Source organism: Pseudomonas parasichuanensis (genome assembly GCF_021601385.1).
Classification (GTDB): Bacteria; Pseudomonadota; Gammaproteobacteria; order Pseudomonadales; family Pseudomonadaceae; genus Aquipseudomonas; species Aquipseudomonas parasichuanensis.
Genome location: NZ_BQHO01000015.1, coordinates 1 through 56010 on the forward strand (window position 1 = coordinate 1; position 56010 = coordinate 56010).

Consider the following 56010-nt stretch of genomic DNA (forward strand, 5'->3'; position numbering starts at 1 on the left):
CCCTGGCTGCGGAACTGGGTGACGGCAAGCAGTTCCGTTGTGGACGAGATTACTCAGCCTCCATAGGCCTGGTTCCCAGGCAACATACAACGGGCGGCAAACCTTGCTTGGGGCGAATCAGCAAGCGTGGGGATGGCAATCAGCGACGACTGCTGATCCAGTGCGCTCGGGTCTATCTGATGGGGCTGGAGCGAAAAACCGGTAAGTTGGCGAACTGGGTGCGTGGCTTGCTGTGCGCTCACCACCCCAACCTGGTAATATGCGCTATCGCCAACAAACTGGCCCGCATTGCCTGGGCCATCACCGCACATCACTGCGAATTTGATGCAGGGGCAAGCGCGATGAACGCTTGACCCTGCGGACACACGAGTTGTAACCACCTGGTTTTACGATGCTGCACACAGATGACGTGAACGGTATACCGGCCTGGCGATCAACCTGAGCTCCCACTCGGCTTCAGAAGCCGAACAAATATCAAGGCTCGTCGGGCGCGACTTTCATCGAGGCGCGGGACTGACCTCCCACACGACGCCGTATAGATTGACGCAAACCAAACTCACGCACATCTCGGTACAGTATTGCAGAAAAGGGGGTAACCATAGATGTGGGAGCTGGCTTGCCAGCGATGCGCCGCGCGGGCGGCGCTCGATCTGATAGGCGCTGCAAAAACATCGGCAGGCACCTGTCAGCCCTCACTCAATCTCTCCCGCCCCCTAGAACGCCGCCTTGAAGATCGCCTCGATCTCCGCCTGGCTGGCCACCCGCGGGTTGGTCAACCCACAGGCATCCTTCAGCGCATTGGCCGCCAGCACCGGCACATCCTCGACCTTCGCCCCCAGCTCGGCGAGCCCGGCTGGAATACCGATCGCCGCCGCCAGGTGCTCGATGGCGGAAATCGCCGCTGCGGCGCCCTGCTCCGCCTCCAGCCCGCACACCTTCACGCCCATGGCCTTGGCCACGTCACGCAGGCGCGCGGCGCTGGTCTTGGCATTGAAGCGCTGCACATGGGGCAGCAGCACGGCGTTGCACACCCCGTGGGGCAAGTCGTAGTAACCGCCCAGCTGGTGCGCCATGGCATGCACGTAACCCAGGGACGCATTGTTGAAGGCCATGCCGGCAAGGAACTGGGCATAGGCCATGTTCTCCCGGGCCTGCAGGTCGCTGCCGTCGGCCACCGCCTGGCGCAGGTTGTCGCTGATCAGGCTGATGGCCTTGAGCGCGCAGGCGTCGGTGATCGGCGTGGCGGCGGTCGACACATAGGCTTCGATGGCGTGGGTCAGCGCGTCCATGCCGGTGGCGGCGGTCAGCGACTTGGGCATGCCGACCATCAGCGCCGGGTCGTTGACCGACAGGATGGGCGTGACGTTGCGGTCGACGATGGCCATTTTCACGTGGCGCGCCTCGTCGGTGATGATGCAGAAACGGGTCATTTCGCTGGCGGTGCCGGCGGTGGTGTTGATGGCGATCAGTGGCAGTTGCGGCTTGCTCGAGCGGTCCACCCCTTCGTAGTCGCTGATATGCCCGCCATTGGTGGCGCACAGCGCAATGCCCTTGGCGCAGTCATGGGGCGAACCACCGCCAAGCGAGACCACGCAGTCGCAACGCTCGCGCACAAGCATCGCCAGGCCGGCCTCGACGTTGGCGATGCTCGGGTTGGGCTTGGCCCCGTCGAACACCACCGCGTCGATATCGCGCATGGCCAGCATGCCGGCGATGCGTTCGGCCACGCCCGCGCGGGCCAGGCCCTGGTCGGTGACGATCAGCGCCTTGCGCAGGCCGTAGCCGGCGATGGCGGCCATGGCTTCGTCCAGGCAGTCGATACCCATGATGTTCACGGCGGGGATGAAGAAGGTGCTGCTCATGGCCGGATCCTCTCAAGCTGTCGGTAGCGCTTGAGCATCCGCCTGAAGCGGTGGCCGGGTGTTGATCCAGGGCAACGGGGGCGCGGTAATCGGCCTCAGCGGATCTGGTGCTTGTGCAGCAGGCGATAGAAGGTCGGTCGGGAGATCCCCAGCGCCTTGGCCGCGATGCTGAGGTTGTCACTGTGCCGGTTGAGTACATCGCACAGGGCCTGGCGCTCGGCGCGGTGCTTGTAGTCCTCCAGCGTGCCCAGCAGCGCTTCCTGCGCCACCTGGTCGTGCAGGCCCAGGTCCGGGGCTTCGATCTGCCGTCCTTCGGCCAGCACCAGGCCACGGCGCACGCGGTTGGCCAATTCGCGCACATTGCCCGGCCAATCGTGGCGGCCCATGGCCGCCAGCGCGCTGTCGCTGAAGGAGCGTGGCCGGCGACCGGTCTCCAGGCTGTAGAAACGGGCGAAATGGCTGGCCAGCATCGACAGGTCGCCGTGCCGGTCGCGCAACGGCGCGGTCACCACTTGCAGCACGTTGAGCCGGTAGTACAGGTCTTCACGGAAACGGCCCAGGGCGATGGCCTTTTCCAGGTCGACGTGGGTCGCGGCCAACACCCGCACATCCACGGCGATCGGCTGCGTGCTACCCACCCGTTCGATGTGCCGCTCCTGCAGAAAGCGCAGCAGGTTGGCCTGCAGCTCCAGCGGCAGGTCGCCGATCTCGTCGAGGAACAGGGTGCCGCCATTGGCCGCCTCGATGCGCCCCACCTTGCGCTGGTGGGCGCCGGTGAATGCGCCCTTCTCGTGGCCGAACAGCTCGGACTGGATCAGGTGCTCGGGGATGGCGCCGCAGTTGATGGCGACGAACGGCTGGTCATGGCGCTGCGACAAACGGTGCAGGGTGCGCGCCACCAGTTCCTTGCCGGTGCCGCTCTCGCCGCGGATCAGCACCGGCGATTCGGTGGGGGCGAGTTTGCCGAGCAGCTTGCGCAGTTCGCGGATCGGCCGGCTCTCGCCCAGCAGTTCGTGCTCGGGTTCGGCCTCACCGTCGCGCACCGCGCCGCGGCCCCGCAGGCGCGCCATGCCGAAGGCCCGGCCGAGGGTGACCTGCACCCGCGACACGTCGAACGGCAAGGTGTGGAAGTCGAAGAACCATTCGCAGACGAAATCGCCGACATTCTGCATGCGCAACTCTTCGGCACTGAGCACGGCGATCCATTCGGTGTTGCTGCGCTTGATCATGTCCTTGACGGCGTCGGGGTGACGCAGGTGCGAGGCCTGCAGGCGCAGCAGGCCGACATCGCAAGGGTGCTCCAGGGCAACGTCCAGGCTGCAGCTGCGCACATCCCAGCCGACGCCACGCAGGCCCGGTAACAATCGATGACAATCGTCACAGGGGTCGACGATCAGCAAGCGGCGTTGGGCGGCAGGCTCGAGCATGACCATTCCTTGGCGCCGGAATAGGGTTTTTTATCTATAAACAGTAAGTTGCGACGCCAAAAGTAACAGTAGCAATGAACTTGACAGCCCCCACTACCGTTGGTCAGCCCGATTCGGCCGTGTTTGAGCCGCCCGGGAATTTTCGTATTTTATTGACGTCACAGACGGCACGCAGAAATACCTTGCAATGCGTCCACGGTAAAAAATTTTATCGATTGTGTGACTCATGCCCTGACCTGGAGCATCAGTACGATTAACACCGCGCTGTAACCTGTACCGGAATAACACCGCGGAAACACTTTTCGCTGTTTGGGACCATAGAGAGACCGAACCCATGAACGCCCCGCTCCGTGTCAACGAAGCACTGCTGATTGCCGACCACGCCTTCGAACCCTTCCAGTGCGTCGCCTGGGATGCACCCAACGGTACCGGCGAACTAAGCCTGGCAGTGATCGACCGGACCAGCACCCGCATTGGCGCCAAGCAAGTCTCTTCGCGGGTCTATTCGGACCCTGCGCAGTGGGCCAGCCTGATCGAGGAAGTGCGCGCCGAACTGTGCCAGAAAGGCTATGACCTGCAACCCTGGTCGATGCCCAAGTAAGCAAACTTCGGCAACTCCCGTGCGTGCCCTGCACGCACGGGAGTAACTTCAAAGTTACCCGCGCTACAACTTTCGTTCATGCGACATCCCGTCGCAGTTATTCCACTCAATTGACGGTATCGAACTGCTCGATATGCCGATATTCGGCATGAAGTTGTTCGGCAAGTTGCCGTGCGCGGCCCACACGGACCGCCGCCAATTCCATATCCACCAGCAATGTGTTGCACGGCAGCGGTTGCGCTGCTTGCCAACCCTGCAGCCGACCATCGGTCAGCAACAGGCAGCGCTGCACCTCGTGGGGCAGCCGTTTGCCCCGCGCCAGCAACCAGTGCCGTGCCTCTTCCAATGCCGCGAACAGCGGTGTGCCACCGCCAGCGCCCAGCTGCTGCAGCCAGGGCTGGAGCGCCGCCGAAGCCTTGAGCCCGTGGCGTTGCCATTGCGGTTTGCTGCCACTGGCGGTCAACAGCGCCAACCGCGCCCGCTGCCGGTAGGCCTGGTCGAACACCCCGGCCAGCAGGCCCTTGGCCTGGGCCAGCGCCTGGTGGCGACGGGTGGAGGCCGAGGCGTCGACGATCACCAGCCACAGCTCTGGCGCCTGGGCCTGGCGCTGCTGCCAGCACAGGTCGCGTCGCTGGCGAGGGCGGCCTTTGAGCAGGGTTGGCAGCCAGGCGATGCGGCCCTCTTCGGCTGCGCGGGGGCGGCCACGGGAAGCACCGTTCAACGGGCCGACGCGGGGTCTGGCATCGGCCGCCTGGGCGTCGCGGCGGCGGATGCTCAGGGCTTTTTTGCCCAGTTCGGCACCTCGCGCCGAGCGCCGCTGGCCACCGGCTGCGGCGGCAAGGCGCCCCAATCGCCCTGCCCCTGGGCCTGACTCGGTGCCTGTGACTGCTCACCGCCACCGGGTGGATTGGCCTGTGGTTGCGCAGTAGCCTCCCGGCGACGATGACGCAGGGCAAATTCGGCGACGGCATCCACATCCTGCTCCTCGATGGCCGTGTGGCCACGCCAGGCCGCGTGGGCGCGGGCAGCGCGCAGCCACACCAGGTCAGCGCGCAGGCCATCGACCCCGGCGGCGAAACAACGCTCGGTAATCCAGGCCAGCGCCTGGTCGTCCAGGGCGATTGCGGCCAGGCGCTCGCGCGCGGCCCGGCAGCGCTCGCGCAATTGCGTCTGGGCAGTGGCCCACTGGGCGCAGAACGCTTCGGGGTCGCTGTCGAACGCCAGGCGCCGGCGAATGATCTGCTGGCGCGCCTCGGGTGCCGGCAAGCCGTCGAGGGCGACGTTAAGGCCAAAGCGGTCTAGCAGTTGCGGGCGCAGCTCGCCCTCCTCCGGGTTCATGGTGCCGATCAGCACGAAGCGCGCGGCGTGGCGATGGGAAATACCATCGCGTTCGATGCGGTTGGTACCGCTGGCGGCCACATCCAGCAGCAAGTCCACCAGCGGGTCGGGCAGCAGGTTGACCTCGTCCACATACAGCACGCCGCCATCGGCGTTGGCCAGCACGCCCGGCGCAAAGCGCGCCTGGCCCTGGCCCAGCGCCGCGTCCAGGTCGAGGGTACCGACCAGTCGCTCCTCGGTGGCGCCGAGTGGCAAGGTGACGAACGGCCCATCGCCCAGCAGGTCGGCCAGGCCCCGGGCCAGGGTGCTCTTGGCCATGCCGCGCGGGCCTTCGATCAGCACGCCGCCGATCTTCGGGTCGATGGCGGTCAGGCACAGGGCCAGCTTCAGTTCGTCGGCACCAACAACGGCGGCCAGGGGGAATTGCACAGGTTCGTTCATGTTCAGCAGTCTTCCTCGCCGTCGAGCAACTGTTGCTCGAGGCTGTCGCGATAGTCGCCCGGATCCTGCCACAGGCCGCGCTGCTGGGCTTCCAGCAGGCACTCGGTAAGGTCGCGCAGGGCTTCGGGGTTGTGCTCGCGCATGAAATCACGGGTAGCCGGGTCGAGCACGTAGGCGTCGGCCAAGCCTTGGTAATGATGGTCGTCGATCAGCCCGGTGGTGGCGTCAAAGGCAAACAGGTTGTCGACCGTTGCCGCCAGCTCGAAGGCACCTTTATAACCATGGCGTTTGGCGCCGTCGATCCACTTGGGGTTAAGGGCGCGGGCGCGGATCACCCGGTTGAGCTCTTCCTTCAAGGTACGGATACGCGGCCGGTCGGCCTGGCTGTGGTCGCCGTGGTAGCTGGCCCGGGTGGTGCCAGCCAGGGTTTCGGCGGCGGCCAGCATGCCGCCCTGGAACTGGTAGTAGTCGTTGGAGTCGAGCAGGTCGTGCTCGTGGTTGTCCTGGTTCTGCAGCACCGCCTGCACCTGGCTCAGGCGCTGGGCAAAACGTGCACGGGCCGGGGTGCCTTCGTCACTGGCACCGTAGGCGTAGCCGCCGTGGTTGAGGTAGACCTCGGCCAGGTCGTCGCGGCTGTGCCACAGGCGCCCGTCGATGGCGTTCTGCACCCCCGCGCCATAGGCGCCGGGCTTGGCACCGAACACGCGCCAACCGGCCTGGCGCGCCGCGAGGTCTTCATCCATGCCGTCGTCGAGCAGCGCCTGGCGCTCGGCACGCACGCGGGCGGCCAGCGGGTTGAGGTCGTCCGGCTCGTCCAGCGCGGCCACTGCCTGCACCGCCGCGTCGAACAGGCGGATCAGGTTGCCGAAGGCGTCACGGAAGAAGCCCGAGACCCGCAGCGTGACATCGACGCGTGGGCGGTCGAGCAGGCTCAGCGGCAGGATCTCGAAGTCGTCGACGCGCTGGCTGCCGGTCGCCCACACCGGGCGCACGCCCATCAGCGCCATGGCCTGGGCGATATCGTCGCCGCCGGTGCGCATGGTCGCCGTGCCCCACACCGACAGGCCCAGCTGGCGCAGGTGGTCGCCGTGGTCCTGCAGGTGGCGCTCGAGAATCAGGTTGGCCGAGGCGAAGCCCAGGCGCCAGGCGGTGGTGGTGGGCAGGTTGCGCACATCGACGGTATAGAAGTTGCGCCCGGTGGGCAGCACGTCCAGGCGGCCACGGCTCGGCGCACCGCTGGGCCCGGCGGGGACGAAACGCCCTGCCAAAGCCGCCAGCAGGCCGTCGATTTCGGCGGCGCCGCAGGCGTCCAGGTTGGGGGCGACCTGTTCGACCAGCGCTTGCAGCACCTCGCGTACCGGTTGCCAGTCGGCCTGCGCTTCAAGTGGGCAGTCGCCCTCCAGTGCCTGCTCGATCAATGTCAGTGCCAGCAGTTCGAGCCGTTCACGGGTATCCCCGGCCGTGCGCCACAGCGCCGCGTCGAGCTGCTGCAGCAGCGCCGGGCGCGGGCCTTCCCAGGCTTGGCCAAGGTCACAATCAAGCGGGTCGAAGCCCAGCCCCAGCGCCCGGGCCAGGGCGCGAATCAAACTGGCATTGCCGCCCTTGCCGTCGCCGCGCTCCACCCGCAGCAGCGCCAGCAGCGTGTCGCTGCGCAGCCGCCCCTGGGGCGACTGGCCGAACACATGCAGGCCATCGCGGATCTGCGATTCCTTGAGGTCGCACAGGTAGGTGTCCAGGCGCGGCAGCCATACCGCCGCATCGTCCAGCTGGCCTTCGAGCTGCAGGTCACGGTCGATGTGGTTGGCCTTGAGCAGCGCGAGGATATCGCGCTGCAGCTCTTGGGCACGGCGCGGGTCGAGCAGCTGCGCTTCGTAGTATTCGTCGGCCAGCTGTTCCAGTTGGCGCAGTGGGCCGTAGGTCTCGGCACGGGTCAGCGGCGGCATCAGGTGGTCGATGATCACCGCCTGGGTGCGCCGTTTGGCCTGGGCGCCCTCGCCCGGGTCGTTGACGATGAACGGGTAGATGTTCGGCAGCGGGCCGAGCAAGGCATCTGGCCAGCACTCATTGGACAGCCCGACGCCCTTGCCCGGCAGCCACTCCAGGTTGCCGTGCTTGCCAACGTGGATTACCGCATCGGCGGCGTAGCCATTACGCAGCCAGAAATGGAACGCCAGGTAGCCGTGGGGCGGCACCAGGTCGGGGTCGTGGTACACCGCGCTGTGGTCGACCTGGTAGCCGCGCGCCGGCTGGATGCCGACGAAGGTCAGGCCATAGCGCAGGCCGGCCACCATCAGCCGGCCGCTGCGGTACATCGGGTCCTGCTCGGGCGGGCCCCAGCGTTCCAGCACGGCGCGCTGGTTGGCCTCGGGCAAGGCAGCGAAGGCACTGTGGTAATCGGCCAGGCTCAGGCTCTGGGCGCAGGGGCGCTGGTCGAGGTGGTCGAGGTCGTTGGTCACCCCGCCGAGCAACTGGTGGATCAGCTCGGTGCCGCTGTCGGGCAGGCCGGCCACCGGGTAGCCCTGCGTCTGCAAGGCCTTGAGGATATTGAGGGCGGCGCCGGGCGTGTCCAGGCCGACCCCATTGCCGATGCGTCCGTCGCGGGTCGGGTAGTTGGCCAGCACCAGTGCCACGCGCTTTTGCGGGTTGTCCAGGCGCGCCAGCTCGACCCAGCGCCGTGCCAGTTCGGCAACGAAGTCCATACGCTCCGGGTGGGCCCGGTAGCAGACCACGTCGGACTGGCTGCGCTCGCTGCGCCAGGCCAGGTCCTTGAAGCTGACGGGCCGGGTGATGATGCGCCCGTCCAGTTCCGGCAAGGCGATGTGCATGGCCAGGTCGCGGGCGCCCAGGCCCTGCTCGCTCTGCTCCCAGGCCGGCTGGTTGTCCTGGGCGCAGATCGCCTGCAGCACCGGTACATCACGGCGCAGCGGGCGCAGGTTGGGCTGTTCCGGGCTGGACAAGGCAAAGCCGGTGGTGTTGATCACCATTTCAGCCTGTACCTCATCGAGCCAGGCCTCGACCTGGTCGAGGCAGGCTCGCTCCTTGAGGCTGGCCACGGCAATGGGCAGTGGGTTCAGGCCACAGGCCTGCAGGCGTTGGCAAAACACGTCGATAAAAGCCGTGTTGGCCGCCTGCAGGTGCGAGCGATAAAACAACAGTGGCGCCACCGGTTGCTCGGGGTGCCAGTCGGCGTACCAATCCTCAAGCTCGGCGCTGGCCTTGGCCGGGTGGTAAACCGCCGTACGCGGTAGCGGCTGCGGCTCCTCCCAGGCGTAGTCACGCCCCAGCCACTGGCTGGCCAGGCAGTTGAACAGGTTCACCGCGTTGGCCTTGCCGCCCTGGCGCAGGTAGTGCCAGAGACGCTCGGCCTGCTCGCCACGCACCGTGCCCAGGTCGGTCAGCTCCGGGTCGGGGCGGTCATCACCGGGCACCAGGATCAGTTGCACACCGCGCTGGCTGAGCTCCACCAACTGCTCAACGCCGTAGCGCCAGTAACCGACGCCACCGTGCAACGACACCAGGATGACCTTGGCGTGGCGCAGCACCTCGTCCACATAGAGGTCGACCGAGGCGTGGTTCTGCACCTGCATGGGGTTGGCCAGGCGCACGCTGGGGAAATCGTCCGGCAACTGCTCGGCGGTTTCGGCGAGCAGCGCCAGGTGCGAATCGCCGCTGCAGAGGATCACCAGCTCGGCGGGGGTCTGGCCGAGGTCGGCAATGCTGTCGTCCGGCACGAAGCCGCCGGGCTGGGTCCGCAGCAGGTGCATGGGTCAGGCGCCCAGGGCTTGGCGCAGGCGCGCTTCCAGGTGCACGGCATCAAGGTCCTGGCCGATCAGCACCAGGCGGGTGATGCGTGGCTCGTCACTGCGCCAGGCGCGGTCGAAGTGCTTGTCGAAGCGCGTGCCCACGCCCTGGATCAGCAGGCGCATCGGTTTGCCGGGGATGGCGGCGAAGCCTTTGGCGCGCAGGATGCCGAACTCGGTGACCAGTTGCGTCAGGGCATCGAGCAACAGGCTTTCGTCGGCCTCGGGCAGGTCGATGGAGATCGAGTCGAAGGCGTCATGGTCGTGATCGTCGTGGTCATCGCCGTCGTGGTGCGAATCGTGGTGGGTGCGACGGCCATCGATGTGCACCTCGGATTCGGCACCCACGCCCAGCAGCACGTCCAGCGGCAGGCGGCCACTGCTGGCTTCGATCACTTTCACCGCTGGCGGCAGTTCTTCGGCGACTTCGGCACGCACCTTGGCCAGGCCTTCGGCGTCGATCAGGTCGGCCTTGTTCAGCACCACCAGGTCGGCGCTGGCCAGTTGGTCGGCGAACAGTTCATGCAGCGGCGACTCGTGGTCCAGGTTGGGGTCGAGCTTGCGCTGGGCGTCGACCTGGTCCGGGTAGGCAGCAAAGGTGCCGGCGGCCACGGCCGGGCTGTCGACCACGGTGATGACCGCATCGACGGTGCAGGCGTTGCGGATTTCCGGCCACTGGAAGGCTTGCACCAGGGGCTTGGGCAGGGCCAGGCCGCTGGTTTCGATGAGGATATGGTCGAGGTCGCCGCGGCGCGCCACCAGCTCGCGCATCACCGGGAAGAACTCTTCCTGCACGGTGCAGCACAGGCAGCCGTTGGCCAGCTCGTAGACGCGGCCGTTGGCTTCTTCTTCGGTGCAACCGATGCTGCACTGCTTGAGGATTTCGCCATCGATGCCCAGCTCGCCGAACTCGTTGACGATCACCGCGATGCGGCGGCCCTGGGCGTTGTCGAGCATGTGGCGCAGCAAGGTGGTCTTGCCCGAGCCGAGGAAGCCGGTGACGATGGTGACGGGGAGCTTGGCCAGTGTTTTCATGTCGCGATGCCCTTGGCTGCAATGGCGCGGGCATGCGGGACGACAGCCTCGGGCGTTGCCGGCCGGGCGCGTTCGCCACCGGATCACCCCGCCCGGTTGATAGTCGAAAACGTTGCGAGGCAGGTCTCCTGGCTTGCACTGTTCCGGCAGCGGGGCCGGTGGAATGGCGCCTTCCCGCGCGTGCGCAGTGGCTGTGCCGATCCTTTTGAGTGCTTACAGTTGCGGGGGCAGCCGCGGCTTGGACCGCGTTCCCGTCTTAGCTCCGGCCTGGGCCGGAGAACCTCGAAGCGACCAAGGCTACGCATCCACCCGACAGTGGTCAACCGCCGCCGCGATTGACGCAAGCCACGCCCCATGATTTGCTAGCGCACTGCGTTCAGGTGCCCCTTTGGGGGTGAAACGGGAAACCGGTGCGTCCAGGGTCTTTAATTGACAACGGACAAAGCCGGTGCTGCCCCCGCAACGGTAAGCGAGTGAAGCGTCTTGACCACTGTGCCGGCTCAACAGGCATGGGAAGGTGACGCCAATAGAGGGAGCCCAGCTCCCCCTCGCCAGCCCGGAGACCGGCCTGACACCACATCAACACCCCGCGGTGGGCGGGCGCTGTCGTATTCCCTGGGCTGCCCTGCCCGGGAGCGTCGCGCTTGCCCGTTGCCCCAATAAAAGCAGCAGAGGAACGCGTCATGCCGATTACCAGCACAAAACACAGCATCGCCACTCCCGCCACACTCAGCCAGCGCATGGTCATCGCCATCGGCGCCAGCCTGCTGGGCCTGTGCCTGGTGTATTTCGCCGGTTTCTCGCACATCGAGGCGGTGCACAACGCAGCCCACGACACCCGCCACAGCGCCGCCTTCCCCTGCCACTGAGTAGCCCCGCATGATTACCCGTATTGCCCGCACCGCGGGCTTCAGTGGGCTGCTGGCCGCCCTGCTGCTGACACTGCTGCAAAGCTTCTGGGTGGCGCCGCTGATTCTGCAGGCGGAAACCTATGAAAGCGCTGCCCCGGCAGCCGAGCACCATGAACATGGCGAAGCCGCCGCGCCCCACGAGCACGAACACAGCGCCGAAGCCTGGGCGCCGGAAGACGGCTGGCAGCGCGTGCTGTCCACCACCGGTGGCAACCTGGTGGTCGCCGTTGGCTTCGCACTGATCCTCGTCGCACTGTACAGCCTGCGTGAGCCGGGCCGGGTCAGCACCGGCGCACTCTGGGGCCTGGCCGGCTTTGCGGTGTTCTGCCTGGCGCCGACCCTGGGCCTGCCGCCGGAGCTGCCGGGCACCGCCGCGGCCGACCTGGGCCAACGCCAGACCTGGTGGATCGGCACTGCCGCCGCCACCGCCGCTGGCCTGGCTTTACTGGTGTTCAGCCGGCACTGGCTGTTGAAGGTGCTTGGCGCAGCGCTGCTGGTCATCCCTCACGTGATCGGCGCACCGCAGCCTGAAGTGCATGAAAGCCTGGCACCCGAGGCACTGGAAACCCAGTTCAAGATCGCCTCCTGGCTGACCAATGCCGCCTTCTGGGTGGCCCTGGGCCTGCTCAGCGCCTGGCTGTACCGTCGCTCCAGCCAAGCCTGATGCTGGAATCGGCTAAGCCGCCGGCGCTGTACGCCGGCTTTGGCTGCCGCCGGGGTTGCCCGGTGGAGACCCTGGCGGTCCTGCTGCGCCAGACCCTGGTCGAGCATGCCCTGCCGCTCAGCGCCCTGCGCGGGATCGCCAGCATTGCGCCCAAGGCGCGCGAACCTGGGCTGCTGGCCCTGGCGGATCGCCTCGGCCTGCCACTCATCTGTTTCGATGCCACACAGCTGCTGGATTTCGAACCGCTGCTGAGCCAGCGCTCGCCTATCGCCTTCGCCCAAACCGGTTGCTGGGGGGTGGCCGAAAGCGCCGCCCTGGCCCTGGCCGGCCGCGACTCGGCACAACCTGGCCTGCGTGTGCCTCGCCAGCGACTCGGCGGCGCTACCCTGGCGCTGGCCATCGGCGGATAATCCGCCCTTTTACCTGCAAGGACTCCCCATGACGGTCTACTTCATCGGCGCCGGCCCCGGCGACCCGGAACTGATCACGGTCAAGGGCCAGCGTTTGATCCGCCAGTGCCCGGTGATCATCTATGCCGGCTCCCTGGTGCCACCTGCCGTGCTCGAAGGGCACCGTGCCGAAACCCTGATCAACAGTGCCGAACTGCACCTGCAGCAGATCGTCGAGGCCATGCGCCAGGCCCACGCCAACGGCCAGGACGTTGCCCGGGTACACAGTGGCGACCCCAGCCTGTATGGCGCCATCGGTGAGCAGATCCGTCACCTGCGCGAGCTGGGCATCGACTACCAGATCATCCCCGGCGTGACGGCCACCGCCGCCAGCGCCGCGCTGCTGGGTTGCGAACTGACCCTGCCGGAGGTGGCACAAACGGTGATCCTGACGCGTTACGGCGACAGCTCACCGATGCCGCCCGGCGAGCAACTGGCCGATCTGGCCCGGCATGGCAGTACCCTGGCCATCCACCTGGGCGTCAAGCACCTCGCGCGGATCGTCGAAGAACTGCTGCCGCATTACGGCGCCGACTGCCCGATCGCTGTGATCCATCGCGCCACCTGGCCCGATCAGGACTGGGCCAGGGGCACCTTGGCAGATATCGTCGAGCGTGTCGCCAGCAAGGGCTTCCGGCGCACGGCGCTGATCCTGGTCGGCCATGTGCTGGGCGATGCACCGTTCGCCGAATCGGCGCTGTACCGCGCAGGCCATGCCCACCTGTACCGCCCGGGCAACTGAAGCGATTGCCGCCCGGCGTGGCGACGGCGCACACTGCGCCTTCCACGCTACGGAGCCACGCCTATGCTCGAATTACGCCCCAACTGCGAGTGCTGCGACACCGACCTGCCGGGCGACAGCCCGGACGCCCTGATCTGTTCGTTCGAATGCACCTTCTGTCGTAACTGCAACGAGCAGCACTTTCACGACCGCTGCCCCAACTGCGGCGGCCCATTGCTCAGCCGCCCGCCCCGGGTTGGCAACACCCTGAAGAACAACCCCGCCTCCAGCGAACGTGTCCTCAAGGCACATTCCGCCTGCAGCTGAGCCACCGGCCTCGGCACCTGTCCAGGGGCGGTCCTGCGCCGCCCTTGTAGTCCTTTTCCACAATTACTTGTTGTCTTTTCAACGCGCCTATACTCGCCTATTACCAAGGGTCCGGAATCACCGTAATGTGCGCGCTGCCCAGTTGATCCACAGGCGGGAGCCTGACGGATGACAGGACATGGGTTCAATCCGACAGGAGTTTCACATGACATCCGTGCTGTTGGTCGATGACCATCACATTGTTCGCCTCGCTGTACGCATGCTGCTCGAGGGAGAACGTTTCACCGTCGTCGGCGAAACCGGTAGAGGCAAGGATGCCGCACGCCTGGCCGAGCAGACCCAGGCGGATGTGGTCATTCTCGATATCGGCTTGCCCGACCTCGATGGCATGGAAGTGATCAAACGCCTCAAACTGCTCAGCCCCGCCCCCAGGATCATGGCGCTGACCGGCCAGCCGGCCGACCTGTATGTGCGCCGCTGCATGGACGCTGGCATCTCGGCCTTCGTCAACAAGGACGAGGACCTCGACGCGCTGGTCTTCGCGCTCAAGGCACTGGTCAAGGGCTATTCGACCTTCCCGCAAATGGCGGTCAACAGTAATACCCTGGAGAGCGAGAGCGACCGCCTGGACAGCCTGTCCAACCGTGAAATGGAGGTGCTGCGCCGTCTCTGCGCGGGGCAGAGCAACAAACTGATCGGCGAACAGATGCACCTCAGCGCCAAGACCATCAGCACCTACCGTGGACGGATCATGGAAAAGCTCAAGGTCGAATCGCTGGTGGAAATGGTCGACCTGGCCAAACGCAACAACGCGGGCTGATACATGAGCAGGGGCACATTGCTGTGCCTGGTGCTGGCCTTGCTGGCACCCCTGTCGGCACTGCCCCAAACTACCAGCGAAAACCGCCACCTGCTGGCTCGCGCCCAGGGCACTGCAGCGCCACTGCTCCTGAACGACCTCGACCGGCAATGGCTGCACGAACGCCGGGAGCTGATCCTGGGTGGCTCGCGCCCGGACTACCCGCCCTTCGACATCAACACCAGCCAGGACGACTACGAGGGCCTGAGTGCCGACTACGCCGGCCTGATCGCCGAGCAGTTGGGCGTCGCCATCAAAGTCAGGCGCTACCCTACCCGCGCACAGGCGATCGCTGCCCTGCACCGTGGCGAGATCGACCTGCTGGGCACCTCCAACGCTTTCGAGGCTGCAGACGCCAAGCTCGCCCTGAGCCTGCCCTATGCCGATGACCTGCCGGTGCTGGTCAGCCGTCAGGGCGGCGCCCTGCTGGAGAGCAACGACCTGGCCGGCCAACGCCTCGCACTGGTCGATCACTACCTGCCCCTGCAAGCCGTCCAGCAACTCTACCCCCACGCCCACATAACCCTGTACCGTTCGACCCTGGCCGGGGTCGCGGCGGTCGCACTGGGCCAGGCGGATGCCTACCTGGGCGACGCCATCAGCAGCGATTACGTGATCAGCCGTAGTTATCAGGGCGCGGTCAAGGTCGATCACTTCGTCAAACTGCCGGCCGGCACCTTCGCCTTTGCCGTGGACCGCGATAACCAGCACCTGCTCGCACTGATCGACCAGGCCTTGCAGCGCATCGCCGACAGCGAACGGTTGAACATCCTGCGGCGCTGGACCAGTGGCAGCACCAGCATCCTGCTCGATCGCCGCCTGGACGCCCTCACCGCCGAAGAGCGTGCCTGGATTACCCAGCACCCTACGGTCAAGGTGATGATCAACACCGCCCTTGCACCGCTGACATTCACCGACGACCAACAGCAACCACGCGGCCTGACCATGGACGTGCTGGAGCACATCAGCCTGCGCACCGGCCTGCGCTTCCAGGTGATCGGAGCACAATCGTTCGGCGAGATGGTCGATGCCGCGACACAGGGCAAGGTCGACATGCTCGGCGCCATCGGCTACGACCCGCGGCTGGCGATACGACTGCGCTACAGCCGCCCCTACCTGGCGACCCCGCAAGTGCTGGTGACGCGCACGGACTCACCCGCATTGGACCCGGCACATCCGCTGACTGATCAACGGGTAGCACTGTTGCGCGGCTCGCCGCTGCTTGACGGGCTATTGCAGCAAGCACCACGGGTGCGCCCGGTAGAAGTGGACAATCCACTGCAACTGATGGAGTCGGTACTCAACCGTAATGCCGATGTCGCGCTCAGTCCCTATATAAACGCCAGCTACTTCATCAGCCAGGTGTTCAAGGGCGACCTCAGGATTGCCGCGCAGCTGGGTGACGAGCCAGCGCTCGCGGCTTTCGCCGTCGACCCTGCGCAACCCCAGCTACAGGCCATCCTCGACAAGGCGTTATTGAGCATTGCACCTGACGAGCTCGAACAACTGGTCAACCGCTGGCGTACCAGTGCGGTGGTCAGCGACAGCCCCTGGCGCAACTACCGGGCCCTGGCCCTACAGGTGCTGGTGCTGGCCGGCGTGCTGCTGGCAGGCGTGGTGTTCTGGAACAGCTACCTGCGCAAACTGATCCATCAGCGCACCGAGGCCCAGCGTGCGCTGCAGGATCAGCTGACGCTCAGCCGCGGGCTGTTGGAGCAGTTACGCCAGGCCAAGGAGGATGCCGAACAGGCCAATCAGGCCAAAAGCACTTTTTTGGCGGTCATGAGCCATGAAATCCGCACACCGATGAACGCGGTGATTGGCCTGCTGGAACTGGCCCTGCAAGACAGCCGTCACGGCCACGTCGACGGCCAGGCCCTGGAAACCGCCCATGAAGCAGCGACCGGCCTGATTGAACTGATTGGCGACATTCTCGATGTTTCACGCATCGAAGCCGGGCACATGACCCTGCAGCCGGTCGCCATCGAACTGATCGGCCTGGTACGCACCACGTTGCGAGCGTTCGAAAGCAATGCTCGGACCAAGGGCGTTCAACTGCGCGCCGCGCTGCCCAAGGAGCACTGCTGGGTGATGGCCGACCCACTGCGGCTCAAACAAGTGTTGTCAAACCTGTTGAGCAACGCGATCAAGTTCACTGAGGAGGGGCGGATCGATGTTGCGCTACAAGTGGTTCCCTATGGCATGCAATCGATGGGCGTCACCCTGCAGGTGAAGGACAGCGGTGTGGGTATCAGCAGCGCTGACCAAGCACGCCTGTTCAGCGCCTTTGCCCAGATGGACGGCCGCCAGGCGCGCCAGGGCGCTGGGCTGGGGCTGGTGATCTGTCGCAACCTGTGCGAGCTGATGGGCGGCACCCTGGCCCTGCAAAGTCTCGAGGGCCTGGGCACCCAGGTGGATGTCCACCTTGACCTGCCGACCGCCGTTGCACCCAAGACCCCATCACCTGCCCCTCCTGTGCCCCCCACCCACAGCGCTTCATTGAAAGTGCTGGTGGTCGACGACTACCCTGCCAATCTGCTGCTGCTCGACAAGCAGCTACGCACGCTGGGCCATACGGTCGTGCTCGCCGAACAAGGCCAGGACGCATTGGCATTGTGGCGAAAGCATCCTTTCGACGTGCTGATCACCGATTGCAGCATGCCGATCATGGACGGCCACGAGCTGACCCGAAGCATCCGCGCGCTGGAGCGTGACCAGGGCCTGCCGGCCTGCCTCATCATCGGCGTCACGGCCAATGCCCAGGCGCAAGAGCGTGAACGTTGCCTGGCCGAAGGCATGGACGAGTGCCTGTTCAAGCCCATTGGCCTGCAAGCCCTGCGCATAGCCCTTGCAGCGGCGAGCGTGCTGCCGACGCCAGCGGCAGCCACGGCTGCGCCTGGTCACAGTGGATTTGCCCTGGAGCAATTGCGCCATCTCACCCAGGATGACCAGCAATTGACCCTGCGCCTGCTGCAGCAACTGGCCCAGAGCACCCGCGAAGACCTGCAAACGCTGCGCGAGCTGGGCGCCTCACCGCCACCTGATGCTCTGGGCATGGCGGTGTACCGCATCAAGGGGGGGGCCAAGATGCTCAAGGTGCGGGGCGTGGTGAAAGACTGCGAGGTCGTCGAGCGGGCCATGGCCCTGGGCCAGCCAACCGAGCTATTGCTTGCCCGCCTGGTGGCCAGCCTGCAGGGCCTGGAACAGGAGTTGCACCAGGGTATCAATGCAATTGAAGGGTCGAACTGATCTGGCTGATCGCATCCACCACGTGCCGTGAGCCTTGCTGGATTTCCATGATCACCGTGCCCGCCTCATTGGCCAGTTCCACGCCCAGCCCGGTACGCGTCAGGCTCGACTGCATGCTGGCCACGGCATTCACTGACAGGTCATGGTTCTGCCGCACCACTTCGACGATCTCCAGCGTCGCCTTGCTGGTGCGCGCGGCCAGGCTGCGCACTTCGTCGGCGACCACGGCAAAGCCACGCCCGTGCTCGCCAGCCCGGGCAGCCTCGATCGCCGCGTTGAGTGCCAGCAGGTTGGTCTGGTCGGCAATGCCCCGTATGGTCAGGACTATCTGGCCGATCAGCTCGGACTGCTTGCTCACCGCATCGAGGCTGAGCGCGGCCTGATTGAGCTCGGCGGAAATCTGCTCGATCACCTCGACCGTCTGCTGCACCACCTGGGTGCCCTTGCGTGCGCAGGCGTCGGTCTGTACCGAGCTTGCGTGGGCGGCATCGGCGGCGGTCTGCTGGGTGCTGACCTGGCGGGTGATATCGCTGGCGAACTTCACCACCTTGGTCAAGCGCCCCTTGTTGTCGAAGATCGGGTTGTACGATGCCTCCAGGTACACGGTCTGGCCTTGCTTGTTGACCCGTTCGAAACGGTGCGAGTGGTATTCACCGCGGTTCAGCGAAGCCCAGAACTCGCGGTACTGGGCCGATTCACGTTCGTGGGCCAGGCAAAACAGCCCGTGATGGCGGCCTACCACTTCCTCCAGGCGATAACCCATGGTGTCGAGGAAGTTCTGGTTGGCCTTGATCACCCTGCCGACCGGGGTGAACTCGACCACCGCCATGGACCGGCTGATGGCTTTGAGCAGGCTCTCGCTTTCGTGCTCTTCGATCACATGGCGGGTGATGTCGGATGCCACCTTGATGACGCTGGTGACCTGTTGGCGGTCGTCGATCACCGGCATGTAGCTGGCTTCGAGCCAGACTTCACGGCCGGCCTTGTCCAGCCGTTCGAAGGTGCCACTGATGGCCTTGCCCTGCCCCAGTTCACGCCACAGTTGCTGGTATTCGGCGCTTTTGGCGTAGATGGGGTCGCAGAACAGGCGGTGGTGCTTGCCTCGGATTTCGTCAGCGCTGTAGCCCATCGTCGCGCAGAAATGTTCGTTGGCGTCGAGGATGGTGCCGTCGGGAGCAAACTCGATCATGGCCATGGAGCGGCTGATGGCGGCGAGCTTCGCTTGCATGCCTGCCAGGGACTGGCGGCAGCGCTGGATTTCGACCAGATCGGACTTGCGGTGGTACTCGAACATGCGCTGGGACTCCTGTGCCCCCCGGGATGTTCTGAGCATAGATGGGCGTTATTGGCGTGCAAGCGATTTGATATCACTTTTGGATTAGGTATTTGTGCCGTTGGTCGGGTTCGGGTTCGGATCTCAGAATGTTTGTTTTTGTAGATGTATGCGCATTCAACGGCGATGGCGACTTATAGTCACCTTTCCGCCCTTACGGCGGCCTACTTAATGAGATGGTCACCCCGGCACCCTGCGCTGCGCTCCGGGGTCCCCTCGACTCCGGCGCCTTCCGGGCCCGCGCGGCCTCCTGAAGTCGCAATTTGTGTTGCCTGGACTATTGCGCGCTTAGAAGCAAAAGCAAAAACAGATCAAGAGCAGATCAAGATCTAAGTTTGGCTGTTGTTGATGTGTTGTTTATTCGGGCCCTATCGCCGGCAAGCCGGCTCCCACAGGTACAGTGTAAACCTGAAGTTTTCGCACTATCCTGTGGGAGCTGGCTTGCCAGCGATTGCAATCTAGAGATCCCACTTAATCCAACTAGCGACAGCTAACGCCAGCCCAGGCGCCGCCCCTAACTTCGCGACTTCAGGAGGCCGCGCGGGCCCGGAGGACGCCGGAGCGAAGGGACCCCGGAGCGCAGCGCAGGGGCCGTATGATGGGAGCGAGCGGCTTTGCTTACTTTGGCCGCGGCCGGCAATGGTTAATGGCAACCAACATCAACCCAACAACACCCGCAAATCAACCCCAGCCTCACCCATAGGCGGGCACCAGTAATATCCACCACTCAGCGGCCGACTGAAGCGATAAAGGCCATCGACCACCCCATCTTCCAACCCACTCATACGCCGCAGCTGCACCTCAAAGGCATCCAGCGAATACCCCAACGCAACAAACGCCAACCCCGCCCCACGCTCATCGGCCCAGGCCACCGAACGCCGCACGACAAACGCCTCAGGCTCAAAGCTCTCCTGGGCCGTACGCTTGACGTGCGCCGACGCCGGCGCGTCATCGAGCTCCTCGTTGTCGCTCAGGCGCCGCCCGATGATGTTGTCCTGCTCGTCCTGCGCCAGCGCCTTGAAGTAGTTCAGGTCATGCTTCCACAGCTGGAACGCGGCAAAGCTGGAGCCGGCCAGGCCAGGCTCGTCATCGGTAACAATGGCAGCGTCGACCGCGTCCTGGTCCACCGGGTTTTCCGTACCGTCTTCGTACCCCGTCAGGTCATGCCCGCCACGGTGCAGGAAACCATCAACGCTATCGACCAGGCGCAACGCCGGGGCCAGCATCGCCTCAAGCGCCTGGGCGCGCAGGAACAACTCACCGCGCTCCTCGCCACGCAGCCACAACCACAGCGCGTGCTGGGTCGCCGGGTTCTCCACCACGGCGTCCAGCTGCGGGAAGCTGCGCAGGCCCGGCACCTCACGGCCCAACGCTTTGACCAGCGGCGCGCCGACGCACAGGATCAGGCGCTGCCCATCGACTTCGGCGATCAGCTGGTCGAGCACGGTGGGCAAAGCCTCGCGTGAGTCGAGGGCGAAGAACAGGTGGCGGGCATGGGCCGGCACCGGGGTGGCAAGCAGACCTTGCTGGAACGGCATCACAGGCTAATCCTTCGGCAAAACGCAGATGCTACTGCGCATGGCGCGCCATCGCAACGCGACGCAGGGCCGCTGCCCCCGCAGATTCGGCAACAATTAGTTACCAAGTATGGCCCTTTGCGATTAGCTATCGTTCAGCCGCCACCTAGACTGCTCGAGATCCTTCGCCCGAGAGACCGCCCATGACCGCCTCGCCACTGCTGACCGCCATTCTGCCCCTGGCCCTGGGCATCATCATGCTCGGCCTGGGGCTGTCGTTGACCCTGGCCGATTTCGCCCGGGTGGTGAGATACCCAAAACCCGTGGTCATCGGCCTGGCGTGCCAGATCCTGTTGCTGCCGCTGGTGTGCTTCCTGATCGCCAACGGCTTCGGTTTAGAGTCGGCGCTGGCAGTGGGCCTGATGCTGCTGGCCGCCTCCCCTGGCGGTACCACCGCCAATTTGTTCAGCCACCTGGCCCATGGCGACGTGGCATTGAACATCACGCTAACGGCGGTGAACTCACTGATCGCCATCCTCACCATGCCGTTGCTGGTCAACCTTTCGCTGATCTGGTTCATGGAGTCGGACCAGGCGATCCCATTGCAATTCGCCAAGGTGATGCAGGTGTTCGCCATCGTCCTGCTGCCGGTGGCGCTGGGCATGCTCATTCGCCACTGGGCGCCGCGCTTCGCCGCGCGCATGGAGAAACCAATGAAGCTGGTGGCGGCGCTGTTCCTGGCCTTCACCATCGTCCTGGCGCTGGCAAAGGACTGGCAGACGGTGGTCGAGTACGCCCCGATCGTGGGTGGCGCCGCGCTGCTGTTCAACCTGCTCAGCCTGGGGGTGGGTTACTGGCTGCCACGTCTGCTGAGCATCCCGAAACGCCAGGCGATCGCCATCGGCATGGAGATCGGCATTCACAACGGCACCCTGGCCATTGCCCTGGCGCTGAGCCCGTCGCTACTGAACAACGCGACCATGGCAGTGCCGGCGGCGATCTACAGCCTGATCATGTTCTTTACCGCCGGGGCCTTCGGCTGGTGGGTGAGCCGGGGGCGTGGGGTGGAGACAGTTGCCGAGCAGAAGGCGGTGGGCTGATCCAAGGGCCAATCGCTGGCAACCCCAGCCAATGACTTTGCCCGCCCTGTAGGAGCGGCCTTGTGCCGCGAAAGGGCTGCAGAGCAGCCCCGGCAATTTCTGTTGCGAAGCCAAGAACTGGGGCCGCTTTGCGGCCCTTTCGCGGCACAAGGCCGCTCCTGCAGGGGCGTGCTACCTCGGCCCTGCCTACCCCTGCCGGCGCTTCAACTGCTGCTTCAACACCCGTAGCGGCGGCGCATAGAAGAACCCAAACGACACACTGCCCTGGCGCCCTTTCACCGCATGGTGCAACTGATGCGCCCGATGCAGGCGCTTGAGGTAACGGTTCACCGGCTTCGGCGCCCGTGGCCAGTGCCGGTGAAAAAAGCCGTCATGGGCCAGCACATAAGCCACGCCGTAGCCCGCCACACCGCCGCCCACCCACTGCAACGGCGCGTGCCCGGCCTTGCCCAAGGCCACCAGCGCCGTGGCGATCAGCCCTAGGGCAACCAGATACAAGTCGTTGGTTTCCAGCATGCCCAGCTGCGGTTCATGGTGCGAGCGGTGCAGCCACCAACCCCAGCCATGCATGACGTACTTGTGGGCCAGCGTGCCGACGCCCTCCATGGCTACCAGGGTGCCGAACAGCACGGCGAGATTGAACAGCATGGATGGGTCCGGGGGTTGGCAACGAAAGGCGCAAGGGTACCACTGCCCAGCGCCGATGTTCCATGAAGGCCGCCCGCCTGCACGCGCCGGGGTAACGCAAATGTCACACTTCCAACCTTGACCCTGCCAGGCTCAAGGCGTAAGGTCCGCCGCGCATTCACGCATCCCCCGCACAGGAGCCCCCTGCATTGGACAGTAGCCCCAGTCGCTTGCGACAGGCCCACACGGCGAGCTAGTCCGGCAGCGTCCCTGCCACTGTCTCGCCGCATTCGGTAGACGGTGGTTTCTCAAGGTCTTCGACGACCGAACCCTCCTCCTCTTCCCCGCCCCGCCACCTCGATGGCGTGCCGGCCCGTGGTCCTGCGCATTCACCGTTTTCAACCGCGCCGCCGTGTGAGCGGCGCCTGCATGGGCCTTGGCCCGTGGAACGAGGTTCGCTATGGATTGGAAAATCTTTCTGCTGCGCGTGAGCGTGGCCCTGGTACTCGGCGCGCTGATCGGCGCCGAGCGGCAACTGCGTCAGCGCCTGACCGGCCTGCGCACCAACGCGCTGGTCAGCACCGGCGCCTGCCTGTTCGTGCTGATGACCCAGGCCGTGCCGGGCATGCTGCCCAGCGATGCCTCGCGCATCGCCGCCTATGTGGTGTCGGGCATCGGTTTCTTGGGCGGTGGCGTGATCATGCGCGATGGCTTCAACGTGCGCGGCCTGAACACCGCCGCCACCCTCTGGTGCACCGCCGCGGTTGGCGTGCTGTGCAGCCTTGGCCTGTTGCTGGAGGCCGCGCTGGGCAGCCTGGTGGTGCTGTGCGCCAACATCCTGCTACGCGACATTGCCCAGCGCCTGGACCGCCAGGAGGTGGTGCCGGCCAGCGAGGTCGAACAGCGTTTCGAGGTACGGATCGTCTGCCGCGCCGAGGACGAGATCCAGGTACGCAGCCTGATGCTGCACAGCCTCAGCGACCCGGGCCTGCGCCTGCAGTCGCTGCACAGCGAAGACCTGGCCGACCCTGCGCGCCTTGAGGTACGCGCCGAGCTGCTCGGCAGCCCGCAGGCGCCCGCCACGCTGGAACGCCTGGTCAGCCGGGTGAGCCTGGAGAAAGGCGTCAGCGCGGTGCGCTGGCAGTTGCAGGCCCAGGCGCTGAACAGCGACTAGCCACCCTGGCGCAGGTGCCGCTCCCTGAGTTCCTGGCGCTCCTTGGCCTCGATGCTCAGGCTGGCGGTGGGGCGCAGCAGCAGGCGGCGCAGGCCGATCGGCTCGCCGGTTTCCTCACACCAGCCATACTCGCCCCGGACCAGGCGCTCCAGCGCCTGGTCGATCTTGTCCAGCAGCCTTTTTTCGCGCTCCAGCGAACGCAGCTGCCAGTGGCGCTCTTCCTCGGCGCTGCCGATGTCGGCCAGGTCGCTGTGCACCTCCTGTTCACGCAGGGCGCGGAACTCCTGGTCGATGCGCGCTTGCAGCGCGTCGCGCTCGGTCAGCAGCAGGTTGCGAAAGTATTGGCGTTGGGGTTCGTTCATATAGGCGGCAGCGGGTTGGCGCAGCAGTTCGTCTTCGGTCATTGGTGTAACTCCTGTGAAATGTCGGGGGCGCTTTGCGCCCCATTCGCTGGCAAGCCAGCTCCCACGCTTACTGCGTCGACCTCCAGACATACGCTGTACCTGTGGGAGCCGGCTTGCCGGCGATAGGCCTAACGCTCGAACATCAACGGCAGCCCTTGGCAACCGTCCTGCACCCGCCCTTCGTGCCAGGCCAACTGCCCGGACACCACCGTGCTGCGCACCACATGATGGAAGCTGCGCTGGGCAAACGGCGTCCAACCGCACTGGGCCAGTACCGGATCGGCGACCACCGGGCGCGGCACAGCCAGGCGCTCCACCAGGGCAAAGTCGGCCCAATACCCTTCACGCAAGAAGCCCCGCTCACGAATGGCGAACAGCTCAGCCACCGCATGGCTGGTCTTGCGCACCACTTGCGGCAAACTCAAGGCCCCCTCGCTGACCAGCTCCAGCGCCGCCGGCAGCGCGTGCTGCACCAGCGGCAAGCCGGCCGGCGCGCGGGCGTAGACCCGGCGCTTTTCCTCCAGCGTGTGCGGCGCGTGGTCAGTACCGATCACATCGATGCGGTCCTCGGCCAACGCCCGGCGCAGCGCCTCACGGTCGCTGGCGGTCTTGATCGCCGGGTTGCACTTGATCAGGTGGCCGAGGTTGGCGTAGTCGCTGTCGTCGAAATGCAGGTGGTGCAGGCACACCTCGGCGGTGATGCGTTTTCCGGCCACCGGGCCGGGATCGAACAACGTCAGCTCCCGCGCCGTGGTGAGGTGCAGCACATGCAGCCGGGTGCCAAAGCGCCGGGCCAGCTCGACGGCCAGGCTGGACGAGCGATGGCAAGCCTCGGCATCGCGGATCAACGGGTGCGCGGCCGGTGGGATGAACTCACCGTGCCGGTCGCGCCACCAGGCCTCGTTGTCGAGGATGCTGGGGGTATGTTCGCAATGGGCGAGCACGATGGTCGGGGCATAGACGAACAGCTTTTCCAGCACCTGCGGGTCGTCCACCAGCAGGTTGCCCGTGGACGCCCCCATGAATACCTTGATCCCGGCCACCTCGCGCGGGTCAAGGGCGGCGATGGTGTCGAGGTTGTCGCGGCTCACGCCGAAGTGAAAGCCATAGTTGGCCTGCGACCCCGCCGCCGCCCGGCGCTGCTTGTCGGCCAGGGCCTCGCGGCTCAGGGTCGGCGGGCTGGTGTTGGGCATGTCCATGAAACTGGTGATGCCCCCGGCCACCGCCGCACGCGACTCGCTGGCCATGCTGCCCTTGTGCGGGGCGCCCGGCTCGCGGAAATGCACCTGGTCATCGATCATCCCTGGCAGCAGGAAGGCACCCTTGGCGTCGATTTCCCGGGTGGCCCTGACGTTGTCGATGCTTGCGTCGATCCGCTCGATGCGGCCGTGACGCACCAGCAGGTCGGCGTCGAACTCGCGCCCCTCGTTGACCAGCCGGGCATTGCGTACCAGCAGCGTGCCCATGCTCAGAACTCGTTGTGCAGGGCCTTGTAGCCCTGGACCAGGTCGATGTTGGTGCGCGCCACGTCTTCGGAGAACTCCGAGGCCGAAACGCTCACCGGCGGGTAGCTGGCAAGGTCGGTGTGCGGGCCGATGTGTTCGGTGGGCGGTACATAGAAGCGCGCCGGCAAGTCGCGGCCATCGACCACCGAGTTGTGCCGCACCACGCTGCCGTCACCGACCTTGCAGTTGAACAGCACACTGTTGAAGCCGATGAACACCCGGTCACCGACCTCGCACGGGCCGTGCACGATGGAGCGGTGGGCAATGGAGCTGAACTCGCCGATACGCACCGCGGCGCCGGACTTGGAGTGGATCACCACGCCATCCTGGATGTTGGAGTTGGCGCCAATGACGATGGGCTGCATGTCGCCGCTGGCATCCACCTCATCGGCGCGGATCACCGCATAGGGGCCGACGAATACGTTGTCGTGGATGATCACCTTGCCGCAGATGATCGCGGTGTGGTCGATGTAGGCCGAGGCAGCGATTTCGGGGAGATGGCCGGAAGGGTTTCTGCGGATCACGGTGGGAGACCTTGGTCGGAAAGAGCGCTAAATGTTACGTTATAACACTTACAATGCAAGCGCTCTCGACGGAGGCCATCGCTGACAAGCCAGCTCCCATTCTGACAGGCTTGCGCGATCCCTGTGGGAGCCGGCTTGCCGGCGATGAGGCCGGCGCAGGCCTGTATTGACCTTGATCACCCCTGGCTTTAGGGCACAATCCCACTCCCCACCTCGAGCCCCTGTCATGACCGTTCGCCCTACCCTCGCCACCGACCTTCCCCTGCTGCCCACCATCGAACGCTCCGCCGCCCAGGCGTTCAGGCAGTACCCGACATTGGCCTGGCTGGCCGACAGCGAGGTCATGGATGAAGCCGCACATGCCGCCTTTGCCGGAGCAGGCACCAGCTGGGTGGCGGTGGATGCCGAGGACCGGCCATTGGGTTTCCTGTGTGCCACCCGTGTCGACGCGGTGCTGCATATCGATGAGCTGTCGGTCCGCCAGGACGCCCAAGGCCAAGGGCTTGGCCGGCAGTTGCTGGATCGGGCGGTGGGCGTGGCGCGCCAACTCGGGCTGCAGGCGGTGACGCTGACCACCTTTGGCGAAGTGCCGTGGAATGGGCCGTTCTACCAACGTTATGGGTTCGAACGGCTGGGGGATGGGGCGCTGGATCAACGCCTAAGAGCGATACTGGCAGCCGAACGGGCGCACGGGCTTGAAGATCGTTGCGCCATGCGCCTGGCCGTATAGAGCGTCAGGGCTGCACCCCGACCTCCACGCTGCCCGCCAGGCAAAACCTATCCCTGCCCTGGTGCTTGGCCTGATACAGCGCCGCGTCTGCTGCGGCCATCAGGTTTTCCGGTGTCACAGCCTCCAGGGTGGGCGCCCCTACGGCGATGCCGGCGCTGACCGACACCTGCCCCAGCGGGCTGCCACCGTGCTCGATGGCCTGGCGGCGCAGCAGTTGCAGGATTTCCTGGACGATCTGGCTTGCGCCCTGGGCATTGGTGTTGGGCAGCAACAGGGTGAACTCCTCGCCGCCATAACGCACCGCCAAGTCCCCCGGGCGTTTGAGCACCTGCCTCAACAGTTCGCCGAAACGGCGCAGGCACTCATCGCCGGCCGGGTGCCCGTAACGGTCGTTGTAGGCCTTGAAATAGTCGAGGTCGAGCATCACCAGCGCCACCGCATAGCCCTGCCGACGCGCCCGGCGCAGCTCAGGCTCCAGCACCGCGTCCAGCCGCCGGCGGTTGCCCAGCCCGGTCAGGCTGTCGGTCAGGGCCAGCGCCTTGAGCGTCTGGTGTGCCTGGTGCAACGCCCGCTCGATGACGATGCGTTCGCGTAGTTGGCGCAGCACCACCCAGCCGAACCCGGCCACGCCAACCAGCAGCAGGACCAGCACCACCAGCGACTTGAGCATGTCGTGGCGCCACGGCGCGATGATCGACTCGCGTGACAACCCCGCCTCCACCACCAGCGGGTAGCTGGCCAGCGCGCGAAAACCATAAAGCCGTGGCGTGCCGTCGACCACCGCCACCGCCTCGGCCACGCCCTCGCTGGCATAGGGCAGGTACTTGCGGAAGATATCGCTGCCCGCCAGGCTGCGGCCGATCACCTGCTCGACAAAGGGCCGGCGCACGAGGATGGTGCCGTCACGCTTGGCCAGCACCAGGGCGCCGCGCTCGTCAATCTTGAAGTCGCCGTAATAGCGCACGAACCAGTCGACCTTGATGGTGCCCAGCAACACCCCGGCAAAGCGCCCATCGGGGTAGTCCAGGCGCCGCGAGATGGGGATGATCAAATCGCCCGTGGAGCGGCTGCGCACCACCGCACCGATGCGCACCTGGCGGTCGGCGTGGGTGCGGTGGTAGATGAAATAGTCTCGGTCGGCGTTGTTGGCATTGGGCGGTACGACGTCCTGGTCGGTGACTATCCAGCTGCCGTCCGGCGCGTAGACGAACAATCCGTGCAGTTGCGGCATGATCTGCGCCTGCTGCTTGAGCAGCGCATGCAGGCGTGGCCGGTCGATGTGCTCGAAGCCATCGCCTTCCAGGCGCTCGGCCAGCGCCGCGGTGATCGCGTCGACCTGGCGGATGGCATCCTCGGCGTGCTGGGCGGTGGCCCGGGCCAGGTTGGTCACCGCGTTCTCGGCGTTGAAAAAGGCCTGGCGGTAATCGCGCCAGATCCGCCAGCCCTCGATCAGCACGAAGGCCAGCATCACCACGGCCATGAAACTCAGCACCAGGCGGAACAACGCCACGGCACGGCCCTCGCCGGTCACGGCAAAGACGCCATCCTCAGTCTGCTTCCTGGCTGCGCACATCTGGATCCCTTGTCATCCAACACTCGACGGCAATCACTATAGCTTGCCCGATGGCCGTTTACGGGGTCGCAGCCCCTTCATCCCGGCTGCTGGCTGACGCGCAACTGAGCAAGCTGCTGGTCGCGCTCGTTGCACTGGCGACGCAGTTCTTCACTGGCACCCTGGGCCTGGGCAAGGATCGCGCGCAAGCCTTGCACCTGGGCATCGCGTTGCTCAAGTTGGCCGTCCAGCTGCGAGCAGTGCGCGACTGCCTGGCGCTGCTCGGCGAGCAGGCGTTCGTTGTCGCGGTGCAGGCGGGTCAGCTCTTCCTGGCGGGCGATGCCGCTCTGCTGCAAGGTTTGCAACTGGCCCTGCAACTGCCGCACCTGGGTGTCGACACGCCGCTGCTGGTCTTCCAACGAGCGGATTTGCGCGTCCTTGTCGGCCAGGCGCAGTTGCAGTTCACCCAGTGACTGATTGAGGCTGGCGCTGCGCAGTTGCTCCGCCTGCAGGCCGGCCTGGGTGGTGGCGAGTTTTTCCGACTCGGCCTGCAACGCGCTGGCCTGAACCTGGTGCTGCTGGTGGGCAGCGGCCAATGCGCGCTGGCTCAGTTGCAGTTGCACCTGCAACTGCGCGCATTGTTCGCTGTGCCGCGCCTCAGCGGCGTCGATGCGCGCCTGCCCTTCTGCTTGCAGCTGTGCCGCCAGTTGCGTCACCAGGCGCGTCAGTGGCTCGCTCAGGCTGGCGCTGTCAGCCAGCCCGGCGGGCTGTTCTTCCAGTGCTTTGAGGTGCCGGTGAATGGTGGTTTTAGAGCCGGTATTACCCAGTTCGATACGTATTGCATCGATGGTGGGGTGCTCACCCCTGTCGATCAGCGATTGCTGTGCTTCTTGAACTTGCGCTTTGCTGATGCCGGCCCGGGCCATGCTGTCTCCGATACTTCGTAGCGTGGTACGTATTACGTAATTGCGTGAATTCTGCACGCGCACCGGGCCGATTTCAAGACGGATGGTCATGGACAAGCTGCGTTTGCTCCTACAGTTGTTCGACGGCCTGGCCACTCAGGCTGACTGGGCAGGTTCACCACACAGGAGACACGATCATGGGCTTCGTCACGACGAAAGACGGCGTGGACATCTTCTACAAAGACTGGGGGCCACGGGACGCTGCGGCCATCCACTTCCACCACGGCTGGCCGCTCAGCGCCGACGACTGGGATGCACAGCTGCTCTACTTCCTGGCCCAAGGCTACCGGGTGATCGCCCATGACCGCCGTGGTCATGGCCGCTCCAGCCAAGTGTGGGACGGCCACGACATGGACCACTACGCCGACGACGTGGCGGCCGTGGTCAACCACCTGGGCAGCCACGGCGCCGTGCATGTCGGGCACTCCACCGGCGGTGGCGAAGTGGTCCGCTACCTTACCCGCCACCCGCAAGACAAGGTGCCCAAGGCCGTGCTGATCAGCGCCGTGCCACCGCTGATGGTGCAGACCGCAGGCAACCCCGGCGGCCTGCCGAAATCGGTGTTCGATGGTTTCCAGGCCCAGGTCGCGGCCAACCGCGCGCAGTTTTTCCACGATGTGCCCGCCGGGCCGTTCTACGGCTACAACCGGCCCGGGGCGAAAGCGGACGAGGGGGTGATCCTGAACTGGTGGCGCCAGGGCATGATGGGCAGCGCCAAGGCGCACCACGATGGCATCGTGGCGTTCTCCCAGACCGACTTCAGCGAAGACCTCAAGCGCATCGACATCCCGGTACTGGTGATGCACGGCGATGACGACCAGATCGTGCCCTGCGAAAACGCCGGGGTGCGCTCAGCCGAATTGCTGCGCAAGGGCACGCTCAAGCTCTACAAGGGCTACCCCCACGGCATGCCGACCACCCATGCCGAGACCATCAACGCCGACCTGCTGGCGTTCGTGCGCGGCTGAACCCGTGCCTTCGTCAGCCAGCCGCGGGCAGGGCGAAGGCACGCACCAGCGCTTCGATCACCACCCGTACCCGGGCGGTGTGGCGCAAGTCCTGATGGGTGACCAGCCACACTTCATAGGGCTTGCGTCGCGCCCGGCTCGGCCATAGCCGACGCAGGCCGTCCCGCTCGCCCAGCTCGATGGGGATTTCGCCGATGCCCAAACCGCTGGCGATCGCCCGCCGCAGCATCAGGTTAGAGCCGACCGCCAGCGCCACCCGCGCCTGGCCGATCGGCTCATCCACCAACGTCGGTGACGGGTTGCCGCGCCAATACGGCTCGTACACCACCAGTTCATGACCGGTGAAGCCGTCACCCTCACGTGGCTCGCCACAGCGCTGCACGTAGGCGTCGCTGGCGAACAGGCCCAGCGACCAGCTGGCCAGCTTGCGCAGGACCAGGTCCGGGTTGTCGGGGCGCAGGTTGCGGATGGCGATATCGGTCTCGCGCTGGGACAGGTTGACCAGCTCCGAGCCGCTGGCAAGGATCACCCGGATCTGCGGATGGCTCTGCTGCAACTGCGCCAGTGCCGGCAAGACGAAGTCGCAGGCCAGTGAGTCGGTGGTCGATATCCGCACCTCCCCGGCCAACGCGTTGTCGGTGCCCTGCAGCCGTGCGGCCAATTCCAGTGCCGCACGCTCCATCTGCTGCGCCAGCTCCGCCGCCAGCTCACCGCTGGCGGTCAACTGGTAACCCGCGGGCGTACGCAGGAACAGGGTCGAGCCCAAATCGGCCTCCAGCGCCGCCACCCGACGCCCCACCGTGGCCTGATCGACCCGCAGCACCCGCGCCGCCCGGCGCAAGGTGCGTTCGCGGCTCAGTGCCAGCAGCATGCGTGCGTCATCCCAATTCATCAGCGCTGTCCTCGAAGAAAATCTGCAACGGTGCGGCGCAAAATCGCCGCGCGACCGCCGGGTGGTTGCGCCCTACCCTGTGCGGCACGTTGTTCAGAATGACAGAGGTCACCATGCGTCACATCCTTCCCAGCCAAATGACGGCCATCGACATCACCCAGCCCGGCGGCCCGCAGGTGCTGCAGCCAACCTTGCGCGACACGCCCCGGCCCGGCCCGCGCGAAGTCCTGATCGAGGTCCACGCCGCCGGCGTCAACGGCCCAGACCTGCTGCAACGCAAGGGCCTGTACGACCCGCCCGCCGGCGCCTCGGACATCCCCGGCCTGGAAATCGCAGGCAAGGTGGTGGCACTGGGCGAACAGGTCAGCCACTTCGCCCTTGGCGATGCCGTGCTCGCCCTGGTAACCGGTGGCGGCTATGCCGAATACGCCGTGGCCGACGAGCGCACCACCGCGCTCCTGCCCCAGGGGCTGAGCATGATCGAGGCGGCGGCACTGCCGGAAACCTTCATGACCGTGTGGGTCAACCTGTTCCAGCGCGGTGGCTTCAAGGCCGGCGACAGTATCCTGATCCACGGCGGCGCCTCGGGCATCGGCACCACCGCCACGCAGTTGGCCAAGGCCTTTGGCGCATCGCAGATCTTCACCACGGTCAAGGGTGCCGCCCAGCAGGCCGCCAGCCTTGAACTGGGCAGCGATGTGGCCATCGACTACACCCGCGAAGACTTCGTCGAGCAGGTGATGCTGCACACCGAGGGCAAGGGCGTGGATGTGATCGTCGATATCATCGCCGGCGACTACGTGGCGCGAAACTTCCAGGCCGCCGCCATGGACGGGCGCATCGTGCAGATCGGCGTGATCAAGGGGCCGGCCACCGAGGTGAACCTGTTCCCCATGCTGACCAAGCGCCTGACCCATATCGGCTCGACCCTGCGCGCGCGCAGTGCCGACGACAAGGCCGCTATCCTGGCCGAGCTGCAGGCTCAGGTTTGGCCCCTCGTGCACAGTGGCACGATCAAGCCGCTGATCCATGCCACGCTGCCACTGGCGGCGGCCAGCCAGGCCCATGCGCTGATGGAGTCGGGCCAGCATATCGGCAAGGTGGTGTTGAGCGTGGCGCACAGGGGCTGAGCCGCCCAGGGCGCCACCTTGAGGCCATCAGCCGCCGTTGACTTCCTTGAGCAGGGCCGCGGCGGCCAGCTTGCCCAACGCATTGCCCGCCAGCGGGCTGTCGCCGGTAAGCAGCTTGCGGTCCTGGTGAACGGCGCCAGAAATACCGTCGTTGATGATTTCGACGCCACAGGCCTTGAGGCGCTCGCCGAACTTCCAGGTCAGGTGGCCAGGCATGTAGCCGATGTCCGGGGTCTTGGCATCCAGGTCGTCGGGGAAGGCGCACATCTTGTACCCCTTGTAGAGATGCCCGGCGGCCAGCAACGCAGCCGGGCCATGGCACAGGCTGATGACGAACTTTTTGTGGTCGGCGGCCCATTGCAGCACTTGCCCGACGTCCTTGCTGTGCGGCAGGCCGATCAGCGCGCCGTGGCCACCGGGGATGAAGACACCGATGTAGTCGGCCAGCGAGCCTTCGAGTACTTCAGCCAGCTTGCGCGGCTGCTTGAACGCCTTGCGGTAGCGTTCGAACAGGCCCAGCACTTCTTTGTCTTCACCGGGCATGGCCCAGTACTCGAACTTGACCGGGTTGCCCGACAGGGTCGCCACGTCGAAGGCGAAGCCGGCCTTGTCCAGGTGGTACATGGGCAGCAGGGTTTCCACCGGGTGGTTGCCGGTGGAGAACAGCGTGCCGTTGTCGGTGAGCAGGTAGCGCTCATCGGCACCGATCAGCAGGATTTTCCAGCGCCCGCCTTTATAGGGGGCTGGGTAGTCGGCGCCGCTGAGGTCGGACTTGCGGGAAGTGAACTGGCTGAGGGAATACGGCGAGGGGAAGAAGGCGTTGTCTTCGGCCGGGTCGGGGGTGGGGCGTTTGTCGTCGGTGGGGTTGTTCATGGTTCTGCTCCTGTACCTGGGTGGGTAACGGAGGCCACCTGCTGAGCGGCACTAAGGGGTTTCTCCCAACGGTGGCGTCAATCCAAGGGGCTGCTGCACAGCCCCTTCGCGGGTAAACCCGCTCCCACAGGCCTTGTGCCGTTCGCCAGTATCGAGAACACGCACAATCCTGTGGGAGCGGGTTTACCCGCGAAGGGCCGCAAAGCGGCCCCGAGGGATTTTAGTCGAGCGCAGCGGGTGTATCGACGTCGCGCAACACCCCACTGTCGTCCAGGTCCAGCACCCGTACCCGATCACGGTGCCGTTGCAGCACCGAACGTGCCCCTTCATCACCGGCCAGCCCGGCCAGTTCAGGCCAGTAATCGCGCCCGAACAGCACCGGATGGCCGTTCTGGCCCAGGTAGCGCGGCACCACAATCGCGGTAGGGTCCGCCGCCTCAACCAACCGACGGAAGGTCTGCGGCAGGATCCACGGCATGTCACCCAGCACGATGGTCACCGCCTGAGCATCGCAGTCACTCAACGAAGCGGCACCCGCCGCCAGGCTATGCCCCATGCCCAACCCCGCATCGGGGCTAGGGACGATACGACAAGCGGCAGGCAATCCCAGCGCGTCGGCGCCCTCACCTTCGCGCAACACCACCCGCACCTCGTCGAACGCCGCCAAGGCCCGCTCGACGCTGTGCTGCAACAAACTGCGGCCATCACCGAGCACGGCGCGGCGCTTGTCCGCGCCAAAACGCGAGCCCTGCCCCGCCGCCAGTACCAGTGCGACGACCGTCACAGTGCCTCGCGGCCAATGCCGCTGCGGGTACGCAAGATATCGGCGAGCACCGCCAGGGCGATTTCCGCCGGGGTCTTGCTGCCCAGGTTGAGGCCGATGGGCGCGTGGATGCGGGCCATTTCGGCATCGCCGAGCCCGCCGATGCGGCGCAGGCGTTCACGGCGTTTTTCCGAGGTGGCGCGTGAGCCCATCACGCCTATATAGAAGGCTTCGGTCTGTACGGCTTCGAGCATGGCCAAGTCGTCGATCTTTGGGTCGTGGGTGAGCGCCACCACCGCCGTGTCGCGGTGGCAGCCACCGTTGGCGATGAACAGCGAGGGCAGTTCCCGGCGGATTTCTATCCCGTCGAGCACCACGTTGTCCATCACCTCGTCACGCGGATCGCACAGCACCACCTCGAAGCCCAGCCCCTTGCCGAACTCGGCGCAGAAGTGCGCAACGCTCGAATACCCCGCCAACAGCAGGCGCTGGGCGGCACCGACGCGCAGGCGCACGCAGGCTTCGCCCTGCTCTACCCGCGGGCCCTGGCTTTGATCGTCGTGCAGTTGGCGCTGGCCAGTGCGCAGGTTCACCTCGCGCAACAACCGGCGCCGGCCCAGCAGCGCCGACTCCAGTTGCGCCAGGTGGGCCTGGGTGTCGCAATCGCCCGGCAGGTGCTCGACCAGCACGTCGAGGATGCCGCCACAGGGCAGGCGGATATTCGAGCGTGTGTCACTGCCGTCGCCGTAGCGCACCACGGCAACGGCGTCGTTGAACTCACCGGCGGCGACGCGTTCGAGGAAGTCCTCCTCGACACAACCGCCGGACAGCGACCCCACCCAGTGCCCGCCCTCGCTCACCGCCAGCAGTGAGCCCGGCGCGCGCGGCGCCGAGCCGTAGGTGCAGAGCACGGTGCACAGCCACACGCGCAGGCCGTCACGCGACCACTGCGCCGCCTGTTGCACCACCTGCAGGTCGAGATGCTGCACGTCAGTCCGCCTTCAGCTGGGCCAGCTGTTGGGTGGTCAAATCGCCCGGCAAACCGCCCCAGGCTTCACGCAGGTAGTTGACCATGTCGGTCAGCTGCTGGTCGTCGAGCTTGTCGGCGAAGCCCGGCATCGGCTGCATGCGCTCAAAGCCGGTGAACTGCTGCTCGCGGATACCGTCGACGATGGCCTTGACCAGGTTGCGCGAGTCGGCCTGGCGCAGCACGGTGTTGCCCTGCATGGCCACGGCAATGTGCGGCTTGCCTTCGCCGTCGACGCCATGGCAGCCGGCGCAGACGTTGAGGTACTGCTGGCGGCCGCGTTTGCCGCTCTCGCCCATGGTTTCATGGGCCACCGCCTGCACCACCTTGGCCGCCGGCGGCTGGTCGCCCAGCAGGTAGGTGGCCATGGCCGACAGGTCGCTGTCTTCCAGGTGCTGGGTGCTGTGGTGCACCACCGGGTACATCTCGTTGAACATGCTGCCCTGGGCGCTGACACCGTGCTTGAGGAAGGTGGCGAGGTCGGCCTGGTTCCAGCCGCGCTCGGCCAGGTCCTTGGCCAGCAGGCTCGGCGCCAGGTAGCCCAGCAGCAGGCCGCCGGTCAGGCGCTTGTCCTGCTGCAGCGCGCCAATCGGGTTGCGCGGGGTGTGGCATTCGCCACAGTGGCCGAGCACTTCGACCATGTACTGGCCGCGCTTCCAGGCTTCGCTGTTGCCCTTGCCCTCCTCCAGCTGCACGCTTTTGCCATAGAGCATGTTCCAGCCCATCAGGCCGGCGCGCACGTTGAACGGGAAGCTCAGGCTGGTTTCCGGGGCCGGGCGGTTGATCGGCGCCACGGTCATCAGGTAGGCGTGGATGGCGTCCGAGTCCTCACGCTTGACCAGGTGGTACGAGGTGTAGGGCATGGCCGGGTACAGGTTGGCGCCGTCCTTGCGCTTGCCCTCGGTGAGGGCTGCGAAGAATTCGTCCGTGCTGTAGTTGCCGATGCCGTACTGCTTGTCCGGGGTGATGTTGGTGCCATAGATGGTGCCGAACGGCGAATGGATCGGCAGGCCACCGGCATAGGGCGCGCCGCCTTCGGCCGTGTGGCAGGCCATGCAGTCGGCGGCGCGGGCGAGGTATTCGCCGCGCTTGACCAGTTGCTCGTCCGCCGCCTGGGCGCCGCACGCCAGCGCCATGCCAACGGCTAGGGCCAGGCCATTGAAAACACGCTTCATGCTCAGCCCTCCTTGACCAGGCCGAGGTCGCCCAGCACATCGCGGGTCGCCTCGTAGTAACGCACGTAGCCGGTGCAGCGGCACACATGGTGGCCAAGGCTGGCTTCGATGGCGTCTTCCAGCTCGCTCTTTTTCAGCGGCTTGCGCTGGGCCTTTTCCACCAGCACGGTGGCGGCGTTGACGAAGCCCGGGGCACAGTAGCTGCACTGGAAGGCGAAGCGGTCGACGAACTTCTGCTGAATCGGGTTCAGCTCGGTGAGGTTGCCGGCCTCGTCACGCTTGGCGTGGCCTTCGATGGTGCGGACTTTCTTGCCCTCAAAGTAATGCGCGCCGGTAATGCAGGTGCGCACTTCCTCGCTGGTACCGTCGGGGTTGTCGACGATCACCACGCAGGCATGGCAGATGCCCTGGCCGCAGCCCAGGCGCGAGCCTGTGAGGTTCTGGTATTCGTGCAGGTAGTCGAGCATCGCCAGGTCATCGGGGACCACTTCGGTGACGACAGGTTGACCGTTGAGGGTCAGTTGCAGCTTGCGGTCAGCCATTGAGGGCCTCCTTGACGCGGGCGGGGGTGATGGGCAGGTCGCGGACACGCTTGCCGATGGCATGGGCCACGGCGTTGCCGATGGCGCCGACCACCGGGATCATCACCACTTCGGCGATGCCCTTGGACGGGTCGGTGGGCGACAACGGCGGCAGGATCTCCGAGGTCTGCTTCCACACCGCCACATGCCTGGCCATCGGCAGGCGGTAGCGGTTGAAGTTCCAGTCGCCCTCGCCCGGGCCACCCTCGTACAACGGCATTTCTTCCAGCAAGGCATGGCCGATACCCATGGCGATGCCACCTTCGAGCTGGCCCTTGACCAGCTCGGGCACCAGCACCCGGCCGCACTCGACCCAGCTGTGGTGGTTGAGCACGCTCACTTCGCCACTGCCCTTGTTCACCTTCACTTCGACGATGGTCGCCACCGGGCTGTAGTAGGTGACCATGGCGTTGTTCAGCTGGGTGGCCGGGTACGCGGCGTTCTGCCGGTCGAGCAGGTGGAAGCCGGCGCTGCTCATCTGCGCCTTCTTGGCATTCACTGCGCCGTCACCGTACTTGACCGCCAGGGCATCGAGCGGCAAGCGCTCGCGCACACCGTCGATGACGAAGTCGGCCTCGGCCCAGCTCCAGCGGTTGAAGCCGTGCACGCTGACACCGGTGACCAGGCCCATTTCATGGGCTTTCTTGGCAAGCTCGGCGAACGGGATCGGCGCCAGGCCGTTGCCGGTCAGCTCACCGTTGACCCATACCGCGTTTTCGCGGCGCACCACCAGCGGGTTGGCCTGGCCGCCATAAGGGCCTTGGCGCCACAGGGCCATGGCCGCCGGCCACAGGCCGTGGTTGAACAGCACGCGGGCCGCTTCGCGGGTGGCGTGGCTGAAGTAGAACGCCGAGTTGGTCGCCGACGACGGCGAGGCCAGCTTGCCGACCCAGCGCGGGTTGCGCAGTGCCGCGTCCTGCTCGGCCTGGCTGATCAGGTAAGGGTTGCCGCTGGTGCTCAGGGCAAGCTCCGGCCACTCGGTCTGCGCGGTCTGTACGTGGTCGGCAACGCGACCGAGGAAGTCGCTGACCACCAGGGCCTGCGAGGTCGACATGCCAGTACCCAGCTCGGTGCCGATATGGCGCAAGGTGATCTGGCCGTCGGCGGTGAATTCCACTGCCGCCATCGGCGCTTCGGAGCCGGTGCCGAAGTCTTTCTGGGTGATGGCGAAGCCCACCCCGTACCAGTTGTCGTGGTCCTTGGCGTCCATGGCCTTTTTGCGCTCATGGCGGTTTTTCCACCATTCGTGCTGGCTGGCCTTGTCGAGGATCTCGTGCAGGCGCAGGGCACCGGCCGGGACCGCGCCCTGGGTGTTCTTCATGCCCGACTTGAGCGCGTTCTTGCGGCGCAGCTCAATGGCATCGACACCCAGGCGGTCGGCGATCTCATCGACCATCATCTCGGTGGCGGCCATGCTCTGCAGGGTGCCGTAGCCGCGCATGGAGCCAGCCTCGACGCCACGGGAGTGGTAGGCGGTAACGGACAGGTCGTTCTGCGGCATGTAGTAGATCGACTGCGCCGCGGTGGCACCCACTGCCGCCACCGACGGGCTGTAGTTGATGCGCCCGCCGCCGTCGACGGTCATGTCGGCGCGGAAAATCTTGAAGCTCAGGTCGTTCTTGTCCACCGCCAGCTGGTAGCGAATGTCGAACGGGTGGCGCTTGATGCCGCTCTGGAACTGCTCGTAGCGGTCGTTGGCCAGGCGAATCGGCACGCCCGCGCCGTACAAGGCGGCCACGGCGGCGTAGAACACGAAGATGTTGTTGTCCTTGGACCCGTAGCCCACGGTGTAGCCCGGATGCATGTTCAGGTTCTTCAGGCCGAAGCGCGACGGCTTGATCATGTGCACGCATTCCTGCGCCACTTCGAACGGGCACTGGGTGGCCACGACGAAATGCAGGGTGCCGGTGGCTGGGTCGTACCAGCCGTTGCCGTTGTCCGGCTCCAGCGCCGCCGGCTCGATCGACGGGGTCTTGTAGCGCTCGTCGAACAGTAGCCAGTTCTCCGGCGGCTGCTTGAGCTGCTCGTCGATGCGCTGGGCGTAGAACATGCCCTGCTCGGTGAGGTTGCCGTGCTGCTTGGGCTCGGCAGTCCACACCGGTTTGCGGGCAAGGATGGTGGGGAACAGCATGGTGTTCTTCAGGCTCGAGTATTCGTCGTCGTCGAACGGCGTGTTGCCGCCCACGCGCACGAACCGGAAGCTGCCGTAAGGGTCGCGCTGGTACAGCGGCGCCTGGGCGCCGTAGCGGATCGCCTGGTCGTTGAACTGCAGCTTGAGCTTGGCCTTGCGGAAACGCTCGAAGTCGTTCCAGATCAGGATCGCCACCGGGTGGCCGATGAACATCGGCACCTGGCCGGGGGGCAGCAGCGGGTCTGGCGAGTGGGCTTCGGGCCAGGCGATGCCGTCTTTTTTCAGGTCGTCGGCGGTGACGATGCGGTCCGGCTGCAGCTCGGCGCCCAGCAGCGACAGGTCATAGCCTGCGTAGATACGGTCGGCCTTGGTGGCCTTGAGCAGCATGGCGTGGCCCTGCTGCTGCGGCCAGCCGGGCATGTCCTTGGCGCGGATATCGCGGGCGAACACCTTGTTGCCGCACACCTTGGACAGCGCGTCGTTACGGAAGCGCGCCTTGCCGTCGTGGTTCATCCACTTTTGCGGCGAAGTGGTGACGCGGTCTTCCATCAGGGCGGCGAAGGCCTGGCTGCCAAGCGGCGCCATGGTCACGCCGACACCGGCGATCAGCCCGCCTTGCAGGAACGAACGCCGGGAAATTTCACGGTTGGACATGGTTGATCCTCTGGGCAGTCAGGCGCTGCCCATGCTTTGTTCTGTGCTTGTGAAGCGCGAAGGGCGCGCACGATCACAAAAATTGACTATCAAGTCAAGATACAACTCTTGTTACATCGATTGAAGTCAAGCAGACAACTTGTCGCGCCAAGGACCAGGATCAACGGCTTGTGTAGGAGCGGCCTTGTGTCGCGAAAGGGCCGCAGCGCGGCCCCAGATTTTTGTCTGCCACATCATTGCCAGGGCTGCTGCGCAGCCCTATCGCGGCGCAAGGCCGCTCCTACAGGGCTCGCGGCGGCAATGAGGCAATGTGCCACCAGTCATTACCCTGTCATCTTTCTGTCGTATTTTTCACCCCTCACCCAGGGCAGGGGAAAACCAGCAGTGATCCGCCGTTCTCTCTCATCCGCAGGGCTGTTGCCGCTGCTGCTGTTGATGCTGTGCGCCGTCACCCTGACCTTTCTCTGGGGGCTGCACATCAACCAGAAAGCCGCCACACGCCAGGATGCACTGTCGGCAAAGGCCGCCGAACACCTGAATCTGGCCAGTATCGTCGGTGAAAACCTGCGCCAGTTGGTGGACCGCGCCCAGGCCGTGGGCCGGGTTACCCAGGACGACATGAAGCGCCTGCGCCAGGGCAACCTGAGCCTGGCCCGGCTGCTGGCCGAAGACCCGGTGTTCAAGCGCATGAGCCTGTACGACCGGCATGGCCGCTTGCTCTCCTCCAGCCATGCCGACGAACCCGAGCAACTGCCCGAGGCCTGGCTCGACCAGCTCAAGCGCCATGTCGCGCAGTACGGCTTCAAGGCCTTCCTGCCCCGCGCCCTGCCGGCGGGCAACAGCACCCTGCCCAACTGGCGCCTGCCGTTCCTGCTGCCGCTGACCGACCTGCCGGGCCGCGAGATCGACAACATCCTCGTGGTGCAGTTGGACATCGGCTACCTGGCGGTGCTGTTCCAGCACATCGACCTGGGCCGCAGCGGCCTGGTGCGCCTGCTGCAAGACGACGGCCAGGAACGCCTGCGCATCGACAACAGCGGCGTGGTGGTGGCCGGCCAAACCCTGGTGCCCGGGCTGCCAGGTAGCGGCGAGGTCACCGGCCAGCTCACCCAGTACAGCCTCGACGGCGCCTTCCAGAGCCTGTACCGGCGCATGCCCGAGCGCGGTTTCAGCGTGATGGTCAGCCAGCGCCAGGACGAGATCCTCGCCCCCGCCACCCTCACCAGCACCCGCCAGTTCTGGTTGAACCTGAGCATGACCCTGCTGATCCTCGCCAGCCTGGCCTGGGGCCTGCGTCTGCTGCACAAGCGCCAGGAGGCCTTCACCGAGCTTGAGTACGCGCAGCAGGTCAACCAGCAACTGATCGGCCGCCTCGAAGACGAGCACCGGCGCAGCAGCCATGCCGCCGCCACCGACCACTTGAGCGGCCTGCACAACCGCCGCCAGTTCGTCGAGGTGGCTGCCCAGGCGCTCATCCGCCAGCGCGGCAAACGCCGGTTGCTGGCGATCCTGTTCATCGACATGGACCGTTTCAAATCGATCAACGACTCCCTCGGGCACAAGATCGGCGACCTGCTGTTGCAGGCCGTGGCTGGGCGTATCCAGCGCCTGCTGGAACCCGGCGACGAGGCCTCGCGCTTTGGCGGCGACGAGTTCGTGGTGCTGCTGGCTGGCGAGCGCAGCGAAGAGCAGATTGACGGCTGGGTGCGCGCCCTGGTGGAGAAACTCTCGGCCACCTACGCCCTCGACGGCCAGGAGGTCAACACCAGCCCCAGCGTGGGCGTGAGCATCTGCCCCCGGGACGGCCAGGACATCGACGCGCTGATCCGTTGCGCCGACGCCGCGATGTACTCGGCCAAGCAGGCCGGGCGCGCCCAGTACCGCTTCTTCGACCCGTCGCTGAACCTCTCCGACATCCAGGCCTTCACCCTCGAACAGGCGTTCGGCAGCGCCCTGAGCGAGCGCCAGTTCGTCCTTCACTTTCAGCCGCAGATCCGCCTCGACACCTTGCAGGTGCTGGGCTACGAGGCGCTGGTGCGCTGGGACCATCCGCAGTTCGGCCTGCTCTACCCCGACCGTTTCATCGGCCTGGCCGAGCGCAGCGGGTTCATCGTCGAGTTGGGCTGGGAGGTCCTGCGCCTGGCCTGCGAGGAGCTGGCACGCTGGGCGGCGCGCGATCAGGCCGCGCACCTGGCGGTGAATGTCTCGGCGCTGCAACTGCGCCAGGGCGACTTCAGCGCCCGGCTGTTGGCCGAACTCGATTACTACGGCATCGCGCCCCAGCGCCTGGAGCTGGAGATCACCGAAACCACCGTGCTCGATCCGGAAGGCACCGCCGTCGAGCACCTGCACCGCCTGCGTGCCGCCGGCATTGGTATCAGCCTGGACGACTTCGGCCGCGGCTATGCGGGGTTTGCCCATCTGCAGGCACTGCCGCTGTCCCGGCTGAAGATCGACCGCTCACTGATCGCGCCGTTGTCCAACAGCTACGACGACAGCCCGATTGTCTCCTCGACCATCATCCTGGCCAAGCGCCTGGGCCTGGAAGTGGTGGCCGAGGGCGTCGAGACCCGTGAACAGGTGGTGTGCCTGAAACTTGCCGGCTGCGATATCGCCCAGGGCTACCACTTCAGCCGGCCACTGTCGCCGGCCCAGTTGCACGAATACCCTCCCTTCATCGGCAACGAGGACAAGGCATGCGTGTACTGAACACCCTTGGCGCACTGGCGCTGGCGCAGCTGCTGGCAGGCTCCGCACTGGCCAACTGCACGCCCCATGGCCTGCGGCTGGCGGTGATCCCGATCAAGGACGTCGAGGCCATGACCCGCGAGCACCAGCCCCTGGTCGAGCGCCTGAGCAAGGCCGCCGGTGTGCCGGTGGAGCTGGTGATCAGTGCCTCCTACGAAAGCGTGGTGGATGCCATCGTCTCCGGCGGCGCCGATATCGCCCGGCTGGGGCCGGCATCCTATATCCTCGCCCGCCAGCGTGACCGACGTATCGAGCCGTTCGCCACCTACACCCTCGCCGCCGGCACCTATACCCCGGCAGGCAACCACTACCAGGCGCTGCTGCTGAGCCGCGCCGACGGCCCGGCCAGCCTCAACGCCGTGCGCGGTACGCGGGTGGCACTGAGCGACCCGGCCAGCACCTCGGGCAGCCTGGTGCCCAGCGTCGAGTTCGCAGGCCTGGTCAGCACCCCGCTGCCCCGTTACTTCTCGGCGCTGGTCTACGCCGGCAATCACGACAAGGCGCTCGAAGCGTTGCTTGAAGGGCGGGTCGATGCGGCCTTTGTCGCCAGCGAGCGGGCCGACGCCTACCTGGCCAGCCATGCCGTCGACCCGGCACGGCTGCAGGTGCTGTGGCGCTCGGCGCCGATCCGTTACGACCCTTACGTGTTCAGCGCCAGCCTGTGCCCGGCGCTCAAGCACAAGCTGCGCAAGGCGATGCTCGAGGACCCTGGGGCGCTGGCCGGGTTCGTCGCCTCGCAGGAGGCCACCGGGCTGGTACCGGTGGGGCATGAGGACTACGCCGGGCTTGAGCGCATGATGGCACCAACACTACGTCCTTGAGCCCTGCGCAAGCATTGGGGATCGCCATGCCGGGGTACCGGTCCCCCCTTTCCCCAATCACCTCGGTATCGTGCGTGCCATCGAAATCACCATGCGATGGCATCCCCATGAAACTGTTCGAACCTCTCAAACTCGGCCCCCTGACCCTGCCCAACCGGGTCTTCATGGCCCCCCTCACCCGCCTGCGCAGCCTGGAGCCGGGCGACGTGCCGACCGCGATGATGGCCGAGTACTACGGCCAGCGGGCCAGCGCCGGGCTGATCATCAGCGAAGCCACGCAGATCTCGTTCCAGGCCAAGGGCTATTCCGGTTCGCCCGGTATCCATACCGCCGAGCAGATCGCCGGTTGGCGCCAGGTCAACGACGCCATCCACCAACGCGGCGGACACAGCGCGGTGCAGGTGTGGCACACCGGGCGCATCTCCCACACCTCGTTGCAGCCGGGTGGTGAAGCGCCGGTGGCGCCATCGGCGCTGCCAGCCGATGCGCGTACCACGCTGCGTGACGGCAACAACCAGCTGATCCGTGTCGACACCTCGCCCCCGCGTGCCCTGAGCGAAGCCGAGATCGCCGGCATCGTCGCCGACTTCGGCCAGGCGGCGGCCAACGCCCGCGAAGCCGGCTTCGACTTCATCGAGCTGCATGCCGCCCACGGTTACCTGCTGCACCAGTTCCTGACCCCCAGCGCCAACACCCGCGAAGACCGTTACGGCGGCAGCATTGAAAACCGCGCGCGCATCGTGCTCGAGGCAGTGGACGCCGCGATTGCCCAGTGGAGCGCCGAGCGCGTGGGTATCCGTATCTTCCCGCTGGGGGGCTTCAATGGCATCGACAATGGCGAAGACCAGGAGGCCGCCGGCCTGCACCTGATTGGTGAGCTGGCCAAGCGCAACCTGGCCTACCTGCACCTGTCCGAGCCGGACTGGGCCGGCGGCAAGCCGCTGCGTGACGAGTTCCGCGCGGCAATCCGTGCTGCGTATCCCGGGGTGATCGTCGCCGCAGGCGCCTACACCGCCGACAAGGCCGAAGACCTGCTGGCCCGTGGTTTGATCGATGCGGTGGCCTTTGGCCGGGCGTTCATTGCCAACCCGGACCTGGTCGAGCGGCTCAAGCAGCAAGCGCCGCTGAACGCGCACCGGGCGCAGTTCGACTATGCCAATGGGCCTGAGGGGTATACCGACTATCCGTTCCTGAAACAGGCGTAAAAAAGGCAAGGGGTCATGCGGCCCCTTGCCCTCCCCCCGCGCTAGTTCAAGTACGGTTCATCTTCGATGACGATGTTGATGGCATACCAAAGGCCATCCGGCCCCTGGGCCAGGTCGTAGCTGACCTGCTGGCCCTCACGGATGATCGCGGTGCCGTCGCCCACCGCACTTTGCAAGAAAATGACCTCGCTCTCACCCGGTACGACATGGCCAGTATCGACTTGTGCAACGGTAGTGGAGCCTGAGTGCATAGCTTTTGTTGCCATGATCTTCACCTCCCATCGCAGTTTGTTGCGCAGAGCCCTACGCTGACGAGTTACTCAGGCTTCACTTGTGCCGCCTGCATGCCCTTGTTCCCTTTCTCGGCAACATAGGACACTTTTTGCCCCTCTTTCAGGGATTTGAATCCCTCCCCCTCGATGGCCTTGAAATGCACGAAAAGATCTGCCCCGCCGTCAGATGGTGTAATGAAGCCAAACCCTTTCTCGTCGTTGAACCACTTCACAGTCCCGGTTTCTCTGTTCGACATGCTCTTCACCCTCAATAGCTGCGTTTATGCCTGGTGCGCACAGGACACCGATGTCGAAACCGATCATCGGCGCCCTGTGGCATTCTCGCTACTGGCATTTTTATCAGGTGGACAATGCCCGAAGACCGGGTGATTCACTGCCGCAGTGCGGCCAACGCACTAGCAGCAAGGGCATGGGAACGCTGCCGCGCCAGTGGATCATGGATACGGCAATCGATCATCAGTTCATCCGCCCCGGTCTGCTCGATCAGCGAGCGCAACCCTTCCCTCAGCCGCTGCGGCCCACCAGCGATGGTGCAGGCCATCACCTGCTCCAGCACCGCCCGCTCATGGCTCGGCAGACCTTCGACGTAACCTTCCCGTGGCTTGGGCAGCAACCCATAACGCCCCACATGCAGGTCGAGCATCCACTGGCGGTGCGAGCTGGCCAGGTAGTCGGCTTCGGCATCGCTGCCGGCGGCGAAGATGTTCACCCCCACCATCACATAGGGCCTGGCCAGTTGCGCCGAGGGTTTGAAGTGGGCGCGGTAGTGGGCAACGGCCTGCAGCAGGTAGCGCGGCGCGAAGTGCGAGGCGAAGGCGTAGGGCAAGCCGAGCCTGGCGGCCAGGTCGGCGCCGAACAGGCTGGAGCCGAGGATCCAGATCGGCACGTCATGCTGCCCGGGTACACCGCGCACCGGGCGCTGGCCGTTGTCGGCGAGGTAGTCGCGCAGTTCGCCGATGTCGGTTTCGAAGTCGCGTTCGGGCACCGCACCGCGCAAGGCGCGTACGGTCGGGCCGGAGGTGCCCGGCGCGCGGCCAAGGCCCAGGTCGATGCGCCCGGGGTGCAAGGTGTCGAGGGTGCCGAACTGCTCGGCCACCACCAGCGGGGCATGGTTGGGCAGCATGATGCCGCCAGCGCCGACGCGGATCTGCCGGGTGGCGTTGGCGACTTCGTTGATCACCAGCGACGTAGCCGCCGAGCCGATGCCGGGCATGTCGTGGTGTTCGGCGATCCAGTAGCGGCGATAGCCGTGCTGTTCGACATGGCGGGCGAGTTGGCGGGTTTCTTCGATCGCGTCGGCGTAGGTCTTGCCTTCGCCGATCATGACCAGGTCCAGTACGGACAGGGCTGTCATGGGGGGCTCCTGAGGGATTTTGCGTGACAGCAGAGTGTCCGGGGTGGGTGGCTGGGGATAAACCCGGATACCGGCCCGGGACTGGGGCCTTGGATTCCCCAAAGGCATGGTTTGCTTGTGGGGCCTCATCGCTGGCAAGCCAGCTCCCACAAGGAAACGATGATCCTTGTTGTGGGAGCTGGCTTGCCAGCGATGAGGCCAGTGGCCTTGATCAGACCTCCCAAGGCACCCCGGCCTGCCAGCTTTCGACCAGCAGGTCGATGAACCCGCGCACCCGCGGCGAGAGGTGGCGCTTGCTGGGGTAGACGATGCGGATCGGGTCGGCTGGCGGGCGATAGTCGTGCAGCACTTCCACCAGCGTGCCGGCACGCAAGTCATCGCCGGTGATGTAAGTGGGCAGGTGAATCAGCCCGAACCCCGCCCGCGCGCCGTCGAGCATCGCCTCGGAGCTGTCGATGTTCAGCCGCCCCGGCTCCTCGCACAGGTGCAGCCCGGCGTCGGTGCGAAAGCGCCACGGGCTGGACTTTTCACCCACCAGGAAGGCGATCTTGTCATGCCCGTACAAATCGGCCGGCACCTGCGGCGTGCCGTGGCGCTGCAGGTAGTCGGGGGATGCGCAGGTGACGAACTGCTGCCAGGCCACGGTACGGGTCAGCAGTTGCGAGTCCTCTTTCGGCGCGCCGATGCGTACCGCCACGTCAACGCCCTCCTCGACCAGGTCGACGAAGCGGTCGGTAAAACGGATGTCGGCGCGCAGCTCGGGCCACAGCTTGAGGTAGCGGTCGAGGATCGGCAGCACATGGCGCTGGCCGAATGACAACGGCGCAGTCAGGCGCAGAGTGCCGGTGGGCTGGCCCCGGCGCTGGGCCATGGTCGACTCGACTTCATCGAGGTCGTCGAGGACCTGCCGCCAGCGTTCGAACGCCACCAGCCCCTCGTCGGTCAGGCTCAGTTTGCGCGTGGTGCGGTTGAGCAACCTCACCGCCATGCGCGCTTCCAGCCGGGCGATGCTCTTGCCCACCGCCGAGCGGGTCAGGCCCAGGCTGGCGGCGGCAGCGGTGAAGCTGCCGGCCTTCACGGCGCTGACGAAGGCGGCGATGTCGCCAAAACGGTTGGGTTCCATGCTGTATTCCCGAACAAGACAGGGCTGCTAGATGGGTGCGGATCGCCGGATTGCAAGGTTCAACCCAGCCCTTGCAGGCCCTTGATCGCCAGCAAGTGCAAAGGGTAGAACGCGTAGCCCCAGCGACCTACCGGCGGCACCTGCCAGTGCTCCTGGCGTAGCAGCCAGCCGCCGAACGGTATCGACATGGCGGCGCAGGCCAGTACCAGCAAGGTAAACGGGGCCAAGGGGTGTTCGTACAGCCAGCTGTTGCTGAGGTTGCCGGCCAGCGCCAGCAGGCACGGTAGCAGCCAGCACAGCCCGCCCCGGCTGCGGGCCAGCAACAGCGCCGCCGGTAGCAGCACGCCAGGCAGGCCATACATCAACTGCGCGCTGTACAGCGCCCCAGAAAGCGCCGCGGCCAGGCCGCCCAGGCGGGCCAGCCAGAACGGATGATGCACGCCCCAGGCGACCAGCACGCCCAGGGTCAGGGTCGGCATCACGCTGAAGGTTTGCGAGCCCGTGTCCAGCCAGCGGTAAGGGGCTTCGGACAGCACCGTGAAGACCAGCATCCAGCCCAGGTACCGCGCATTGCCCGTGGTGCGCAGCGCGCCGGCGCGGCTACGCCGGACGTTCACCGCAATGGCCAGGCAGAACAGCGGGAACGCCAGCCTGCCCACCAGGAACAACGCGTCGGCAGCCGGCCACAGGTAACGCAGGTGGTCGGCGACCATGGCCAGGATCGCCACCCACTTCACCAGGTCCAGCCCGGCCGAGCGCATGGCTCAGCGCCCGGCCTCTGCGGCGTGCCCGACCGACTGCGACGCCCAGGCAGCCAATGGCAAGGGCGGCTGCTGGTCGAAAATGCGTTGCCAGATCAGGCTCAGCTTGGCGCCGTCGAACAACGACGCCGCGCCGCCGCCAATCCAGCCTCTGGGTTGAATGACCTGCCATTGGCCGCCAGCGTCACGCTGGGCCATCTGGAAACGGAAGCTGTAATTGCCCGGCACCCCCATGCGCAGGTCGGTGACCACCAGCGCCTCGCCGACCACGTCGTAACGCAGCCAGTCGCCGGTGAACCAGCGCAGGCGCTCGTGCAGCGGCACCCCCGCCAGGGCTTTGCCTGCTTCAAGGTTGCGCGACTGGCGCAGCATCTCGGGCGGTGCACGGTCGAACAGGCTGCTGACACCTTCGTAGTAATCGCCGCCCGGGGTTTTCGCCAGCATCCGCCAGACCAGGCTGTTGAAGGCCATCGGCACCGCGCGCACCTCGCTGGCCTCGATACCTTGCTGCGCCAGCGCCTGGCTGAATCGCTGCTCGGCAGCCATTCCCCCGGCAAGGCCAAAGCCCAGGTAAACCGTGCTGAACGCCAACGCCTGGGCCAGCACGCCGACCGCCCTGCCCTGCAGGCCCTTGAACGCGGCGTACAGCACCGCCAGCAGCAACGGCACGGTGTACACCGGGTCGATGATGAACACCGCCGCCCAGCTTTGTGGCGTGGGCTGCAAGGGCCAGAGCAACTGGGTGCCATACACCGTGAACGCATCGAGGATCGGGTGGGTGACCAGCACCAGCCAGAACGCCAGGAACAACCGCGGCCAGCGGTAGCCCTTGTGTGGCCAATAGCGTTGCCCCAACCAGGCGACCGCCCAGGCCATCAACAGCGCAAGCCCGGTCAGGACGAACAGCGAATGGGAGAACCCCCGGTGGAAGGTCATCTGCGACACCGGGTCGGCGTAGCGGATCAGCACGTCGAGGTCCGGCAAGGTGGCCAGGGCGGCGCCGTACGCCAGAGCGCGACGGCCTTGAATGCGGCCCAGCACGGTGCCCTGCAGGGCGGCGCCGAGTACGGCTTGGGTCAGTGAATCCAATGCACATCTCCGTGAAAAACGCAGTGCAGCACTCAGTCTGCGGGTAACAGCTGCAAGCCCAGGTACAGGCTGAGCATGCCCTCCAAACGCAGCGGATCGACTTCGCCCAGCTCGGCGATGCGTTCAAGCCGGTAGCGCAGGCTGTTGCGGTGGATGCCCAAGGCATCGGCGCAGGCCTGGCTCTGCCCGTCATGGGCGCACCAGGCCCGCAGGGTGGCCAGCAGCTGGCCGCTGGCATCCTTGGCGCGCACGCGCAGCAAGGGTTCGAGCAGCTCGTCCAGGGCATCGTCGTTGCGGTGGCGCCAGAGCAGCGCCGGCAGGCGGTAGCGGGCGAGCGACAGCAGGCACTCGCCCGGCAGCACTTCGCGCCCGTAGGCCAGCAAGTCGCGCACCCGCCGGTAGCCACGGCGCAGCTGCTCCAGGCTTTGCGCCGGGCTGCCCAGGGCCAGGCGCTCGACCACCCAGCCATGGCGCTGCAGGCGCTCCAGCAAGCGCGGCTCATCCAGCGCCACGTTGGCCGGGCGGCACCACAACAGCGACTGGCGCGCCGGGCTTACACACCAGCTGTCGGGGTAGCGGCTCATCAGCCAGGCCGACAACGCCTCGGCAGGTGGCCCGGCCTGCAGCTCGAACAAGCAGGGAACGCGTGGCAGGTTGGGTTTGAGCCCCAGTTGCTGGGCCTCATCGACCAGCCGGGGCGATTCGCCGCTACCGCCCAGCAACAGGGCCAGCAGGTCGTCGCAACGCTGGCGGCGCCATTGCTGCTCCACCTGCAAGTGGCGCTGGGCCAGGAGCATTTCGGCGGTCATGCGCACCAGTTCGCCGTAGGTGCGCAACTGCTGCGGGTCGCCGGTCAGGCCGAGCACGCCGATCAGCCGGTCATCGAGCATCAATGGCAGGTTGACCCCGGGCTGCACGCCCTTCAGGCACTTGGCGGCGTCCACGTCGAGCTCGACGATCCGGCCGTTGGCCAGCACCAGCTGGGCGCCTTCGTGGCGGGTGTTGATACGCTCCGGCTCGCCGCTGCCAAGGATCAGCCCCTGGCTGTCCATCACGTTGACGTTGCACGGCAGGATGGCCATCGCCCGATCGACGATGTCCTGGGCCAGGTCGTGGTCCAGTTCGAACATGAGCAGGTCCTTAGGGTTGGTCGGCGGCACAGCAGGCTGTGGCTGGGGCTGTGCAAAAGCACAAAGACAGTGGCGCTACACTGCCCGAGACTCGTCAGGGCGAGCGCCGGAACAGGCGACGCGGTGACAACCATAACAAAAGAGAACCCGATCATGGCACACAGCCCCGCCCCTGACCAAGGCAACGACGTCACCCGCAACGCGCTGTACCGGCGCATCACCCTGCGGCTGATTCCGTTCATTTTCATCTGCTACCTGTTCAACTACCTGGACCGCGTCAACGTCGGCTTCGCCAAGCTGCAGATGCTCGACGCGCTCAAGTTCAGCGAAACCGTGTACGGCCTTGGCGCCGGCATTTTCTTCATCGGCTACGTGCTCTGCGGCCTGCCCAGCAACCTGGCGCTCAACCGCTTCGGCCCGCGGCGCTGGATCGCGCTGATGATGATCGCCTGGGGCAGCCTGAGTACCTGCCTGCTGTTCGTCACCACGCCCACCGAGTTCTACGCCCTGCGCCTGCTCACCGGCGCTGCCGAGGCGGGCTTCTTCCCCGGCGTGGTGCTGTACCTCTCGCGCTGGTTCCCGGCGGCGCGCCGGGGCCGGATCATGGCCCTGTTCATGTCGGCGATCCCGGTGTCCGGCCTGCTCGGCGGGCCGTTCTCCGGCTGGATCCTGCAGCACTTCGCAGCGGGCCAAGGTGGCCTGGCCGGCTGGCAGTGGATGTTCCTGATCCAGGGCCTGCCGACCGTGGCACTGGGTGCGCTGGCCATCGTGCTGCTCAGCGACGGCTACCAGAAAGCCCCCTGGCTGAGCCCGGCGGAACGCCAGCTGATCGCTGCGGACCTGGCCGCCGATGCCGCGAGCAAACCGGCCACCACGGGTGACGGCGTGCTCGCCGTGCTGACCAACCCGCTGATCTGGACCTTCGGCTTCGTCTACTTCTGCATCCAGAGCGGCGTGTATGCCATCAACTTCTGGCTGCCGTCGATCATCAAGAACATGGGCTTCGACAACCCTCTGCTGATCGGCTGGCTGAGCGCCATTCCGTACCTGCTGGCCGGGGTGTTCATGATTGTGGTGGGCCGCTCGGCGGACCTGCGCAACGAACGCCGCTGGCATTTGGTGGTGCCGATGCTGATGGGTGCCCTGGGGCTGCTGATTGCGGTCAACTTCGCCGCCCAGCCGACCATTGCCATCCTCGGCTTGTCGATCGCCACCATGGGGGCGCTGACCGGGCTGCCGATGTTCTGGCCGATGCCGACTGCGCTGCTCAGTGCCGGTACCGCCGTGGCGGGGTTGGCGGTGATCAACTCGGTGGGGCAGATGGCGGGGTTCCTCAGCCCGTACCTGGTCGGGTTTATCAAGGACCAGACCGGGTCTACCGATGCGGCGCTGTATGCGCTGGCAGGTTTGATCGTGCTGGGTAGTGTGGTGGCGCTGCAGGTTTCTCGATCAGGGTCGTATGTAGCGGCCCGCTCTCGCTAAGCGGCCTCTTCGACTCATCATCAACAAGCGGGCCCAGAAGGCCCGCTCACGACTTACGGTATGTGGTTTTTCTTCTAGCATCCTTCGCCTAATAGGCGAGAGTTCTACGAAGAACCATACTATTTTTGCCGTAAAAACTCTTCCTCTTTATAGACCAACTCGAGCATCCATGACTCACCAGCTTCATACCTTTGCACCATATCATTAGCTGTGTTCCTAATTACGCGAGCAGCCGCGGTAAGGCTGGCAGCTACCTCTTTAGGTACAACAGACCTCGCGTTGCTTGCTCGCTGCACTGCACGAGTATGCGTAAGCAAAAGAGGATGACGCACCTGTGCCAACTCTACCTCCGCTGTTTGTGGTAAAAAAAATAAACTCCCTTGACCAAGATTGGAGCGACCCTGCGCCACCAGCAAGGCCGAACTTTCTAACTCATTTGCAGCCAAATTAGCCGACCCAAAAAAGTAATCGACACGCGTCTGGGCACTTATATTGGCCCAAGGTTGCTCAAGTACGGGGTGATTTCCGCTTACAATCTGGTTGTGCCTCCAACCTGTACGAGCACTCTGCCCTATGCTGGGTCTCTGAATCAAATACCGCTGATAATCACCAGGGTTTGGAAACCCCAATTCTGCCAGCTGCGGTGTAAACACCACCGGATCAGCCACCACCCAAGGGTGAGTGAGGTTGCCAGTCCGTAATCTTCCGCCCCATCCTAAGTGACCTGACGGATCGCTGTAATTAACTGGATCTCCTGAGCAATATGCATATGCATTTATCCCACCCCGACCAAACGGGCTCCAGCTATCCGCTGACCCGAAACGACCAAGAGCCGTCCAATAACACCTGTAGCCGTTGCCGAGCCAATAGCCAGGCAGAACGCCATCACGCTGCTCTCCGGTGTAGCCCAAGATTCCTTCGTCACTATCTTTCCCCGGACTGTCGCCATAGGGCGTATAGCTAATTGGTTTGAAAGCGTTACCTTCCGCATCACGTCCCTGAACAACCGAGCGTTGCTTATCTGTAGCAAGCAACATCGCTTTACCAACCTGCCGACGCTCTGCTAAAAGCTGTTCGCCTGCTTGAAAGATCGACCGGCACACACCATCGACGGCCACTGTAACCATCTGCTGGTGCTGATAAAAAAAGTCCTGTTTCATATCTAAGTTTCTCCTCACCAGGCAAGTAACACCCAGCATCGTAGATGGCGCCATTCCTCACAACTGACACAATTGCCAGGTAACGCGCCACTCGATCTGAAACCTGCGCAAGGGAACACTTGGTATTACGGCTTCCACCCCACCTCATGCAATGCCGTCAACAAGGTATCCCCATCCAGCCCCGGCACCACCGCCCCACCCTTGCCTACCATCTCCCTGCCTGCCAGCAGCGCGTTGACAATGGCCTCCTCCACCGCCTCCGCCGCCGCCAAGAACAGCGCCGAGATATGGTCGTTGTTGAGCATGCGCACCTCCGTGCACTGGCCCAAGTCCTTGCGCCCGTAGTCAGCCGGCGGCAGGCCCTGGTTACCGGTGGAAAACGCCAGGAAGATATCGCCACTGGAGTCCTCGGTACCGCCCCCCGTGCGGGCAATCCCGATGGACGCCCGTTGCGCCAGGCGCTGGCACTGGTGCGGCAGCAACGGCGCATCGGTGGCGATCACCACCACGATCGAGCCCATGCCCGGCGTGCCCTGTTCACACTCGGCAAAGGGCGACGGCAGGTGCCCGAGCTGGCGGCCCACCGGGTAGCCATCGATGCGCAACTCCTGGCGCTGGCCGTGGTTGGCCTGCACCAGAGCACCCACCGTCCAGCCGCCCTGCTCCACCGGCAACTGCCGTGAGGCCGTGCCGATACCGCCCTTGAACTCGTGGCAGATCATCCCGGTACCGCCGCCCACAGGGCCTTCGGTCACCGCGCCGGGTGCCGCGTTGTCCAGCGCCTCACGCACTTGCAGCGGGGTCACGTGCTGGCCCCAGATATCGTTGAGCAACCCGTCGTAGGTTTCCATCACCACCGGCATGCACCAGTACACCGCCTCATCGGCCAGGCGCTCACGCTCGGCGGCGATCAACGCATCGCGCACCACGCCGACGCTGTGGGTATTGGTGATGGCGATCGGCGTGGTCAAAAGCCCAGCCTCGCGGATCCACTCAAGGCCGGTGGCATCGCCATTGCCGTTGAGCACATGGCAGCCGGCGAAGCACGGCGCCAGGCGCGCCGCGCCGGGGCGCGGCTCGATTACGGTGACCCCGGTGCGGATCGGCGCCGGGCGTTGTTCGTCGAGCAGGGTGCTGTGGCCAACCCGCACACCCGGTACATCGGTAATGGCATTGAACGGGCCCGGGGTGCCGTGGCCGAGGGTAATGCCCAGTTGACGCGCACGCATGTGTACTCCTTGGATGCTCACAATTTCTGGAAGGTCGGGCTGAGCCGGCCGTGGGTGCTGTACAAGGTGACGGACACCGCCAGCAACCCGATAAGGATCAGCAAGTCACGCCATGACGCCTGTTGTAGCAGGGCCACCAGCAACCAGCCGGCGCCGCTCACCGCCAGCAGCGCCGGCAACGGCCACAGCGGCATGCGGTACGGGTGTTCGCGGTCGCGGCGCAGTACCCGGCTGCACAGGGCGCAGGCGGCCACCACCAGGTAGATCAGCAGCAGCAACAGCACGGTGAGAGTGGTCAGCTCTTCGAGGCTGCCGGAAAGGCTCAGCAGCGCCGAAGGCACGGCGAAGAACAAGGTCGCCAGCCACGGCGACTCCCAGCGTGGGTGGATCGCGGTGAAAGCTTGGTTCAGCCTTGGCGTCCACAGTGCATCGCGGCCGCTGCTGTACACCACCCGACCGACCTGGATGACGATGGCGACAATGGCGTTGAACACCGAGAGGAAGATGCCGCCGCTCACCAGCCGCGCAAGGGTTTCGTTGCCATGCGCGGTGAGCAGGTAGCCGATCGGGTCGCCGCTGGCCAGCATCGCCTGAAGCGAGGGAGCGCCGATCAGCAAGGCGGCCAACGGCACGAGTTCGATGGCCAGCACCACCGCCAATGACCACAGCACCGCCCGGTGCACGGTACGCCCGCCGTCCTTCATGTCTTCAGCCAGCAGCACCGCGCCGCCATAACCGTTGAAGGCGAACAGCGCCATGCCCACCGCACCCAGCACCAACGCCCAGGGCGCGACCACCAGGGCGCCCTGCTCCAGCACCTGCGGTTGCAGCAGGCTGGCCGCAGGCTGGCTGGCATTGCCGAAGCCCAGCGCGACGATCACCAGCAAGGCGGCGACTTCGCAGATCAGGAACAGCCCGGTAATCCAGGCATTCAGGCGGATATTGAGAATGCCCAGGGCATAGCTGGCGACCACGATCACCAGGGCCACGCTCTGGGTGTCGAAGCGTGTGCCGAGGGCGTTGTTGAGGTAGGTGGCGGCACCAGCCGCCAGCACCGGTGGAATGAACAGCATCGAGGCCAGCACGGTGAGGAAGGTGGCGTAGCCCGCCAGCCCACCGAACACCCGCTTGGCATACACGTACTCGCCGCCGGCGGTGTTGTGGGCACGGCCCAGCTCGGCGTAGCACCAGGCGAACATCAGGGCCAGCAGCGCGGCCATGAGAAAGGACAAGAACGCGCCGCTGCCGGCCTGCTGGATGGCGAACGGGGCGATGACGAACACGGAACTGGCCGGGGTGACCGCCGAAACGGTGATGGCGACCACATCGGGCATACCCAGGCGCTGCTTGAGTGCGCTCGCGGGCACTTCGCTGGAGTTCATGGTGTTTTTCCTCTGATTGTTATTGGTTGTGAGGGCAAAACCGGGGTCATGCGGCCGCTGGACCTGGCTGGACTGTAGGCTGGCGGGCGGTGGGCGCCAATTACCCTATGGGGGTACGCCCCTTGACGGAAGGCCGGAAAAATTCCAAGACTGCGTAGCCCTTATCCAGCAACGCCGCCCCCTGTAGGAGCGGCCTTGTGCCGCGAAAGGGCTGCGTAGCAGCCCCGGCGATAGATGTGGTGACGCTGATATCCGGGGACCGCTTTGCGGTCCTTTCGCGGCACGAGGCCGCTCCTACAAAGGGCGCGCGTGTTGCAAACCCAGCTGATAGAGCCCTCGCATGCACAACCTGTTCACCGAAGCCAGCACCCACACCGGCCTGGCCCGCACCTTAGAGCAGCTCGGCCAGCCGCGCTTCTGGCGCCAGTTGATGCTGCTGTTGCAGCACTGGGTGCCGTTCGACAATGCCCTGGCGATGTTCTACCCGCGCGCCGGCCTGCCGCGGGCGCTGGAGATCTTCGATGCCCGTGGCGAGGGCAACCCCGAGGCCATGGCCCTCTACCTGAGCGGGCTGTACCAGCTCGACCCGTTCTACCAGGCCTGCCAGGAAGGCATCGGCGATGGCCTGCACCGCCTGGAAGAAGTGGCGCCGGACCAGTTCCGCCAGAGCGAGTACTACCTCACCTACTTCCACGACCATGTGCTCGAAGACGAGGTGCAGTTCATCGTCCAACTGGGCGACAGTGGCGCCCTGTCGCTGTCGCTGGGCAGCCGCCAGCGCTTCGAGGCGGCGCAGCATGGCCTGCTGGTGATGGTTTGCCCCTGGGTGCTGGCGCTGCTCGGCCAGCACTGGCAACGCCAGGGCGAGCGCCCGGCCCCTGCGATGGCCAGCCAGGTGCGCGATGCCATGAGCCTGTTCGGCGC

General features: G+C 65.7%; 51 protein-coding genes, 1 pseudogene and 2 riboswitches (1 of these 54 only partly in view). Of the genes and pseudogenes, 19 read left to right on the forward strand and 33 right to left on the reverse strand.

Annotated elements, in window-relative coordinates; translation table 11 throughout:
- Positions 1-353 (forward strand): transposase (locus tag L6D77_RS13660; protein ID WP_236170064.1); only part of this gene is annotated, 353 nt, incomplete at its 5' end.
- Positions 354-713: 360 nt separating this feature from the next.
- Here the strand turns inward: L6D77_RS13660 and yiaY are convergent.
- Together yiaY and L6D77_RS13670 are read right to left on the reverse strand one after the other, a co-directional pair.
- Positions 714-1862, reverse strand: a complete 1149-nt coding sequence (gene yiaY, locus L6D77_RS13665) for an L-threonine dehydrogenase (RefSeq protein ID WP_232883962.1) — start codon at positions 1860-1862, stop codon at positions 714-716.
- Positions 1863-1957: 95 nt separating this feature from the next.
- Entirely contained in the window at positions 1958-3289 is a 1332-nt protein-coding gene (locus L6D77_RS13670; RefSeq protein WP_232883963.1) for a sigma-54 dependent transcriptional regulator, read from the reverse strand.
- Positions 3290-3623: 334 nt separating this feature from the next.
- Here L6D77_RS13670 and L6D77_RS13675 point away from each other — a divergent pair, with 334 nt between their 5' ends.
- Positions 3624-3890 (forward strand): hypothetical protein, encoded by a 267-nt coding sequence (locus L6D77_RS13675; RefSeq protein ID WP_011533642.1) that lies wholly within the window; start codon positions 3624-3626, stop codon positions 3888-3890.
- A 106-nt stretch (positions 3891-3996) separates the two neighbouring features.
- On the opposite strand, the gene L6D77_RS13680 is transcribed toward L6D77_RS13675, so the two are convergent.
- The 4 genes from L6D77_RS13680 to cobW form a co-directional block, all read right to left on the reverse strand.
- Complete coding sequence (locus L6D77_RS13680) at positions 3997-4563, reverse strand: vWA domain-containing protein (protein ID WP_309295655.1); 567 nt, start codon at positions 4561-4563, stop codon at positions 3997-3999.
- A 101-nt stretch (positions 4564-4664) separates the two neighbouring features.
- Complete coding sequence (locus L6D77_RS13685) at positions 4665-5669, reverse strand: magnesium chelatase ATPase subunit I (protein WP_232883964.1); 1005 nt, start codon at positions 5667-5669, stop codon at positions 4665-4667.
- 2 nt (positions 5670-5671) lie between these two features.
- On the reverse strand, positions 5672-9433 hold the full coding sequence (gene cobN / locus L6D77_RS13690) for a cobaltochelatase subunit CobN (RefSeq protein ID WP_232883965.1): 3762 nt from the start codon (positions 9431-9433) through the stop codon (positions 5672-5674).
- 3 nt (positions 9434-9436) lie between these two features.
- Positions 9437-10504 carry a cobalamin biosynthesis protein CobW gene (gene cobW / locus L6D77_RS13695; protein ID WP_232883966.1) on the reverse strand — a complete coding sequence of 356 codons (1068 nt, stop codon included), beginning with the start codon at positions 10502-10504 and terminating at the stop codon, positions 9437-9439.
- 101 nt (positions 10505-10605) lie between these two features.
- Positions 10606-10804, reverse strand: a riboswitch (cobalamin riboswitch).
- A gap of 61 nt (positions 10805-10865) precedes the next feature.
- Positions 10866-11090, forward strand: a riboswitch (cobalamin riboswitch).
- Positions 11091-11187: 97 nt separating this feature from the next.
- Between cobW and L6D77_RS13700 the strand changes: the two genes are divergently transcribed.
- The 7 genes from L6D77_RS13700 (at position 11188) to L6D77_RS13730 (ending at position 17684) form a co-directional block, all read left to right on the forward strand.
- Positions 11188-11373, forward strand: coding sequence for a CbtB domain-containing protein (locus L6D77_RS13700; RefSeq protein ID WP_110994477.1), 186 nt, complete (start codon positions 11188-11190; stop codon positions 11371-11373).
- Between the two features lie 10 nt (positions 11374-11383).
- Positions 11384-12079: a CbtA family protein gene (locus L6D77_RS13705; protein ID WP_232883967.1), complete on the forward strand. Its 696-nt coding sequence runs from the start codon at positions 11384-11386 to the stop codon at positions 12077-12079.
- Positions 12079-12489, forward strand: a complete 411-nt coding sequence (locus L6D77_RS13710; protein ID WP_232883968.1) for a cobalamin biosynthesis protein — start codon at positions 12079-12081, stop codon at positions 12487-12489. Before L6D77_RS13705 ends, L6D77_RS13710 begins: the two co-directional genes overlap by 1 nt.
- Before the next feature lie 28 nt (positions 12490-12517).
- A complete protein-coding gene (gene cobM / locus L6D77_RS13715; protein ID WP_232883969.1) occupies positions 12518-13270 on the forward strand; it encodes a precorrin-4 C(11)-methyltransferase in 753 nt (250 codons plus the stop codon).
- A gap of 63 nt (positions 13271-13333) precedes the next feature.
- Positions 13334-13576 (forward strand): DUF1272 domain-containing protein, encoded by a 243-nt coding sequence (locus tag L6D77_RS13720; protein ID WP_232883970.1) that lies wholly within the window; start codon positions 13334-13336, stop codon positions 13574-13576.
- A 205-nt stretch (positions 13577-13781) separates the two neighbouring features.
- Complete coding sequence (locus L6D77_RS13725; RefSeq protein WP_232883971.1) at positions 13782-14396, forward strand: response regulator transcription factor; 615 nt, start codon at positions 13782-13784, stop codon at positions 14394-14396.
- A 3-nt stretch (positions 14397-14399) separates the two neighbouring features.
- Complete coding sequence (locus L6D77_RS13730) at positions 14400-17684, forward strand: transporter substrate-binding domain-containing protein (protein WP_232883972.1); 3285 nt, start codon at positions 14400-14402, stop codon at positions 17682-17684.
- Here the strand turns inward: L6D77_RS13730 and L6D77_RS27500 are convergent.
- The 3 genes and pseudogenes from L6D77_RS27500 to L6D77_RS13740 all read right to left on the reverse strand — a co-directional run bounded on the left by L6D77_RS27500 (position 17659) and on the right by L6D77_RS13740 (position 20555).
- Positions 17659-18117 (reverse strand): methyl-accepting chemotaxis protein, encoded by a 459-nt coding sequence (locus L6D77_RS27500; RefSeq protein ID WP_373870583.1) that lies wholly within the window; start codon positions 18115-18117, stop codon positions 17659-17661. The genes L6D77_RS13730 and L6D77_RS27500 overlap by 26 nt on opposite strands.
- Before the next feature lie 78 nt (positions 18118-18195).
- Positions 18196-19017 (reverse strand): annotated as a pseudogene (locus L6D77_RS27505) (PAS domain-containing protein); the annotation flags it as partial.
- A gap of 659 nt (positions 19018-19676) precedes the next feature.
- Positions 19677-20555, reverse strand: coding sequence for a Dyp-type peroxidase (locus L6D77_RS13740; RefSeq protein ID WP_232883974.1), 879 nt, complete (start codon positions 20553-20555; stop codon positions 19677-19679).
- Positions 20556-20737: 182 nt separating this feature from the next.
- Between L6D77_RS13740 and L6D77_RS13745 the strand changes: the two genes are divergently transcribed.
- Positions 20738-21634 (forward strand): bile acid:sodium symporter family protein, encoded by an 897-nt coding sequence (locus L6D77_RS13745; protein WP_232883975.1) that lies wholly within the window; start codon positions 20738-20740, stop codon positions 21632-21634.
- 186 nt (positions 21635-21820) lie between these two features.
- Here the strand turns inward: L6D77_RS13745 and L6D77_RS13750 are convergent, their stop codons facing one another.
- Entirely contained in the window at positions 21821-22282 is a 462-nt protein-coding gene (locus L6D77_RS13750; RefSeq protein ID WP_232883976.1) for a sterol desaturase family protein, read from the reverse strand.
- A gap of 439 nt (positions 22283-22721) precedes the next feature.
- Between L6D77_RS13750 and L6D77_RS13755 the strand changes: the two genes are divergently transcribed.
- The gene (locus L6D77_RS13755; protein ID WP_232883977.1) at positions 22722-23435 is read left to right on the forward strand and encodes an MgtC/SapB family protein; all 714 of its coding nucleotides are present in this window, start codon (positions 22722-22724) and stop codon (positions 23433-23435) included.
- On the opposite strand, the gene dksA is transcribed toward L6D77_RS13755, so the two are convergent.
- The 3 genes from dksA to L6D77_RS13770 form a co-directional block, all read right to left on the reverse strand.
- On the reverse strand, positions 23432-23839 hold the full coding sequence (gene dksA, locus L6D77_RS13760) for an RNA polymerase-binding protein DksA (protein WP_232883978.1): 408 nt from the start codon (positions 23837-23839) through the stop codon (positions 23432-23434). The two genes, L6D77_RS13755 and dksA, sit on opposite strands and share 4 nt — an antisense overlap.
- A gap of 128 nt (positions 23840-23967) precedes the next feature.
- Positions 23968-25305: a dihydroorotase gene (locus L6D77_RS13765; protein ID WP_232883979.1), complete on the reverse strand. Its 1338-nt coding sequence runs from the start codon at positions 25303-25305 to the stop codon at positions 23968-23970.
- Positions 25306-25307: 2 nt separating this feature from the next.
- Positions 25308-25868 (reverse strand): gamma carbonic anhydrase family protein, encoded by a 561-nt coding sequence (locus L6D77_RS13770; protein WP_110996531.1) that lies wholly within the window; start codon positions 25866-25868, stop codon positions 25308-25310.
- Positions 25869-26094: 226 nt separating this feature from the next.
- Here L6D77_RS13770 and L6D77_RS13775 point away from each other — a divergent pair, with 226 nt between their 5' ends.
- Positions 26095-26598: a GNAT family N-acetyltransferase gene (locus L6D77_RS13775; protein ID WP_232883980.1), complete on the forward strand. Its 504-nt coding sequence runs from the start codon at positions 26095-26097 to the stop codon at positions 26596-26598.
- 4 nt (positions 26599-26602) lie between these two features.
- Here L6D77_RS13775 and L6D77_RS13780 read toward each other — a convergent pair whose 3' ends face one another.
- Both L6D77_RS13780 and L6D77_RS13785 read right to left on the reverse strand, forming a co-directional pair.
- Positions 26603-28171, reverse strand: a complete 1569-nt coding sequence (locus L6D77_RS13780) for a sensor domain-containing diguanylate cyclase (RefSeq protein ID WP_232883981.1) — start codon at positions 28169-28171, stop codon at positions 26603-26605.
- Positions 28172-28248: 77 nt separating this feature from the next.
- Complete coding sequence (locus L6D77_RS13785; protein ID WP_232884077.1) at positions 28249-29076, reverse strand: DNA-binding protein; 828 nt, start codon at positions 29074-29076, stop codon at positions 28249-28251.
- 176 nt (positions 29077-29252) lie between these two features.
- On the opposite strand from L6D77_RS13785, the gene L6D77_RS13790 reads away from it, so the two are divergent.
- On the forward strand, positions 29253-30083 hold the full coding sequence (locus tag L6D77_RS13790) for an alpha/beta fold hydrolase (protein ID WP_232883982.1): 831 nt from the start codon (positions 29253-29255) through the stop codon (positions 30081-30083).
- 13 nt (positions 30084-30096) lie between these two features.
- Here L6D77_RS13790 and L6D77_RS13795 read toward each other — a convergent pair whose 3' ends face one another.
- Both L6D77_RS13795 and L6D77_RS27300 read right to left on the reverse strand, forming a co-directional pair.
- A complete protein-coding gene (locus tag L6D77_RS13795; RefSeq protein ID WP_232883983.1) occupies positions 30097-30975 on the reverse strand; it encodes a LysR family transcriptional regulator in 879 nt (292 codons plus the stop codon).
- Positions 30962-31090 (reverse strand): hypothetical protein, encoded by a 129-nt coding sequence (locus tag L6D77_RS27300; protein ID WP_269807573.1) that lies wholly within the window; start codon positions 31088-31090, stop codon positions 30962-30964. The genes L6D77_RS13795 and L6D77_RS27300 overlap by 14 nt, the downstream gene beginning before the upstream one ends.
- A gap of 22 nt (positions 31091-31112) precedes the next feature.
- On the opposite strand from L6D77_RS27300, the gene L6D77_RS13800 reads away from it, so the two are divergent.
- Positions 31113-32105 (forward strand): NAD(P)H-quinone oxidoreductase, encoded by a 993-nt coding sequence (locus tag L6D77_RS13800; protein ID WP_232884078.1) that lies wholly within the window; start codon positions 31113-31115, stop codon positions 32103-32105.
- A gap of 27 nt (positions 32106-32132) precedes the next feature.
- Here L6D77_RS13800 and hchA read toward each other — a convergent pair whose 3' ends face one another.
- From hchA to L6D77_RS13830, 6 genes are all read right to left on the reverse strand, one after another.
- The gene (gene hchA / locus L6D77_RS13805) at positions 32133-32978 is read right to left on the reverse strand and encodes a glyoxalase III HchA (RefSeq protein WP_236170065.1); all 846 of its coding nucleotides are present in this window, start codon (positions 32976-32978) and stop codon (positions 32133-32135) included.
- A gap of 220 nt (positions 32979-33198) precedes the next feature.
- Positions 33199-33762 (reverse strand): nucleotidyltransferase family protein, encoded by a 564-nt coding sequence (locus L6D77_RS13810; RefSeq protein ID WP_232883985.1) that lies wholly within the window; start codon positions 33760-33762, stop codon positions 33199-33201.
- A complete protein-coding gene (locus L6D77_RS13815) occupies positions 33759-34730 on the reverse strand; it encodes an XdhC family protein (RefSeq protein WP_232883986.1) in 972 nt (323 codons plus the stop codon). The genes L6D77_RS13810 and L6D77_RS13815 overlap by 4 nt, the downstream gene beginning before the upstream one ends.
- A gap of 1 nt (position 34731) precedes the next feature.
- Positions 34732-35943, reverse strand: a complete 1212-nt coding sequence (locus tag L6D77_RS13820; protein ID WP_232883987.1) for a cytochrome c — start codon at positions 35941-35943, stop codon at positions 34732-34734.
- A 2-nt stretch (positions 35944-35945) separates the two neighbouring features.
- A complete protein-coding gene (locus L6D77_RS13825) occupies positions 35946-36485 on the reverse strand; it encodes a (2Fe-2S)-binding protein (RefSeq protein WP_110992682.1) in 540 nt (179 codons plus the stop codon).
- Positions 36478-39309, reverse strand: coding sequence for a xanthine dehydrogenase family protein molybdopterin-binding subunit (locus L6D77_RS13830; protein ID WP_232883988.1), 2832 nt, complete (start codon positions 39307-39309; stop codon positions 36478-36480). The genes L6D77_RS13825 and L6D77_RS13830 overlap by 8 nt, the downstream gene beginning before the upstream one ends.
- A gap of 384 nt (positions 39310-39693) precedes the next feature.
- Between L6D77_RS13830 and L6D77_RS13835 the strand changes: the two genes are divergently transcribed.
- The 3 genes from L6D77_RS13835 (at position 39694) to nemA (ending at position 44083) form a co-directional block, all read left to right on the forward strand.
- A complete protein-coding gene (locus L6D77_RS13835; protein ID WP_232883989.1) occupies positions 39694-42018 on the forward strand; it encodes a putative bifunctional diguanylate cyclase/phosphodiesterase in 2325 nt (774 codons plus the stop codon).
- Entirely contained in the window at positions 42006-42878 is an 873-nt protein-coding gene (locus L6D77_RS13840) for a phosphate/phosphite/phosphonate ABC transporter substrate-binding protein (protein WP_232883990.1), read from the forward strand. Before L6D77_RS13835 ends, L6D77_RS13840 begins: the two co-directional genes overlap by 13 nt.
- 107 nt (positions 42879-42985) lie before the next feature.
- Positions 42986-44083 carry an alkene reductase gene (gene nemA, locus L6D77_RS13845; RefSeq protein ID WP_232883991.1) on the forward strand — a complete coding sequence of 366 codons (1098 nt, stop codon included), beginning with the start codon at positions 42986-42988 and terminating at the stop codon, positions 44081-44083.
- 41 nt (positions 44084-44124) lie between these two features.
- On the opposite strand, the gene L6D77_RS13850 is transcribed toward nemA, so the two are convergent.
- From L6D77_RS13850 to L6D77_RS13880, 7 genes are all read right to left on the reverse strand, one after another.
- Positions 44125-44349 carry a hypothetical protein gene (locus tag L6D77_RS13850; RefSeq protein WP_232883992.1) on the reverse strand — a complete coding sequence of 75 codons (225 nt, stop codon included), beginning with the start codon at positions 44347-44349 and terminating at the stop codon, positions 44125-44127.
- A 50-nt stretch (positions 44350-44399) separates the two neighbouring features.
- Positions 44400-44612, reverse strand: a complete 213-nt coding sequence (locus L6D77_RS13855; RefSeq protein WP_232883993.1) for a cold-shock protein — start codon at positions 44610-44612, stop codon at positions 44400-44402.
- Between the two features lie 134 nt (positions 44613-44746).
- The gene (locus tag L6D77_RS13860) at positions 44747-45730 is read right to left on the reverse strand and encodes an LLM class flavin-dependent oxidoreductase (protein ID WP_232883994.1); all 984 of its coding nucleotides are present in this window, start codon (positions 45728-45730) and stop codon (positions 44747-44749) included.
- A gap of 211 nt (positions 45731-45941) precedes the next feature.
- A complete protein-coding gene (locus L6D77_RS13865; protein WP_236170066.1) occupies positions 45942-46853 on the reverse strand; it encodes a LysR family transcriptional regulator in 912 nt (303 codons plus the stop codon).
- 59 nt (positions 46854-46912) lie between these two features.
- On the reverse strand, positions 46913-47614 hold the full coding sequence (locus L6D77_RS13870) for a TraX family protein (protein ID WP_232883995.1): 702 nt from the start codon (positions 47612-47614) through the stop codon (positions 46913-46915).
- A gap of 3 nt (positions 47615-47617) precedes the next feature.
- Complete coding sequence (locus tag L6D77_RS13875; RefSeq protein WP_236170067.1) at positions 47618-48703, reverse strand: metal-dependent hydrolase; 1086 nt, start codon at positions 48701-48703, stop codon at positions 47618-47620.
- A 32-nt stretch (positions 48704-48735) separates the two neighbouring features.
- Positions 48736-49833 (reverse strand): sugar diacid recognition domain-containing protein, encoded by a 1098-nt coding sequence (locus L6D77_RS13880; protein WP_232883997.1) that lies wholly within the window; start codon positions 49831-49833, stop codon positions 48736-48738.
- Positions 49834-49986: 153 nt separating this feature from the next.
- On the opposite strand from L6D77_RS13880, the gene L6D77_RS13885 reads away from it, so the two are divergent.
- A complete protein-coding gene (locus L6D77_RS13885; RefSeq protein WP_232883998.1) occupies positions 49987-51315 on the forward strand; it encodes an MFS transporter in 1329 nt (442 codons plus the stop codon).
- Between the two features lie 119 nt (positions 51316-51434).
- On the opposite strand, the gene L6D77_RS13890 is transcribed toward L6D77_RS13885, so the two are convergent.
- The 3 genes from L6D77_RS13890 to L6D77_RS13900 all read right to left on the reverse strand — a co-directional run bounded on the left by L6D77_RS13890 (position 51435) and on the right by L6D77_RS13900 (position 55086).
- Positions 51435-52475 (reverse strand): RHS repeat-associated core domain-containing protein, encoded by a 1041-nt coding sequence (locus L6D77_RS13890; RefSeq protein ID WP_232883999.1) that lies wholly within the window; start codon positions 52473-52475, stop codon positions 51435-51437.
- Positions 52476-52600: 125 nt separating this feature from the next.
- On the reverse strand, positions 52601-53704 hold the full coding sequence (locus L6D77_RS13895; RefSeq protein ID WP_232884000.1) for a DmpA family aminopeptidase: 1104 nt from the start codon (positions 53702-53704) through the stop codon (positions 52601-52603).
- A 17-nt stretch (positions 53705-53721) separates the two neighbouring features.
- The gene (locus tag L6D77_RS13900; protein WP_232884001.1) at positions 53722-55086 is read right to left on the reverse strand and encodes an APC family permease; all 1365 of its coding nucleotides are present in this window, start codon (positions 55084-55086) and stop codon (positions 53722-53724) included.
- A gap of 340 nt (positions 55087-55426) precedes the next feature.
- Between L6D77_RS13900 and L6D77_RS13905 the strand changes: the two genes are divergently transcribed.
- Positions 55427-56010 carry the 5' portion of a helix-turn-helix transcriptional regulator gene (locus tag L6D77_RS13905; RefSeq protein ID WP_232884002.1) on the forward strand. Its footprint extends 208 nt past the window's final position, so 584 of the gene's 792 nt are visible here — the first part of the coding sequence; its start codon is at positions 55427-55429; its stop codon lies beyond the right edge, outside the window.

What these genes read in the sequence shown, in the direction of transcription:
- yiaY (WP_232883962.1), bottom strand. Translation starts at nt 1,862, where the DNA reads ATGAGCAGCACCTTCTTCATCCCCGCCGTGAACATCATGGGTATCGAC.
- L6D77_RS13670 (WP_232883963.1), bottom strand. Translation starts at nt 3,289, where the DNA reads ATGCTCGAGCCTGCCGCCCAACGCCGCTTGCTGATCGTCGACCCCTGT.
- L6D77_RS13675 (WP_011533642.1), top strand. Translation starts at nt 3,624, where the DNA reads ATGAACGCCCCGCTCCGTGTCAACGAAGCACTGCTGATTGCCGACCAC.
- L6D77_RS13685 (WP_232883964.1), bottom strand. Translation starts at nt 5,669, where the DNA reads ATGAACGAACCTGTGCAATTCCCCCTGGCCGCCGTTGTTGGTGCCGAC.
- cobN (WP_232883965.1), bottom strand. Translation starts at nt 9,433, where the DNA reads ATGCACCTGCTGCGGACCCAGCCCGGCGGCTTCGTGCCGGACGACAGC.
- cobW (WP_232883966.1), bottom strand. Translation starts at nt 10,504, where the DNA reads ATGAAAACACTGGCCAAGCTCCCCGTCACCATCGTCACCGGCTTCCTC.
- L6D77_RS13700 (WP_110994477.1), top strand. Translation starts at nt 11,188, where the DNA reads ATGCCGATTACCAGCACAAAACACAGCATCGCCACTCCCGCCACACTC.
- L6D77_RS13705 (WP_232883967.1), top strand. Translation starts at nt 11,384, where the DNA reads ATGATTACCCGTATTGCCCGCACCGCGGGCTTCAGTGGGCTGCTGGCC.
- L6D77_RS13710 (WP_232883968.1), top strand. Translation starts at nt 12,079, where the DNA reads ATGCTGGAATCGGCTAAGCCGCCGGCGCTGTACGCCGGCTTTGGCTGC.
- cobM (WP_232883969.1), top strand. Translation starts at nt 12,518, where the DNA reads ATGACGGTCTACTTCATCGGCGCCGGCCCCGGCGACCCGGAACTGATC.
- L6D77_RS13720 (WP_232883970.1), top strand. Translation starts at nt 13,334, where the DNA reads ATGCTCGAATTACGCCCCAACTGCGAGTGCTGCGACACCGACCTGCCG.
- L6D77_RS13725 (WP_232883971.1), top strand. Translation starts at nt 13,782, where the DNA reads ATGACATCCGTGCTGTTGGTCGATGACCATCACATTGTTCGCCTCGCT.
- L6D77_RS13730 (WP_232883972.1), top strand. Translation starts at nt 14,400, where the DNA reads ATGAGCAGGGGCACATTGCTGTGCCTGGTGCTGGCCTTGCTGGCACCC.
- L6D77_RS13740 (WP_232883974.1), bottom strand. Translation starts at nt 20,555, where the DNA reads ATGCCGTTCCAGCAAGGTCTGCTTGCCACCCCGGTGCCGGCCCATGCC.
- L6D77_RS13745 (WP_232883975.1), top strand. Translation starts at nt 20,738, where the DNA reads ATGACCGCCTCGCCACTGCTGACCGCCATTCTGCCCCTGGCCCTGGGC.
- L6D77_RS13750 (WP_232883976.1), bottom strand. Translation starts at nt 22,282, where the DNA reads ATGCTGTTCAATCTCGCCGTGCTGTTCGGCACCCTGGTAGCCATGGAG.
- L6D77_RS13755 (WP_232883977.1), top strand. Translation starts at nt 22,722, where the DNA reads ATGGATTGGAAAATCTTTCTGCTGCGCGTGAGCGTGGCCCTGGTACTC.
- dksA (WP_232883978.1), bottom strand. Translation starts at nt 23,839, where the DNA reads ATGACCGAAGACGAACTGCTGCGCCAACCCGCTGCCGCCTATATGAAC.
- L6D77_RS13765 (WP_232883979.1), bottom strand. Translation starts at nt 25,305, where the DNA reads ATGGGCACGCTGCTGGTACGCAATGCCCGGCTGGTCAACGAGGGGCGC.
- L6D77_RS13775 (WP_232883980.1), top strand. Translation starts at nt 26,095, where the DNA reads ATGACCGTTCGCCCTACCCTCGCCACCGACCTTCCCCTGCTGCCCACC.
- L6D77_RS13780 (WP_232883981.1), bottom strand. Translation starts at nt 28,171, where the DNA reads ATGTGCGCAGCCAGGAAGCAGACTGAGGATGGCGTCTTTGCCGTGACC.
- L6D77_RS13785 (WP_232884077.1), bottom strand. Translation starts at nt 29,076, where the DNA reads ATGGCCCGGGCCGGCATCAGCAAAGCGCAAGTTCAAGAAGCACAGCAA.
- L6D77_RS13790 (WP_232883982.1), top strand. Translation starts at nt 29,253, where the DNA reads ATGGGCTTCGTCACGACGAAAGACGGCGTGGACATCTTCTACAAAGAC.
- L6D77_RS13795 (WP_232883983.1), bottom strand. Translation starts at nt 30,975, where the DNA reads ATGAATTGGGATGACGCACGCATGCTGCTGGCACTGAGCCGCGAACGC.
- L6D77_RS27300 (WP_269807573.1), bottom strand. Translation starts at nt 31,090, where the DNA reads ATGGTGACCTCTGTCATTCTGAACAACGTGCCGCACAGGGTAGGGCGC.
- L6D77_RS13800 (WP_232884078.1), top strand. Translation starts at nt 31,113, where the DNA reads ATGACGGCCATCGACATCACCCAGCCCGGCGGCCCGCAGGTGCTGCAG.
- hchA (WP_236170065.1), bottom strand. Translation starts at nt 32,978, where the DNA reads ATGAACAACCCCACCGACGACAAACGCCCCACCCCCGACCCGGCCGAA.
- L6D77_RS13820 (WP_232883987.1), bottom strand. Translation starts at nt 35,943, where the DNA reads ATGAAGCGTGTTTTCAATGGCCTGGCCCTAGCCGTTGGCATGGCGCTG.
- L6D77_RS13825 (WP_110992682.1), bottom strand. Translation starts at nt 36,485, where the DNA reads ATGGCTGACCGCAAGCTGCAACTGACCCTCAACGGTCAACCTGTCGTC.
- L6D77_RS13830 (WP_232883988.1), bottom strand. Translation starts at nt 39,309, where the DNA reads ATGTCCAACCGTGAAATTTCCCGGCGTTCGTTCCTGCAAGGCGGGCTG.
- L6D77_RS13840 (WP_232883990.1), top strand. Translation starts at nt 42,006, where the DNA reads ATGCGTGTACTGAACACCCTTGGCGCACTGGCGCTGGCGCAGCTGCTG.
- nemA (WP_232883991.1), top strand. Translation starts at nt 42,986, where the DNA reads ATGAAACTGTTCGAACCTCTCAAACTCGGCCCCCTGACCCTGCCCAAC.
- L6D77_RS13850 (WP_232883992.1), bottom strand. Translation starts at nt 44,349, where the DNA reads ATGGCAACAAAAGCTATGCACTCAGGCTCCACTACCGTTGCACAAGTC.
- L6D77_RS13855 (WP_232883993.1), bottom strand. Translation starts at nt 44,612, where the DNA reads ATGTCGAACAGAGAAACCGGGACTGTGAAGTGGTTCAACGACGAGAAA.
- L6D77_RS13860 (WP_232883994.1), bottom strand. Translation starts at nt 45,730, where the DNA reads ATGACAGCCCTGTCCGTACTGGACCTGGTCATGATCGGCGAAGGCAAG.
- L6D77_RS13865 (WP_236170066.1), bottom strand. Translation starts at nt 46,853, where the DNA reads ATGGAACCCAACCGTTTTGGCGACATCGCCGCCTTCGTCAGCGCCGTG.
- L6D77_RS13870 (WP_232883995.1), bottom strand. Translation starts at nt 47,614, where the DNA reads ATGCGCTCGGCCGGGCTGGACCTGGTGAAGTGGGTGGCGATCCTGGCC.
- L6D77_RS13880 (WP_232883997.1), bottom strand. Translation starts at nt 49,833, where the DNA reads ATGTTCGAACTGGACCACGACCTGGCCCAGGACATCGTCGATCGGGCG.
- L6D77_RS13885 (WP_232883998.1), top strand. Translation starts at nt 49,987, where the DNA reads ATGGCACACAGCCCCGCCCCTGACCAAGGCAACGACGTCACCCGCAAC.
- L6D77_RS13890 (WP_232883999.1), bottom strand. Translation starts at nt 52,475, where the DNA reads ATGAAACAGGACTTTTTTTATCAGCACCAGCAGATGGTTACAGTGGCC.
- L6D77_RS13895 (WP_232884000.1), bottom strand. Translation starts at nt 53,704, where the DNA reads ATGCGTGCGCGTCAACTGGGCATTACCCTCGGCCACGGCACCCCGGGC.
- L6D77_RS13900 (WP_232884001.1), bottom strand. Translation starts at nt 55,086, where the DNA reads ATGAACTCCAGCGAAGTGCCCGCGAGCGCACTCAAGCAGCGCCTGGGT.